The sequence below is a fragment of the Candidatus Clostridium stratigraminis genome, from assembly GCF_045310675.1.
In the GTDB taxonomy this organism is placed as follows: domain Bacteria; phylum Bacillota; class Clostridia; order Clostridiales; family Clostridiaceae; genus Clostridium_AT; species Clostridium_AT stratigraminis.
In genome coordinates this window covers 1-57671 of record NZ_JBJHZZ010000002.1, presented here as the reverse complement: position 1 = coordinate 57671, position 57671 = coordinate 1, and the positions used below count along the sequence as shown (strand labels likewise).

Annotated in this window: 44 protein-coding genes, 2 pseudogenes and 2 riboswitches (1 of these 48 running past the window's edge); of the genes and pseudogenes, 4 read left to right on the top strand and 42 right to left on the bottom strand. The window is 32.8% G+C overall.

All coding sequences use genetic code 11. The annotated features are described in order from the left end of the window. The 12 genes from ACJDUG_RS04620 to ACJDUG_RS04565 form a co-directional block, all read right to left on the bottom strand. Window positions 1–659: the 5' portion of a transporter substrate-binding domain-containing protein gene (locus ACJDUG_RS04620; protein WP_406768734.1), read on the bottom strand. The gene continues 190 nt to the left of window position 1, outside the view; the window shows 659 of its 849 coding nt (coding positions 1–659); it begins with the start codon at window positions 657–659; the stop codon falls past the left edge of the window. Between the two features lie 167 nt (window positions 660–826). Continuing rightward, window positions 827–1008: riboswitch (Lysine riboswitch) on the bottom strand. Window positions 1009–1130: 122 nt separating this feature from the next. Next, complete coding sequence (locus ACJDUG_RS04615) at window positions 1131–1493, bottom strand: DUF1540 domain-containing protein (protein ID WP_406768733.1); 363 nt, start codon at window positions 1491–1493, stop codon at window positions 1131–1133. A gap of 211 nt (window positions 1494–1704) precedes the next feature. Then, window positions 1705–2403 (bottom strand): FTR1 family iron permease, encoded by a 699-nt coding sequence (locus tag ACJDUG_RS04610; RefSeq protein ID WP_406768732.1) that lies wholly within the window; start codon window positions 2401–2403, stop codon window positions 1705–1707. Between the two features lie 181 nt (window positions 2404–2584). Further along, on the bottom strand, window positions 2585–3586 hold the full coding sequence (locus ACJDUG_RS04605; protein WP_406768731.1) for an LCP family protein: 1002 nt from the start codon (window positions 3584–3586) through the stop codon (window positions 2585–2587). Window positions 3587–3766: 180 nt separating this feature from the next. Further along, window positions 3767–4633 (bottom strand): SGNH/GDSL hydrolase family protein, encoded by an 867-nt coding sequence (locus tag ACJDUG_RS04600; protein ID WP_406768730.1) that lies wholly within the window; start codon window positions 4631–4633, stop codon window positions 3767–3769. Window positions 4634–4840: 207 nt separating this feature from the next. Continuing rightward, a complete protein-coding gene (locus ACJDUG_RS04595) occupies window positions 4841–5608 on the bottom strand; it encodes a tyrosine-protein phosphatase (protein WP_406768729.1) in 768 nt (255 codons plus the stop codon). Between the two features lie 21 nt (window positions 5609–5629). Continuing rightward, window positions 5630–6298, bottom strand: a complete 669-nt coding sequence (locus ACJDUG_RS04590; protein WP_406768728.1) for a CpsD/CapB family tyrosine-protein kinase — start codon at window positions 6296–6298, stop codon at window positions 5630–5632. 12 nt (window positions 6299–6310) lie between these two features. Continuing rightward, on the bottom strand, window positions 6311–6991 hold the full coding sequence (locus ACJDUG_RS04585; RefSeq protein WP_406768727.1) for a YveK family protein: 681 nt from the start codon (window positions 6989–6991) through the stop codon (window positions 6311–6313). A 137-nt stretch (window positions 6992–7128) separates the two neighbouring features. Continuing rightward, window positions 7129–8616 carry a hypothetical protein gene (locus ACJDUG_RS04580; RefSeq protein ID WP_406768726.1) on the bottom strand — a complete coding sequence of 496 codons (1488 nt, stop codon included), beginning with the start codon at window positions 8614–8616 and terminating at the stop codon, window positions 7129–7131. 176 nt (window positions 8617–8792) lie between these two features. Next, a complete protein-coding gene (locus tag ACJDUG_RS04575) occupies window positions 8793–9812 on the bottom strand; it encodes a hypothetical protein (RefSeq protein ID WP_406768725.1) in 1020 nt (339 codons plus the stop codon). A gap of 59 nt (window positions 9813–9871) precedes the next feature. Further along, a complete protein-coding gene (locus ACJDUG_RS04570) occupies window positions 9872–11278 on the bottom strand; it encodes a cell wall-binding repeat-containing protein (RefSeq protein WP_406768724.1) in 1407 nt (468 codons plus the stop codon). A gap of 110 nt (window positions 11279–11388) precedes the next feature. Then, a complete protein-coding gene (locus tag ACJDUG_RS04565; protein ID WP_406768723.1) occupies window positions 11389–13824 on the bottom strand; it encodes a glycoside hydrolase family 3 protein in 2436 nt (811 codons plus the stop codon). 538 nt (window positions 13825–14362) lie between these two features. Here ACJDUG_RS04565 and ACJDUG_RS04560 point away from each other — a divergent pair. Continuing rightward, window positions 14363–16243 carry a hypothetical protein gene (locus tag ACJDUG_RS04560; RefSeq protein ID WP_406768722.1) on the top strand — a complete coding sequence of 627 codons (1881 nt, stop codon included), beginning with the start codon at window positions 14363–14365 and terminating at the stop codon, window positions 16241–16243. Between the two features lie 159 nt (window positions 16244–16402). Here the strand turns inward: ACJDUG_RS04560 and ACJDUG_RS04555 are convergent, their stop codons facing one another. From ACJDUG_RS04555 to ACJDUG_RS04545, 3 genes are all read right to left on the bottom strand, one after another. After that, window positions 16403–18295 carry a cell wall-binding repeat-containing protein gene (locus ACJDUG_RS04555; protein WP_406768721.1) on the bottom strand — a complete coding sequence of 631 codons (1893 nt, stop codon included), beginning with the start codon at window positions 18293–18295 and terminating at the stop codon, window positions 16403–16405. Window positions 18296–18327: 32 nt separating this feature from the next. Continuing rightward, window positions 18328–19731: a cell wall-binding repeat-containing protein gene (locus ACJDUG_RS04550; protein WP_406768720.1), complete on the bottom strand. Its 1404-nt coding sequence runs from the start codon at window positions 19729–19731 to the stop codon at window positions 18328–18330. 398 nt (window positions 19732–20129) lie between these two features. Beyond that, window positions 20130–21470, bottom strand: coding sequence for an MFS transporter (locus tag ACJDUG_RS04545; RefSeq protein WP_406768719.1), 1341 nt, complete (start codon window positions 21468–21470; stop codon window positions 20130–20132). A 491-nt stretch (window positions 21471–21961) separates the two neighbouring features. Here ACJDUG_RS04545 and ACJDUG_RS04540 point away from each other — a divergent pair, with 491 nt between their 5' ends. After that, the gene (locus tag ACJDUG_RS04540; RefSeq protein WP_406768718.1) at window positions 21962–22867 is read left to right on the top strand and encodes an alpha/beta fold hydrolase; all 906 of its coding nucleotides are present in this window, start codon (window positions 21962–21964) and stop codon (window positions 22865–22867) included. A gap of 397 nt (window positions 22868–23264) precedes the next feature. After that, window positions 23265–23873 carry a DUF3793 family protein gene (locus tag ACJDUG_RS04535; RefSeq protein ID WP_406768717.1) on the top strand — a complete coding sequence of 203 codons (609 nt, stop codon included), beginning with the start codon at window positions 23265–23267 and terminating at the stop codon, window positions 23871–23873. A gap of 104 nt (window positions 23874–23977) precedes the next feature. On the opposite strand, the gene ACJDUG_RS04530 is transcribed toward ACJDUG_RS04535, so the two are convergent. From ACJDUG_RS04530 to ACJDUG_RS04420, 23 genes and pseudogenes are all read right to left on the bottom strand, one after another. Then, window positions 23978–25342 (bottom strand): metallophosphoesterase family protein, encoded by a 1365-nt coding sequence (locus tag ACJDUG_RS04530; RefSeq protein ID WP_406768716.1) that lies wholly within the window; start codon window positions 25340–25342, stop codon window positions 23978–23980. A gap of 209 nt (window positions 25343–25551) precedes the next feature. Then, window positions 25552–28821, bottom strand: a complete 3270-nt coding sequence (locus ACJDUG_RS04525; protein WP_406768715.1) for a M14 family metallopeptidase — start codon at window positions 28819–28821, stop codon at window positions 25552–25554. Window positions 28822–28991: 170 nt separating this feature from the next. Then, window positions 28992–29099 (bottom strand): annotated as a pseudogene (locus ACJDUG_RS04520) (DnaB-like helicase C-terminal domain-containing protein); the annotation flags it as partial. 129 nt (window positions 29100–29228) lie between these two features. Beyond that, window positions 29229–29645 (bottom strand): biotin/lipoyl-containing protein, encoded by a 417-nt coding sequence (locus ACJDUG_RS04515; protein WP_406768714.1) that lies wholly within the window; start codon window positions 29643–29645, stop codon window positions 29229–29231. Between the two features lie 56 nt (window positions 29646–29701). Next, window positions 29702–31258 (bottom strand): pyruvate carboxylase subunit B, encoded by a 1557-nt coding sequence (locus tag ACJDUG_RS04510; protein WP_406768713.1) that lies wholly within the window; start codon window positions 31256–31258, stop codon window positions 29702–29704. Between the two features lie 48 nt (window positions 31259–31306). Further along, complete coding sequence (locus tag ACJDUG_RS04505; RefSeq protein WP_406769088.1) at window positions 31307–33061, bottom strand: acetyl-CoA carboxylase carboxyltransferase subunit alpha; 1755 nt, start codon at window positions 33059–33061, stop codon at window positions 31307–31309. Window positions 33062–33260: 199 nt separating this feature from the next. Next, on the bottom strand, window positions 33261–33422 hold the full coding sequence (locus ACJDUG_RS04500) for a hypothetical protein (RefSeq protein WP_406768712.1): 162 nt from the start codon (window positions 33420–33422) through the stop codon (window positions 33261–33263). A 542-nt stretch (window positions 33423–33964) separates the two neighbouring features. Further along, window positions 33965–34663, bottom strand: coding sequence for an IS21-like element helper ATPase IstB (istB, locus tag ACJDUG_RS04495; protein ID WP_406768711.1), 699 nt, complete (start codon window positions 34661–34663; stop codon window positions 33965–33967). Beyond that, window positions 34651–35811, bottom strand: a complete 1161-nt coding sequence (locus tag ACJDUG_RS04490) for a DDE-type integrase/transposase/recombinase (protein ID WP_406768710.1) — start codon at window positions 35809–35811, stop codon at window positions 34651–34653. Before ACJDUG_RS04490 ends, istB begins: the two co-directional genes overlap by 13 nt. Further along, a complete protein-coding gene (locus ACJDUG_RS04485; protein WP_406768709.1) occupies window positions 35783–36202 on the bottom strand; it encodes a hypothetical protein in 420 nt (139 codons plus the stop codon). Before ACJDUG_RS04485 ends, ACJDUG_RS04490 begins: the two co-directional genes overlap by 29 nt. Before the next feature lie 327 nt (window positions 36203–36529). Then, window positions 36530–38440 carry an alginate lyase family protein gene (locus ACJDUG_RS04480; protein ID WP_406768708.1) on the bottom strand — a complete coding sequence of 637 codons (1911 nt, stop codon included), beginning with the start codon at window positions 38438–38440 and terminating at the stop codon, window positions 36530–36532. Window positions 38441–38477: 37 nt separating this feature from the next. Continuing rightward, window positions 38478–39986, bottom strand: coding sequence for a murein biosynthesis integral membrane protein MurJ (gene murJ, locus ACJDUG_RS04475; RefSeq protein WP_406768707.1), 1509 nt, complete (start codon window positions 39984–39986; stop codon window positions 38478–38480). Between the two features lie 25 nt (window positions 39987–40011). Next, window positions 40012–41103 (bottom strand): GNAT family N-acetyltransferase, encoded by a 1092-nt coding sequence (locus ACJDUG_RS04470; RefSeq protein ID WP_406768706.1) that lies wholly within the window; start codon window positions 41101–41103, stop codon window positions 40012–40014. A gap of 21 nt (window positions 41104–41124) precedes the next feature. After that, window positions 41125–41661, bottom strand: a complete 537-nt coding sequence (locus ACJDUG_RS04465) for a hypothetical protein (RefSeq protein ID WP_406768705.1) — start codon at window positions 41659–41661, stop codon at window positions 41125–41127. A gap of 67 nt (window positions 41662–41728) precedes the next feature. Further along, the gene (locus ACJDUG_RS04460; protein WP_406768704.1) at window positions 41729–42919 is read right to left on the bottom strand and encodes a hypothetical protein; all 1191 of its coding nucleotides are present in this window, start codon (window positions 42917–42919) and stop codon (window positions 41729–41731) included. Between the two features lie 40 nt (window positions 42920–42959). Further along, window positions 42960–44015: a glycosyltransferase family 4 protein gene (locus tag ACJDUG_RS04455; protein ID WP_406768703.1), complete on the bottom strand. Its 1056-nt coding sequence runs from the start codon at window positions 44013–44015 to the stop codon at window positions 42960–42962. 58 nt (window positions 44016–44073) lie between these two features. Next, window positions 44074–45318 (bottom strand): O-antigen ligase family protein, encoded by a 1245-nt coding sequence (locus ACJDUG_RS04450; protein WP_406768702.1) that lies wholly within the window; start codon window positions 45316–45318, stop codon window positions 44074–44076. A gap of 134 nt (window positions 45319–45452) precedes the next feature. Further along, window positions 45453–46775, bottom strand: a complete 1323-nt coding sequence (locus ACJDUG_RS04445) for a phenylacetate--CoA ligase family protein (protein ID WP_406768701.1) — start codon at window positions 46773–46775, stop codon at window positions 45453–45455. Window positions 46776–46811: 36 nt separating this feature from the next. Beyond that, window positions 46812–47561: a WecB/TagA/CpsF family glycosyltransferase gene (locus ACJDUG_RS04440; RefSeq protein ID WP_406768700.1), complete on the bottom strand. Its 750-nt coding sequence runs from the start codon at window positions 47559–47561 to the stop codon at window positions 46812–46814. A gap of 15 nt (window positions 47562–47576) precedes the next feature. Next, window positions 47577–48998 (bottom strand): nucleotide sugar dehydrogenase, encoded by a 1422-nt coding sequence (locus tag ACJDUG_RS04435; protein WP_406768699.1) that lies wholly within the window; start codon window positions 48996–48998, stop codon window positions 47577–47579. A 185-nt stretch (window positions 48999–49183) separates the two neighbouring features. After that, window positions 49184–49267, bottom strand: a riboswitch (cyclic di-GMP riboswitch). A 34-nt stretch (window positions 49268–49301) separates the two neighbouring features. Beyond that, entirely contained in the window at window positions 49302–49970 is a 669-nt protein-coding gene (locus tag ACJDUG_RS04430) for a sugar transferase (protein ID WP_406768698.1), read from the bottom strand. 32 nt (window positions 49971–50002) lie between these two features. After that, window positions 50003–50725 carry a GntR family transcriptional regulator gene (locus ACJDUG_RS04425; protein ID WP_406768697.1) on the bottom strand — a complete coding sequence of 241 codons (723 nt, stop codon included), beginning with the start codon at window positions 50723–50725 and terminating at the stop codon, window positions 50003–50005. A gap of 386 nt (window positions 50726–51111) precedes the next feature. Continuing rightward, window positions 51112–51699 (bottom strand): sigma-70 family RNA polymerase sigma factor, encoded by a 588-nt coding sequence (locus ACJDUG_RS04420; RefSeq protein WP_406768696.1) that lies wholly within the window; start codon window positions 51697–51699, stop codon window positions 51112–51114. A gap of 826 nt (window positions 51700–52525) precedes the next feature. On the opposite strand from ACJDUG_RS04420, the gene ACJDUG_RS04415 reads away from it, so the two are divergent. Further along, the gene (locus tag ACJDUG_RS04415; RefSeq protein ID WP_406768695.1) at window positions 52526–54640 is read left to right on the top strand and encodes a choice-of-anchor J domain-containing protein; all 2115 of its coding nucleotides are present in this window, start codon (window positions 52526–52528) and stop codon (window positions 54638–54640) included. Between the two features lie 34 nt (window positions 54641–54674). Here ACJDUG_RS04415 and ACJDUG_RS04410 read toward each other — a convergent pair whose 3' ends face one another. From ACJDUG_RS04410 to ACJDUG_RS04395, 4 genes and pseudogenes are all read right to left on the bottom strand, one after another. Further along, window positions 54675–55322, bottom strand: a complete 648-nt coding sequence (locus ACJDUG_RS04410; protein WP_406768694.1) for a GDP-mannose 4,6-dehydratase — start codon at window positions 55320–55322, stop codon at window positions 54675–54677. A gap of 433 nt (window positions 55323–55755) precedes the next feature. Beyond that, window positions 55756–57075, bottom strand: a complete 1320-nt coding sequence (locus ACJDUG_RS04405) for a nucleotide sugar dehydrogenase (protein ID WP_406768693.1) — start codon at window positions 57073–57075, stop codon at window positions 55756–55758. Window positions 57076–57129: 54 nt separating this feature from the next. Then, window positions 57130–57498, bottom strand: a pseudogene (locus ACJDUG_RS04400) (GDP-mannose 4,6-dehydratase); the annotation flags it as partial. Then, the coding region (locus ACJDUG_RS04395; protein ID WP_479723030.1) for an LbetaH domain-containing protein at window positions 57499–57671 on the bottom strand (173 nt) is incomplete at its 5' end.

The following is a 57671-nucleotide window of genomic DNA, read 5'->3' as shown; positions in this document are numbered from 1 at the left end:
TTTACTGCAGAAGCACTAACCCCTTCTGGACGTTCTGAAACATAGCCGTCAATCATACCTGCTTGTAGTGCAACTCTCATTGCCGGGAAGTTATCCATGGCAGGCTGCTTTTGAACACCCTTTATTTGATCTATTACTGAATAATGGAAGGTATTTAATTGAGCAGTTACCTTTGCTCCGCTGAAATCCTGAATTGATGCAGCGTTGTCATACTTTCCGCCTTTTTTAACTACCATAACTAAATCTGATTTATAGTAGTTATTTGTGAAATCTATTGTCTCTTTACGTTTTTCTGTTGGTGACATACCTGCAATAATTGCATCTATTTTACCTGAAGTCAAGGCTGGTACAAGACCATCCCATTCAGTTTTAACTACCACTAATTTTTTCCCAAGTCCATCTGCTATTTTCTTAGCTATCTCAATATCATAGCCCCCCGCATATTCTGCGCTGCCATCTATTTTAACTGCACCATTTGAACTGTCTGATTGCGTCCAGTTAAAGGGTGCGTATCCACATTCGAGTCCAATTCTAAAGGTTCCAGCATCATTTGCTGCCTGTGCCTTTGTATCCTTTGAGGCATTGCTTGTCCCGCAACCTCCTAAAACTAATACTGCTGATAGTGACATTGCCATTAATGACCAAAATTTTCTTTTCATTTTACATATCTCCTTTTTATTATATTTTCTGCTTTTGCAGTTAAAAAAGGCTAATCTTTCATTTGGATTTTTTAATTTCTCATTTCAGTCTTTTTTTGAACAAAAAAAGACCTGAGGTAACCTCAGGCCGCAATGTGCACACTTGCTCCTAAACCCCTACATTTCCCAAATGAGATAGCACAACTCAATAAACCGGGTAGTCTATTGAGACAGTCCTGCAGCTCTTAACTGCAGACCCAGCAAATAATATAGAGAATATTATAAGCTTCGGCGATGAATCCTTCTCCCTAGTTTCAATGTTTCTCAAGCTCCGCTAAGGACTAATAAGCACCGCGCCTCTACCCCACCGTAAAAGTGAGGTCTTATTTAATTGTTATATTTACTTTATAACAATTAATTAAATATGTCAACATCTAGTTGTATAATATTGTAAATGTAACTGTTTACAACTAAATTTTTTATAAAATTTTTTTAATATTTTACAAATGTCTCACATTGGGTTCCTTCAATGGAACTAGCATCTGGCCCATGAACCTGTACGTGTGGAGCTGAACAAGCTCTATTATCATTATAGTTGCAGTTAAGAGCATCACATTTAATTATAGGACTCATTTCAATTGAGGTATTGGTAAACAACTGCTTAACTTCACCGCCAAAATTCATATTAGTAAGATGAGTAAAAGCATTCTTAATACCCTTTTCAGCAAAGGTATTGCACATTGTTTGAGCACTGCTGTGAGCGCTGCTTCCTACAACATGAATTTGGTTTGCTGAGCAAAGTCCACTCATATTATGCACACAGCTAAGAGCACTGCAGCTCAAGTCACCATTCATAAAAAAACCACCTTTCTCAATATTGTTAACCATATTTTACACAATAATGAAAATTTTATTCCATTATAATTGCTTGTTGAATATTTTTTAAAGAAAATTAAATCTTCTGGATTAGCAAAAAAAAATAGCAGCTTAAGCTGCCAAGTAATAAAATGAATCAGTTGCACTATTATGCATTCTTTTATTTTTACCAATTATTAGATAAAATATACTACTTTTTAATATAATCCTTAATTATGATTTTAATAAATATAAACATGGCTGGAACTCCATAAGCAAGCATTCCTACTTGTTGTAACTGTGCCCCTCCACTAGGAAATATAAGGCTTATGCCTTCTCCAAACATGCTTGCACCTACATATATCATGAGTATTGAAATAAGATCAAATAGGAGGCCCATACTTAACTTTATGCTTGTCTTATAGAACAGGAGCATGACTAGTAAGGACATTGCAAAACCTATTAAGGCACCTATAATTATAGCTAAAGTGCCCTCTGTCATAAGAGGAATAATAAAAATTATTATCTCAAGAGTTTCTCTAAATACTGTTAAAAAGGAAAATATGAATAAACCTAGTCCTGTAAGTTTAATATTATATCTTTCTTCAATTGGTAAATTATAATTTTTCTTCTGCCTTCTCATCCATATAATAAAATACACAACAATGGCAGAGAGAAAAAGCATTAACGAACCATTAAAGAGCTCTTTTGTATATCCGCTTAAGTATGCAGTTTGACTATATAGGAAAAAACTTGCAAGAAAGCTTACAGCAAGGCCACCAAGAACACCAGAATATATATACTTGGTAAGTTCTCTTTTGTCTAGCTTAACAATATAGGTAGTTAGTGCTGTTAAAACTATGAGCATTTCAATGCACTCTCTTAAAGTAATTATACTTACGTTCATCATCTTACATCCCCCCTTTATATTTACTTGATACATTATAATCAGGAGGTATTATTTAGGTGACAAAAAAAGAAAGCATAAGCTTTCCTTTTTAATAATTATTTGTTAATTATCATTCATTTTTATATAAGAATAAGCTGTAATATAAATATGTTACATGAGCTGATTGCTGCAAAAGTACTGGTTATTTTGTAACTGCGCCTGAATTTGGCTTAATATCCTCATAAATATATTTGTGGAGCTGATCAGTTGTGAGCTTTATATCAGTCCCTAAATAATATACATTATTTATCATTAAGTTCTTCCAATTGCCATCTGCAGGGAATCTCTCCTGGTCTATGGTCTTCATTCCTTTGGATAAAATACCTGCACCAAGGGAAACTATTTCACCTTTTGAAATACTTGTTTCAACATAAGGCAAGATTGTGGAAACTAGACTTGGATATTTTGTTATTCCTGCCTCCTGTACTTTAGTAAGCATTTGAGTCAGAACCTTCCTCTGCCTTTCCGTTCTTTCAAAATCATTTCCTATATATCTTATTCTGCTGTAGGCCACAGCCTGTAATCCATTTAAATTAATACTTCCTGAGGAAGTTAGAGGAGTTACTTTTTCTTTTTCAATATTAGTAACTTCCTTCATGTAGCTGTTTATGTAGGGCAGCTCCTCATTTCTCACATCAATAGTAACTCCGCCTAGGATATCAATTATTTTTTCCAGGCTAAAGAAATCCACGGTAACATAATCCTTTATATTAAGATTAAAGTTCTCATTTAAGGTCTTAATTGCCAGCTGCGGTCCCCCGTAGGCATAGGCATGGGTTATTTTAGTCATTCCATGACCCGGTACGTTTACGTAGGTATCTCTCATAATGGAGGAGAGCTTAATTTTATTATGATTATAGTCAATAGAAGCTACTATAATTGAATCAGAACGGCTGGCTTCATCCTTTGATCTTCTATCTAAGCCAAATAAAGCGATGTTTACAACTTCCTGCTTAGGATCTTCCTTTTGAATCTGCTGTACTGCCTCTTCTTTAATTCCAAGGGAATTATTATCCTTTTGAAGCTCTGCACTCTTAATTTTATTTAAGAGTGAATATGAATAGATGCCTATTCCTGCAATTAAGGCTGCAAAGACTATAATAACTGCTATAATTATCTTTTTTCTTTTTCCATTTTTCTTCATTCTATTACTCCTTGTATATCAAATTTATACTAAAAATTATAAGTTTACATTACTTAATTCTAAGTTATGCACACCACTGTAATTTTAAACACACTATTAACTTTATAGCTTGATTATTATTATTTTTAGATAGCTTATATTCTTTAAATTTATATGTATTAAATAATTAATATATAAGCATTATTTTATAGTCTTAATATAATCAGCAATAACCTGACCAAGCTTTTGATAACCCTTTTCATTTAAACTTAAATTATCTATGGTATACAGCTTTAGGTTATCTTCTGTTATGCCGCTTTTATTAAAGGCATCCAAGACTAATATATTATAGGTGCTGCAAACAGCTTTAATACCTTGCACATAATCCTCCATTTTATAGCCTGCAGCATTTGAATTTGGATATACCGGTTCATTCATGAAAGCCCCTCTTTTTAATGGAGTAATGAATACTATATTAGCATCCGGTTTTACCTTCAATATTTCATTTATAACCTTTTTAACGTTTCCATAGAAGGTAGCTTGAGTATCCTTATCCTCAATTGTTCCAAGGGGTGTATTATAAGCATAGTCATTTGTACCTGCAAGAACAGTTATAAGATCTATATCCTTCAATTTTTCTGCTGATATATTTGAAGTTAAATTCTTCATAACTCTATTGGCAGCTGCATCATTTGTTACCATAGCCATGCCAGTCATAGCTTTTACCTTTAATTGATAATTATTTGCTGCAGACATTCCATCACCAAGGGTATACCAATTTTTATTTTTCCATCTGTCATTATCAAAGTTTCCTAAGGCATTAACCCCTTTATAGGTAATATCACTTAAAGCAGGCTTAGAAGCAGGCTCAACAGCAGGTTCAATATTACTTGCCTTACTGCTATCATTTTGAAGGCTATTTTTAGAAACCTCCTTCTGCAAAGCTGTAAGCTCCATAGTTAATTTATTTTGTTTCTTCTGCCCTATGCCAACTACAACTATTAGAGAAGCTGCCAGAATTAAAATTATTGCAAACTTAAAAGCACTATGATTCACTATTTGTTTCATTATTTAAATTGCCCCCTATCCCCTAATTATGTAAAGCGTTAAAAATAGCCTTACCATAAAGATATATGCCTTCAATATCCTAAGAATTATAAAAAAATACCCTGCAGGTAAAATTCAGCCAAAGTTATATTTAATAAAAGAGAAGTGCAGCCACCTTCATTAAATAGGCTTTAAATAAACTTTTTCAGGGTATGTAATTATATTTAATTATTTTCTTAAGCCCCAGAAACTAAATTTCTTCTTGTTTGGCTTTATATCTAAAACATCAACTTCTTTACCTTCAATAATTTTATATTGATTTTCATCCATCCACCCATAAAGCTCTGGATTCTTGTACTTAATTATTTCTAAAGCATCTGCAATCCTTGTAGTTCTGCGCTTATCATCATGGGCGTCGCTGCCTATTAGATGGATCATGTTTCTCTCTACTAAATGCAATGCAAAGGTCTGAATATCCTTGCCATAGATGCCTGTTAAGCTTCCTGCATTTAGCTGTGCAAGGGTTCCTTGTTCTATGAGATTCTTAAGAAGACCCTCATCCTTCATTATTTTAAAGTTTCTTTCTGGATGAGCAATTATAGGCATAGCTCCTTGGAGCCTAAGCTCATAAAACACTTCATCAGTATACATTGGGAACTGCTGCATAGGTAGTTCTATTAAAACATATGGGGTTAAATTAATGCCCCATATCCTTTTTTCGCTGTAATACTTTGGTAGATCAGGGTGCAAATACAATTCAAGGCCTGGAAGAATATTAATAGAAATATTCTTATTCTTAGAAAGGTTTATTATGCTTTCAAGCCTTTCATAGTAATGCTTCTTATTCTGCTCCAATTCCTCTGGTATAAAATGTGAAGTAGCACATATAAATTCCGTGCCTTCCTCAGCTGCGGATTTCAGCATGTCAAAGGACATGTCATAATTTTTAGAGCCATCATCAAGGTAGGGTAGAATGTGACTGTGAAAATCTATCATTAAATTTCACTCCTGTGAACTTTATTTATAATCATAATTATAATAATAATAGGACCTTGAATTATTAGGGATTTTATTAATTACTACTCCTATGAGCTTGCCGCCTACTTTATTTATTAATTCCTTAGCAGTAACTAAAGCCTGTTTTTCAGCTTGTCCAAAGCTAGCTACAAAAACTACGCCATCACAATAAGTAGCTAAAATCTGAGCATCTGTAACAGCTAAGACAGGTGGAGCATCAAATAAAATAACATCAAACTGCCCTTTAAGTTCCTCAATTAAAGCTCTCATTTTTTTACTGCCTAAAAGTTCAGCTGGATTTGGAGGAATAGGCCCGCTGGTTAACACAAAGAAATTGTTAATATTAGTAGTTCTTACTGCCTCAAGAAAGCTTTTTTCTTTAGCTAATAGAGTTGTTAACCCGTCCTGATTGGTTATTCCAAGCTTCTTATGAATAGTAGGTTTTCTAAGATCGCAATCTATTAAAAGTACCTTCTTACCACTTTGAGCCATGGTTATTCCAAGATTAGAAATAACTGTACTCTTGCCTTCTCCAGGTTGTGTGGAGGTAATTACTATAGTTCTTAATTCCTCATCAAGAGAAGAAAATTGTATGTTAGTTCGAAGTGTCCTAAAAGCCTCAGCAGCTTGGGATTTAGGATTCTTTATTGAAATCATATCATTCAGCATACGTTCACCTCATTATTTTTCAACTTCTGTAACAAAAGGGATTGTCCCAATAACCGGAATACCTATAAGCTTTTCCACTTCCTCAGAAGTCTTAATGGTATTATCCAAGTATTCTATTAAAAATACCACTCCTACTGAAACCATTAATCCAAGTAAAAAGGCAATTGCTATATTAAGCTTTGTCTTCGGGCTGTCTGGAGAAACCGGAAGCTGAGCCTTGTCCAATATTCCAACATTATCGGATTTTGTTACATTCTTACTTACATCTTTTAAGGATATTGCTAGTTGATTAGCTATATCCATGGCTTCTTTTGGGTCCTTTGATTTAACAGTTATAGTTAAAAACTCTGTAGTTCCCTGTGGAGCTGCTGTTACCATACTTTGAAGCTGATCAGTGCTTAGCTTTAAATTTAAGTTTTGAATTACATCTTCAGCTACAGTTCTTGATTTAACAAATTCACTATAGGTTTTTACAAGCTGCTGATACATCATAACATCATTGTAGCTCATTGATGGGCTTTTTGAAGCATCTGTACTTGTTTCCTTTTGTATTATAACTGATATATCTGCTTTATAAGTCGGCTTTATTATAAAATAACTTACTATGCCGCTAATTAAAGCAGCAGCTAAAGTAATTACAACAATTAAAGTCCATCTCTTCTTTAAAATATTTAAATACTCAATTAATTCCATTGCCTTCCTCCTAAGCATTCAATATTACATATAACCAACTTTTATTATATAATAAAATTGTCGGATTTTAAAGATTTTTCACATAAAATATGTAAAAATGCAAAAAGGTATCCAATTAGATACCTTTATATAAATAGTTATGCGGTTTTGTTTAAGGCCTTCTTAAACAAGCAGCAATCCATTGAAGGTACATTTCTTATATACAACTTTCCATCAGAAATAAGATAATCATTGTCTGAATAGACTTCAGTAGCTACACCATCAGCCTCTTGAAAATAGGATTGACTTTCTAAATCGCAATAGAATTTTGTACTCTTATTATCAAAATTAAATACTGCTAGATACATGTTTTCAGCTCCTGTCAGGAGTAAACCAAATATCTTGCTTCTTCCTACATAGGGTATAACAGTGAAATTGTTTCCTATATCTAAAGCCATTGTAAGTAGATTTTTATTTGCTAAAAAATTAATATTAGCACCTGTAAGGATAACAGTCATAAGCTCATTAATTTTTTTATTATTAGAGGAGAAGCTTTTATAGCTGTAGGTAATAATTCTTTGCATAAGAAGCTTAAAGAAAAAGTCATAATTTATATAATTATTATCCTTTTTGGTTAATTGGCTAAACAAACCCTTGTGTTCCTCAAATTCAAATATTCTATTTTCTACAGTAACCTTAGAATTTAATAAGCCTAGAGCATAGTCATTAGAGAAAAATCCATTTTTCTCTAATTGGCTCTTAATAAAGGTTAATAACTTATATAATTCATAATGGGCATTAAAAAGCTTATTTTCCTCTATTATGCTTATGTATTGTCCTATGCCATTTATATCTAGTAAATTTACTTTACTAATAACTGCATTAGCATTGGAGAAAACTTTATTTCTTCCTTCTTCAGTGGAGATATCCACTGCATAAAGCTTCTTTTTGTTTACTTTAACATATACGGGCTTATTATCTATTTTTAGGGTGCTGCTATTTACCTTATAAGTATATAAGATGCTATATGCATTTGAATCTTCTAATTTTGCTTTCATATTATTATTACTTCTCAAATCAGTATAAATAAGCATTTTGTCCATGAAGCTATTAAATAGGGAAAAAATATCCTGACCTTCTGCAATATATAGAGAATCCAGCCTAAGCTCTTCCTCAGGCTTTAATTCATACCTTATAAAATTATATACTGCCTCTGCATGAAGCTCATTTTTATTTAATACATTTTCTATAGTATTTTTAGAGTATCTAGAGCCTAAGAAGCCAAAAAATCTACTATTATTATTTTCATTATCTATTAAGGTTTCAAATAGATAGGATTCTATTCTTTCCCCTTCGCTTACTTTATCAATATGTACACTGCTTATCTTTTCATAAACTGTCTTTGGATTTATAACAATATCAGTTTTCTTATAATCCCTAGTTGAAAATAATTCCAGGTTCAATTTATTTAGCACAATACTCTCACTGCCAATATTTTTAATAGCTAACTTTAGTTCCTCATTATTTTTTTCAAAATATAAACTAATGCACTTATTAATTATAGAGCTTGTACTAATTTCCTTTAAATTAACTACAGAAGTAATTAATTCATTATTAACTCCCAATTGGTATTTTATTTCGCCCATCGTCATACCTCGTCAAATTTTAATATAGTTCAACTAAATTATATCAAATCAGCCTATATAAGTTAACTACTACTATTAGCAAATTAGCCCATTAATCAAAAATTGTTTTATTTATTTGTCGAAAATATATAAGTTGTAAAGTTTCTTGAAGTTTATTAGGAACTTAATGTTAAATTTTATTTAGTTATCACAGCCTGTAAATCCATAGCATTTTGTATATCCACATTAGAGAGTATAGCCTGTTTAATATGTGTTTTCTGCTCTTTTGTAAGTGTGTTATAGTACTTTTTAGTTTCTGTAATATCAGCTGAAAAATTATAGGAAGGATTACTAATTGCCTTTTGAACTGCTGTCTCCATCATGGTCATAGCCTTAATTTCCTGTATAGACTTAAGTGAAGAAGCAGCTAAAATCAGTTGACTATTTAATAACTTTAACTTCTTATTATTTTCAGCTTCTGGAGATGATTTTGGTGTACTATTATTTGCATTATTGCTACTACTAACATTACTAGAGCTATTTGTACCACTAGAGGTATTGTTTACAGTATCAATATTTAGCATATTCTTAAATAATTCTGTAACTATATTACTAGAACTATTATTCCAGCCTTTTTGAGTAGTATTTGAATTTTCCTTACTAGTTACAATACTCACTAAGAGCAAATTATCCTTAACAGTAAGTGCGCTTATTTTAAGCGGCAGAATATTTCTAAGCTGAATTTCTCCATTTGTAATACTTAGGCTGCTGCTGCTATATTTTTTTGCTATGGAAAACAAAAGCCCTTTAGGTAAGGGAAGCTTTCCTAGCTTAATTGAAGCTAATTTATAAATATATTTATTATTTTCATAAGAGAGTGTCCCCTTTGTGCTTAAGGTTAAGCTTATCTTATTAATGGTAAATGGAAGGAATAATGAAATATTATTGCCCTCTATATCAGAATAAATTTCCTTTACTTTTAAGGCCCCGCTGCTAAGCTTATTTTTAAAATATAAATTAATTAGTGCGTTTGTATCCTCATTATTAAGCAGGAGCTCTCCATTACCTGATGCAGCTTTAACCTTTTCCAGGGCATCCAAGGCAGAGGATGATTTACTAGGAAACCTTGGAGTACTAAAAATGAAAATTGTTAAAATTGCAATTAGTAAAAAGAAGGCAGATAAGCCTAAAAAAATATAATTTTTCTTTTTCCTCATGATCCTTCTCCTAATTTTAAGTAAAATAATATCCCCTGGAAAATCAGGGGATAAAATAGCTACTTTATTGTAATAACTAAAGTATATTTTTTAACGCTTCCTGAATTATCAGTTAAGGTTAATTGTGCACCATCTAATATAGTCTTTATATTTGAAGTTAGTACTCCATCACTAGGATTGTAGCCTGCTACAGTCATTGCATTAAATATTATGTTACCAAAGTTATCAGCTTTTCCAATTTTATTAACCATGAAATTAACCTTGCTAGAGGTTAGAGCAGCATTCATTAAATCTTGTGACAATACAGCACTGCCTGAATCAACCTTTTGAACTGCTGCTGGAATTACAAATTCAATTTTACCGGTTCCACCTGCAGCGGCAGGCTCAGTTATCACTCCGTTAATAGTTACATTAGCAGCTGTATTCTTTAAGCTAACTGATTTTAGGGCAGGAGCTGCAATCTTACTTACAACCTGAGTTACAATTGAATCAGGAACAACTGCACTTCCCCCAAGTGCTACAACCTTTGTATTTCCCATAATACTTGGATTTATAACATCGGCCAAGGAAGCATCTAGTGCTTTATAAACTAGAACCACTGGTGAAGCTGTTTTTGCAGCTACAGGTGCACCTGTTAAAGCATCAGCAAATTCGTTCCCTTTTGGACCATCTGCATTTGCTACATAAATAGTGTTGTAATTAAGTATGCTCTTAAATTCACTTAAAACAGCAGCATTTGTTCCAAATCTATTTACACCGCCTAATCTTTTTGCATTTGGAAGAGTGTTTTTTACAGAGTCAGTAATAACTCCAATACCGCCAACTACATAAGTTTGTGCTATTGGGTTAGCTTTTACAAAGGATGAAATTTGGCTTGGTATACTGTACTTGTTCGTTAAAAGTATTGGCATACCTAAGTTTGCTGCTATAGATGAAATTGATAAGGCATCAGGGAAATTAGCACCAGGAGCAACTGCTATATTAGTTATAGTTCCTAATTTTGATTTTAGTGCTGCTGCTACAGCTGCTGAGGTTCCAAATCTATCACTTCCGGATAGTCTAGTTATTTTAATACTAAGTGCCTTTAACTGATTTTCAACATTTACTGTTACTACACCAGTTCCACCAACTATAAATACATTTTTAACCTTTAGATCCTTTAGTAAAGTAATTACATCTGGGTCTAGGCCCTTTGGAGCTGTTAAAATTGTTGGAGCATCATAAGCCTTTGCTAACGGTGCAGCACAAAGTGCATCTGGGAAGTTAGTGCCACATGTAATAACAGCATAATCAGAGCTTGTCCAATTTGCTCTTGCAACTGCTATGGCTGTATGATACCTGTCAGCACCGTAAAGCCTTGTACTTTGCGAAGCATCTGCTGCAAATACCTTGTTAACAGGAAGTACTGGACTAAAAACCATACAACTTACAATTGCAGCCGCAATTAATCTTTTTGCATTCCTCATTTATATACCCTTCTTTCTGATTATAAACTTAGTTCCTATATTATAGCATATTTTACATAAAATTAGGAAGAAAAAATGTGGCAGGAGAAACCTCCCCTGCCACAGGTATATTACCAGCTCTTTACTAAAGCATTAGCATCGGAATTTAAGATATCTTTTGCTGCTTTAGAAATGTTATCACTCATAGGAGGATTGTTAAGATGCTTTATGAAATCCTCCATATGCTTCTTAGCTTGATCTAATTTATTATCTTTATAGAAATTTTCAGCTTGCTCTATACTATTATTTAATTGAGGTATTAATGCTCCGGAAAGCTTTCCATTAGTTATATAATCCTTCATCAACCTATTAATGGAATCAAAGCTTGTAGTTACCACAACTGTAATTTTATTAGACTCAGCTGTCACTCCGTCAAATGTAATTGAGGTATAAATATCAGCAGTTCCGGTATTTTTAGCTGTTACTACTCCCTTTTCCACCGAAGCTACTTCTGGATTCGAGGAAGTATAGCTAATCACTGCCTTTGAAAGGTCAAGAGAAGTCCCGTTTAAATAAGCTGCAGTTAAATTTATGCTGGCAGTCTGATTTCTTTCTAAGGAGGTATTGCTTAAGGTCTCATTAACTGCCATGGGATAACTTAAACCAAAACCAGTCTTATAAATATAGGTTTTATTGTTGTAGCCAGCTACTCCATCAGGTATGTCTGTAGGCAGCTTTCCACTTGGATTTATGAGGCCAAAGATAGCTCTTATACCAGATACAAGATTTGGCTGGTTAGCGTATCTGCCGTAGGTAGCTATATAAGCGCCTACATTTGGTATAGACATAATATCATAGGGGTTAACCATGGAAAGTGCTACAAGTGGTACATTTTTACTAGTTGAATTATAGGAAATTACATTCCTCGTAAATTGAGTATAGAAGTTGTAGCCTGGTGTAGTACTATTTGCATCATAACCATAGGTGCCTAAAATTACATAATTTGCGCTGTCTATAGCACTTTTCATAGCTGCCGAAACTGTACTGCTGGTATATGTAAAGGACTTAATAGTAACACCAGTAATATTTCTTGCCTTAAATACTTCCTCCATTGAATTTACCAAAAGAGTAGTTCTGTCAGATAGTGGAGTAAATATTGCAACAGTCTCATTATTTTTCAAGTTAAAGGGCAGCATATTATTATCATTTTTAACTAAAGTAATGGCTCTATTTGAAGCTTCAGTTTCAATTGCCTTATGCTCAGCAGAACCAACTATAGCAAGTGCATCTGAAACCTTCTGGTCAGTTGTTCTGTTGTCTGTGTTGCCCGCTGGATTATAAATACCTCTTTTAATTTTTAAAGCAATAATCCTTTGAGCTGATTCATTTATTCTCGAAACTGAAATTTCGCCATTATTTACTGCATTAATAACTCCCTTAAATACTTTATCAAGATTTCCTATTTCGCTTGTCTTTGTAACTGCAGCAGGCATAAGCAAAATGTCAGTACCCGCCTCTATAGCCATTATTGATGCTTGTACATCCCCGAAGTTTTGTGTAATAGCTCCCATGTTCATGGCATCAGTTGTAATAACACCTTTAAAGCCCATTTCAGTTCTAAGCAAGTCAGTTAATACTTTATGTGAAAGTGTAGCAGGCACATTAACAGTGCTGCCATCTTTAGAAGAAATTACTGTGGAATTATCAACTGCAGGGAATACAACGTGTGCTGTCATAATCATGTCAATTCCATTATTAATTGCAGTCTGGAAAGGTACTAAGTCTAAGTTGTGAACTGTTGCTAAATCGTGTGTTACTACAGGTATTCCAAGGTGAGAATCAGTTGAAGTGTCCCCATGGCCTGGAAAATGCTTTCCTGTAGCACCTACACCAGCATCATGAAGCCCATTTATATAGGCCGTTCCCATTTTAGCAACAAGGTTTGGGTCTCCTCCAAAGGATCTTACACCGATGACAGGATTAAAAGGATTTATATTACAGTCAAGATCCGGTGCAAAATCTACATTTATACCTATAGCTTTCAATTCTTCGCCAGTTGCTTTTCCAACCTTGTAGGCTTCCTGAGGGTCATTGGTAGCCCCTAAAGCCATATTCCCAGGCATAACCGTCCCTTGACCCAGTCTTACAATGGATCCGCCTTCCTGATCGATAGTAGTAATTAATGGGATTTTAGCCCCTGTATTTTGCATGACAGGTGCAGCACTCTGCAGGCCGTCCATAAGTCTTACAGATGCATCTGTGGTTTTAACATTATTTGCAAATAATATTACTCCTCCAAGATGGTACTGCTTAATAATATTTCCAACCTCGTCATTATACACAGTGAAGTCACTGCCATTCCAGGTTCTGAAATCCGGCATAAACATTTGACCAACCTTTTCTTCTAGAGTCATATTTGCAACGATAGCCGCAGCTTCTTCCTCTGGTGTTTGTGCAGCAGCTTTTGTAGTACCATTACCTGAAAACATAGGTTGTACATTTAAGACAAGCATTGAAGCCGAAAGAAGAGCAGTTATAAGTTTTCTTGAATTTTTCCACCTTAACATTTTTAACCTCCAATTAAATTCTTAATTAATTCCTTCAAATATAAATTCATCCTTAGTTATAAAATGTTTTTACCAAGTTGAAGTGCTTGTCCATAAAAAATTGGCATCCCTCCCCTGCTATAATGCATGACATAGGGACGCTTCTCCTGCCACTGCTTTCCAATGTGTCAGGAGAAACGTCCTATGCCACTAATTAAAAAAAGCCAAAAGAAAGTAAATGCTTCCTTTTGGCTTATGCCTTCAATTAAGAAGTAACACACCATAACAAATTTATTATGTTATATTAACTATTATAACATTTATTGTAAACAATGTAAATAAAAACAAATGTGAAATATCAGTATCTTTTCCCATTATTTTTTAGTAACACTTATAAGTAATTCATCATATGTTTAAAGTGCATGCATATAATATATGGTCAGCTGGATGCTTTCAAAATGTGCCGAGAAAATGCTGATTATTTATGTTGGGGGTGGGCTATTAGAAGGAGCTAAACTAACTTTTACACTTAATTCAATATTATTTAGGAGGTGAAAAAATGAAAAAGAAAAGTTTGCTAATTTCACTAGTAACAAGCTTTATGATGATTTTTTCTTTTTCAATTCCAACTTACGCAGATGTGCAAAGTGTACAAAACGGACAGAATGGAACAACCCTTGACGCCAGCGTAACTGCAGCTGCTTCCTGGGAAAGAGTTTTTGATTGGAGCATTAATAAATCTGCTGCTCCAAAGGTATGGAATTTATTTAAAGGAGACTCTGGTACGTCGAAGTATACAATTGATGTAACGAAAGACAACGGAACAGATTCTAAAAAAATTACAGGCATTGTAACTGTAACAAATGGTGGCGCTGTTTCAACTGAAAATCTAGACATTACAGTAAAATTGACAAACCCTAATGGTACAGTACTCTATGAATCTAAGCCTGTTGATGTAAGCTTAAATCCTATTCTTGATCCTGGTGAAACAGGAAACTATAGCTATACAATTGATTATCCTGCTGCAAATCTTAGTCTAACCTACAAGGTTACAGCAGATATTACAATTACTAATCACTCTGGAAGTTTGGGAATCCCAAAAGGACCAAGTCCCAGCAGTGACGGTTTTCAATTTCCATCAAGTCCTGTTTTAGTAAATGATGTTATTCACGTAAAAGATACTAATGGCAGCAGTTGGCCATTCAGCACAAGTGGAAGTGTGTCCTACGATAAAACCTTCACAGCCGCTGACAATGGTACTAACGTAAACACAGCTGCTATAATAGAAACTAGCAAGACTTCATCAGCAAGTGTAACCGTAAATTCCTATGCTCTTGATGTATCAAAGACTGCAAACACAGCATTTACAAGAACCTATAGCTGGAAAATAAATAAAACAGGAGATCAGTCAGAAATTACACTGGCATTAAATGAAATTTTCCCTGTTAATTATAAAGTTACAGTAAGTATGAGTGGATATACAGATAGCAATTGGAAGGCTGCAGGAACTATAAGCGTAAACAATCCTGCTCCTATGGCTGCAGTAATAAACAGTATAAATGATATAGTAGCTCCTGATATTGCAGCTTCAACAGATTTTGGAGTAACTTTCCCTTATACAATTAATGCCGGAGAAACTTTAAAAGGCACCTACAGTGCTGACTTGCCAAATGCATCAGATAGGATTAATACTGCATCAGCAGTACTTCAAAACTATGCTTATGATTCAAATGGCAAAGCATTATCAAATGGTACAACAGCCTTTTCAGGTACAGCCAAGGTAAGCTTTACCAATGCTTCTATAAATCTAGTAGATGAGAATGTTAATGTAACAGACAGCCTTGCTGGAACTTTGGGAACTGTTAATTATAATGATACATTGCCAATAACCTATAGCTATTCAAGGAATGTTGGGCCTTATGCCAGCACCGGAGACTATACAGTAAACAATACTGCAACCTTCATTACAAATGATACTAAAACAACTGGAAGTTCAAGCTGGAATGTTATAATTCACGTTCCAAGCCAAGGTGCAACATTAACTATTGGTTATTGGAAAAACCATGCAGGCTTTGGTCCTCAAAAGGACGAAGTATCACCATACCTTCCAATATGGCTTGGAACAACTAATGGGTCAAAGAGTATTGATGTTACATTAGCTTCCCAAGCAGTAAAGTATCTAGGTATGAACGGAGATGCTTCCAACGGAATAAATAAACTCTACGCTCAGCTTCTTGCTGCAAAACTTAACATTGCAAATGGTGCTGATGGAACTGTTATTAAACAAACAATAGCAGATGCTGACAATTTCCTTGCAACTCATGATAGTTCCAGCTGGAGCAGTCTTTCTAAAACCGATAAAAACCTAGTATTAAATTGGCAATCTACTCTTGATAACTACAATAATGGTAAGATGGGAGTGCCACACGCAGTAGAATAAAAAAAAATAGCCAATGAGAAAATATATTTTCTCATTGGCTATTTTATTACTTACATGTAAAGTGAAAGCTTTCCCTTTATAATTTATTGCTTTTATACTAATTCAACTCATTTGCCTTATAAGATCACACCACCTAGTGAGCATTATGTATTAAAGGAGTTACTTTATATTACCATTATACCCATGCAAATCATCTAAGCTATAACCTTGACTTAGCCCAATATGCCACTTAATATTTTTATCCATGGCTGAATAAAACAACCTATAGATTCCATCTACCTTTACAAAGGAAGATCTGTAAATTTGTTTATTATCAAAGGCCAGACTGTCATTAGTTGGCTGCATGATAACCTTGGAGGTTCCAAAATTAATTCCATCCTTTGAAACATTCCAGAAAAGAATTCTATTATTTTGACTCATTTCTTCTTTCTTATCAGCAGAAAATACTGCTTCATATCCTAAGTCAGTATGAACCACATCTATATGCCAAGGCACATAGTCACCCGTTAAATTGAAATTAGCTTCAATAGGGCTTGTCCAAGTTGATCCGCCATCTGAGCTCTCTATATACATGCATTTATACTTTTCATCTATATACCACATTTTATATTTATTTTCTTCCCAAATAATTGCAGGACTTAAACACTCTTTATCCTTAAAAGAAATAATAAATTGTGGAGTTGACCAATGAATTCCATCTGCAGAAGTTATTTTATAAATTCTGTCTTCTGTATTATTTAAAGTAAACCTATACCAAAGCTCTAATTCATTTGTATCCTGTTTAAATACTAAATGTGGATCACTATTATGTTGGGTTCTATTAGGAGGTAATGGAGTTAGAGGATTAACTAGTCCCTTTGGCACCTGCCACTGAGTTCCTGTATTTGAAACAACAATTGAAGGATTCTCCCAGGTATCCGCACCATTAGGATAAGGTGTCATTACCATCCAGTATTTCCACCCATTCCATCCATTTTCAAAATATAATACCTTAGGGTGACAGACTTGGTTACTTCCTTCATATGTAGGTACATTTAAAGGATTCTTAGCATTAGGCCCCTGAGCTGGAATTTTAGCTATGCTGCTTGGAACAACTGCTTCTCCCCCAAGCAAATTTAAGTTTTTAATAAAAGGATTTATAGATTTATAAAAATTCTTTGTAACATCTTCTCCGTTGATATTAGTTAAGATAATAGGTGCTGAATTAATACCAGCCAAGGAAGAACAAGAAAGTGCATCAGGAAAATTTTCTCCTGTAGTAATAAAAACATTACTTACATTCAATACATCGCTAAAGGAATTTATTATTTCCACATTTGTTTCATATCTGTTTTTACCATATATCCTAGTACAATTAGGCAGCTGATTATATACATTATCACTAATTAGAGCTGGTCCACCAATTATATATGACTTTTTTATACTATTATTAGCTAAATAATTCATGAATTCAATGCTAATGCTATCCTTTTTTGTAAGTATAATGGGACATCCTTTTTTAGCAGCAACTGATGCTACAGACAATGAATCTGGGAAATTGTCTCCTACAGTAACAAAAATCTCTTTAGGATTATCTATAAGCTTTGCCACCTGAATAGAAGTTTCATATCTATTGTTGCCAGCAACGCGAATAGTATTTATATTCATTTTGCGAATTTCATTTTCTATTGCTGTAGATACTACACCTTGTCCACCTATTATATATACATTTTTAGGTCTAAGCCTAGTAATTTCATTTTTAGTAGGACTATTTAAAGTATTCTTATTAGTTAATAGTATTGGTGCATCTAGCTTTGCTGCTAAAGGTGCAGCACATAGGGAATCTGGAAAGTCTTCTCCTGTAGCTAAAATTACATTGTCTGAAGTATTGCTCCACCCATATTTACTTATTATGCTTGAAGTTTCATATCTATTTGCTCCTGCTAGTCTATTAATAGATAGATTGTTTTGAACTGTATCTGCAGATACCTTCCCTGTAAAGGAGGCAGAAATCAAAACTGAACTAATCAAAATCATAATACTATTATTAAATAAAACCTTTTTTATATTCATTTTGCCCATCCCTCTATAATTAGCCCCCTAGGTTACTTTATTGTAACTACTATAGTGTACTTTTTTACACTTCCAGATTTATCAGTTAATGTTAACACTGAACCATTTAATAATGTTTGTAGATTTGAAGCTAAGATTCCATCTGCTGGATTATAACCAGCAGAAGTCACAGCATCAAATATTAATTTCCCGAAGTCATCACTTACTTTTATATTAGAAACTGTTTTATTTACATAAGGAGAAATTAATGATGCATAGCTTAAATCTTGAGATACAACAGCGCTTCCAGTATCAAACTTCTGCAATGATGAAGGAATTGTAAACAGCAAGGAACCAATACTTGGATTAGCTGAAGGCTCTTTAATTACTGCATTTACAGTTACATTACTAGCTGTATCCTTAAGTGTTATTGACTTTAGCACTGGGGCAACTGCCTTACTCACTAATAAGTCAACAATTGATTGAGGAACCACTGCTGTACCCCCAAGCGCTACAACCTTTGTATTACCCATAAGTCTTGGGTAAATAAAGTTACCAATAATATTAGGTATAGATTTGTACACTAAGATCATAGGTGAAGCCGTCCTTGCAGCTGCAACTGAACCAGATAATGCATCAGCAAACTCATCATGATTAGTTCCATCTGCTACTGTTACATAAATATTACTGTAATTAAGTATTTTATCAAATTGGTTTAACACTTCTGCATTAGTGCCATATCTGTCGGCTCCTCCGAGTCTTATTGGATTTGGCAGCAGCCTTTTTACTGCATCACTAACTACACCTGGTCCACCAACCACATAGGAATTAGTTATTGAATTAGCACTTAAAAATTGAACTATTTGACTAGATAAACTATCTGTCTTTGTAAGTAGTATAGGCATGCCTAAATTTGCTGCTATTGGAGAAATTGATAGTGCGTCAGGAAAATTAAGACCTGTTGCCACAGTTACCTTTGTGATGCTTCCTAACTTCGCCTTTAGCTCTCCAGCTACCTTTTCTGAGGTTTCATATCTATCGCTTCCACTTATGCGATTAACATTTATATTAAGTCCAGTTATCTGATTTTTCACATTATCAGATACAGCACCAGTTCCTCCAACTATAAATACTTTTTTTACCTGTAAATTATTAAGTAGTGCAACAACATCAGAATCTAATTTACCAGGTGTTGTTAATAATATGGGCGCATTGTAAGCCTTTGCTAAAGGACCAGCACAAAGTGCATCAGCAAAGTCATCTCCTCTTGCTATAACAGCATAGTCAGAAGTTGTCCAATTTGCTTTTGCCACCGCTATGGCTGTGTGATATCTGTCAGCACCAAAAAGTCTTGTGTATTGAGATGTGTCTGCAGCAATAACTTTGTTTGCTGAAACCATTGAATTTAGAATTATACAGCTTATAGCAGCCGCAATTAATTTCTTACTTCTTTTCATCTATTTCAACCTTCTTTCAGTTTAACTATTTTTGCACTACCATATTATATCATATTATTTAGCTATTGTTAAATTTTAGTATATCCTTGTTTATAAATTATTAAAATGTAATTAACATTTAGTATTTATTATTGTCACACTACTGTCATAATAAGAAGATAATATATAAACATAGCAAGATAAGAGTTACCCCTCATAAATTAATATAAAATATAAGTAGAGCAGTTGAAAAGCCCCCTTTTCAACTGCTCTACTATATTTACTATTCTTTAACTTGGAAGTTTAACATAATTAATATCTCTTTGTGGAAACATTGAATCACACATAGTTTCTTAAAAAAGCAGCTTCACATATACATGCGAAGCTGTTTTAAAATTTAAATTAGAAATTAATTTCTGCTAACCAGCGTTAATTTCGTCGAGAGTTTGGCCTTTAGTTTCAACCCCAAATAGGGCAACCACTACTGCTACTAATGCGAACACCACTGTTAGCATAATGAAGACATAAGTAAAACCTGCCTGTTTGCCTTTAGTCTCGTAGACCAGTCCAACAATATAAGGAGCGGCAATAGCGCCAATACGTCCAACAGCCGCTGCCCAACCGGCTCCACTGCCCCTAGCTCTTGTAGGATAAACTTCCGGAGTATAGGCGTACACTGCTCCCCAGGCTCCAAGGCTGAAAAAGTAAAGCAGGCAGCCATAAACAAGTACCAAAGCTGCTGAGGACCCTTGACCAAATAGATATGCCGCTACAGCTGTGCCAGCAAGGTAGATTACTAGGACCGACTTACGGCCAATCCTTTCAATTAGATAAGCTGCACTGTAATATCCGGGTAATTGTGCAATGCTCATGATTAGTGTAAACTCAAAACCCTTGACTAAGCTTAAGCCTTTGCCTACAAGAAGTGTAGGGGTCCATAAAACAAACCCGTAATAACCAAAATTAATGCCTAACCATAGAACCCACAGCACAAAGGTACGTCTAACATAAGCCCTTGACCATAAATCTAAAATACTTATGCTGTTTCCTTTCTTTCCTTCAGGTGCATTGACAAAGGTTACTTTTTCACTTTTTACTCCAGCCTGTTGTTCCATCCTGCTTACAATTTCATCTGCTTCTTTAAGGCATCCCTTTTGCTCCAAGTATCGCGGAGACTCAGGAATATTTCTTCTCAGATAAGCGGCGTAAAGAGCAGGTATTCCACCTAGGAAAAATCCAACACGCCATCCATAAATCGGAATTAAAAGGTAGGCGATTAAAGCAGCAACTATCCATCCCCATGCCCAGAAGCTCTCTAGCAGAACAACCATCCTGCCTCGGTCCTTGGCAGGCGAGAATTCACTGACCAAGGTAGATGCTGCCGGTAGTTCCCCTCCAAGACCCAATCCGGTTAAAAATCTAAATAGCAATAAAATAGTAAAGTTAGGCGCGAAGCCGGACATAGCACTTGCCAATCCATATAACACAAGTGTCACGGTAACCACTGTTTTTCTACCATATTTATCTGCAACCATACCTGCAATGGCGGCGCCAACCGCCATACCAACCGCTGAAGCGCTGCCCAATAAGCCTAAATCAGCTGGAGTAAGCCTCCAGGACTTTCCTATAGCAGCCATAACACCTGAGACCATCCCTTGGTCCATAGCATCGAACATCCATCCGATACCTGCCAAAAATAAAACCTTCCAAAGCATGGGGGTAACCGGCAATTTTTCAATTCTTTGAGAAATGCTACTCATTAATATTCACCTCTAATAATATAAATAGTACAAAACTTTCATTTTTAAGCTGTTGCAGCAGCTTATTGAGAATCAATATTTTCGACAATATTATATAAACAATATCGCTTGTACAAATATATTATAGTGTATATACACGTGTTAATACAAGTGTATTGTCAAATTTTTAGGGAATAATTAATTATATTATCTGTTTCTGTACAGATATTAATTAAATGAATCATAAGGTTTACATTACTAATAATTGCTCTTAATAGCCTGTGAAAGAGCAAAAGCCATATTAAGGTAAAGTAAAACCAAGCTATATTGTAGATTATATTGTTTTACATATTTTTCAAATACCTCAAATAGTATTATAATAAAGCTAATGGATTACTAAACTGTATAAAGTGAAACAGGTTTAGAAATAATCAAGTTAATTTTGGAGTTTAGGATGTTTCTTTTAAAAGCTGGAGGTGAGTTTTACGAGAAGCAGTGAATTTAATATAATAATGAGGGATGGACACGAAAGTCATGTCTACAAGTGGGAACCGGAAGAGGATATAAAAGTATTAGGAGTAATTCAGCTAGTACATGGTTCTTGCGAACATGCTAAAAGGTATATTAATTTTGCACAATTTTTGACTGACAAAGGCTATGTGGCCTATGCAAATGATCTAAGAGGACACGGTTTATCTGTTAAAAGCAATGATGACTTAGGATATTTTGCCGAAAAAAATGGATGGAATATTCTTGTAGAGGATTTGCATGAGCTAACAAAATTTATAGAAAAAGAGCAGGAGACCCTAAGAATTTTTATTTTAGGTCATAGTATGGGTTCCTTTCTAGTTAGACATTATGCAATACAATATGGTACTGAAATTAATGGATTAATAGCAATTGGAACAGCACATAATCCCAGATTAATGCTGAAGTTCGGAAAATTTTTAGCGGAAAGAAGTATAGAAAAAAATGGAGGAAAATATAGAAATCATACATTAAATAGGTTATCCTATGATTCTTTCTGTAATCAATTTAAGCCTATAAGAACCAAACAGGACTGGCTTTCTAGAGACGAAAAAGTAGTTGATAGGTTTATAGCTGATGAAAAGTGCGGCTTTGTGTTTACATCTTGTGCCTTTAGAGATATGTTTGATGGTCTTCTTTTTATTACTGATAAAAAGAACATTATAAAAACCCCGAAAGATCTACCTATTCTTCTCATATCAGGAGATAAAGACCCTGTAGGGAGCAATGGTAAAATGGTTAATAAAGCCTATAAGGAATATAAGAAAGCTGACATAAATAACATACAGATGAAGCTTTATAAAGATATGAGGCATGAAATTTTAAATGAAATCGGAAAAGAAGAAGTGTATGAAGACATTATAAAATGGATTAACAATATTTTTTTCTAATAGCACCTTTTTAACATCTCTAGTATTAAAATTTGCGCATCAGATTAACCTTTCCTTTTGAGCAGAACCATTATAATAAAGGGTAATAAATCATCTATTTTGATTTATTGCCCTTTTGTAATTGTCAGAAAGAAAGCACCAATAATTAATCCAATAGAAATGGCTATTATAGAAATAATGATAGTTTTCTTACTATAAATTTTTTTTCATATCAATTATGGCCCAAATATTAGGTTATATAAATATGCTATCAGCAAGTTTCCATATAATTCAATATATTATATAAAAATAATAAGTACTAAAATGAATAACTGTATATTTAACTCAATTCAAAGGTAAAGTATAAGTGTTATTTATTAAACAGTATGGGTAGTATGAATCGATGGAGGGCATTGATATGACCAATGAGGAAGCAAGAAGCTTTAAGAATATAATAAATGGTTATAATGATGTGGATTATTTATTTTCAACAATAATATGTAGTGCTGCCCCAACCTTAGCAAAAGAGAAAGTATCTTCTTTGCTTAATTTCAGTAATAATAATCATAATCTACAAAACACATGGAAAGCTTATAAAGGATATATAAAAGATATACTTAATATTGACTTTTGTGAGTTAAAAAAGGGTCAAGAAAATACTATTGTGTTATTTTATAATAAAGAGAAATTAGAAACAGTAATAAAAGATAAAAGAAATAGTGAATTCCTCACCAAGTTTGGCTACTGTAAAGAGCTAAGTATTGAACAATGTTTCTCACATCTATCTACGCGGTTTAAAAGTACTTTTCCTCACGAAATAGGTATTTTCCTAGGATATCCGGTAAAAGATGTAGCCTTCTTTATTGAGCATCCTAATAAGAGGTGTAAGATGGTTGGATACTGGAAGGTATATGATAATGTAGAAGAGGCAAAAGAAATATTCCACAAATATGATGAAATAAGAAATAATAATATAAGAATGATGTTGAATGGGTTAAAACCTTTGGATATTATAGAAGAATTGTAAGTTTAATAAAACTTATAACTCTACAAAAAAAGAAGCACTTCAAAATGCTTCTTAATGCTTATGTAATCTTTAGCTAAACTATTTGCGGTATTTTAATTTTCCATTTAGTTTAAAATCAAAGTTACATTGTTATCCTTAGGGGGTGAATCCTTCCATAATCCATTAACTACATATTTTTCTTGTGAATATATAATTCTGCTCCAAAGGCTCAATTTATTTACATCAAAATCAGGTCGATCTTTTATATTTTCATCACCCTTATAATGTTCTACAAAACCAGCGCTTACATAATTAGCTATTGTCTTTGCATCCTTTTCAGATACGTAATACTTCCTTAAGGTTTTATAGGCCTCTGCCTCTACAGTATTAAATACAAATTCATTGGCATCCTTAGCAAAGTTAGTATTTGGGTGCAGCTTATCTACTAAAAAGTCTGAATTTATTTCTATCTTATTACCATCAAGAGCACAATAACGAACAGCGCATGGGGCAGTTATTAAGGAACCTGTCTCAACATCATAAAGGGAACCACCATTATCGAAGCTCGCAAGTGCTATATCTTGAGCATGGTAATGACCGGTAAAGGCAAGTCTAACACCATAGGATGCTAAAAGCTTACCTACATATTTATAATCCTGCAGGAGATAATCTGGGTGAAGCTTACTTTGACCTTCCCAATGTTCTACCAATCCATGATGACCTAATATTATAACAGCTTTATTATTTTCATTTGCCTTCTTAAGTATATTTGTAAGCCAATTTTCTTCTTCTTGAGACAACTTACCACTTACTATTTCTTCTTCGCCAGGCTTGTTTTCCTCATAACGGCAAGTATCAAGTGCTACTATCCATAGGTTATTAACCGGCTCAGCCACATAGCTTAAAGAATTAGTATCCCTATAGACTGCACTTACATAACCACAATCCTTATAAATATCTGCAAATTGAGAGGCAGTAATGTCTGGTACTTTACTTGATTTATCTCCTTCGTATTTATAAGAAAGTGGGTTATTAACATCGTGGTTTCCTGGTACAACATAAACCTTTATGCCACTTTGGGTAAGCCTTGAAAGAGACTTTGCAACGTCCTGATGGCAAACCAATTCACCATCCTTTGTTAAATCTCCTGATACTAATAGGAATTTCACATTTGATTTTATAATGTTATCTATTGCTAGATTCAGCAAATCAGCACTATCCTTTAATAATTTCCTATCTGCTTTTAAAACATTTTCAAAGGCAGTACCAGATGTACCTAATGCATTCTCATAATAATGTAAATCGCTTATAACAGCAAATTTAGCATTAGGATATGCCACCGTATTTACTTTATTTGACTGGTTAAATGTATATTGCAGCTTTGGCTTAGCTTTAATATAGCCAGATATAGCTGAAAATAAAAATACAATGATTATTGCTAGTATGGGCATTGCTATAAGTAAGTTTCTAAGCCTATGACTTTTTTTCATAATACTTCCCCCATTATGGTATTTTCCAGTTTGATTTCGCTTTTGACATACATGTAAAATAGGATTTCCAGATAGTTAATTAGTCTTACATTTATACCTATTCTATTCGCCTTTTTGGAGGTAAATACCTGCACAAATATTTATAATATAGAAAAAAAGCCAGCCAAGGTGAACAAAATCACACCTAGGCTGACGGATTTTCTGCCCGTTTATCTTGTCATGCCGCTGCTTGGAACATATGCTCCGCCAAGCAGGTTGGAGAAGATAAAGTTGCTGATGAAAGCATATTCATCACGCTGATGAACTTTATTTGTTAGGGTGTTGGCGAAGAGGGCTACGTTAATTTGTTTTCCGTTTTTGTCTAGTCCATTATAAGAGAATCCTTGAATAGATCCGTTCAAGAAATTTTTAAAATTTACATCACTGCTACGGAGGAAGCCTTCTGTCGGAGTTTTAGTTGCATCAACACTAACAAGGATTTCAGCACCGCTTGGTACTGATGGATAGTATCCAGCACCATAGCCGTACATTACGTCGTCTTTCTCATTAATGTAGCTAGCAGTGATGAGGTTGTTTGTAGGGTAGGTCACATAAGGAAGCGCATCCATAGAGCCACCACCCACAGCACTGCGTGTAATGTTATTAAACAGCTTATCCAGGTCTGATTTACCTCCACCTGCAGAGCTATATCCGATATAAGGAACATCTTTCTCAACTGCAGCTAAACCATCATTATCTAGTGCATTGGCGCCAATAACCACATCTGCTTTGGTAGCATCGATAGTAGTGTTGAAGTTCAAAAGATCCATGGCCTGACGATCATAATTGTAGTTGTAGTTATTGAGAATAGCAGTGTTTACATAACCTGTAGTAGATTGAGACGGCTTACCAGCAATATAAATAGCGGGGGCCTTTTTAATAATACTAGCAGTAGGATAATTTTCAGATATACCGGTACCAGTTAGGATAAAGTTATTGCAGACTGTCTTCCAATCAGCATATGAGCAGATGAAATCATCCTTGTATGTGCCATCGGTAATCATACCAACGGTTTTTCCAGCCTTAAGCAGAGCATTTACTGCAAAGGTTGAATCCTCAGAAGCGTTGGAGATGATGACCTGTGCACCAGTAGGACCTGAGAAGTCAGATTTTACGGTAGATAGATATTTAATGCAATCTTCGTAGCTTAACATATTGCCTGAGACTTTAGCGATGGCTTGATATGCGGCCGGTTCTGCGCAGGTTGTCATATCAAAACCGCGTGTTTCATTGAATGTGGTAATGCCTTCAGAATAAAGTGCGGACCAGTTGTTGATGAAGGTACCGTCGTATAAAGCCCCATTTGCAACAGAGCGAGTGGCTTGATACATGCTGACGATCATAGTACCAATTGGATAGGTCACTCCTTTAAAGGTAAAGGCTTTTTTGGTCAGCTGAACTTTTACATAGTTGCGAGTGAGCCACTTCATCATATCATTGGCAGCCTGAAGATTTGTCTGATGAGCTGCATCTAGAGGTATTATGTAGCATTCTGGATAGAAGTTGCCGTTTTCGCCAGGTCCAGTGTATTCGGGCCTGAAAAGTTTAGCGTCTGCACCCTCTATGTCATTTTGGTCGCTAAACCACTGACCCACCAGATTGTAGGAGTCGGAGTTGTAATTGGTAACACCACGTTTAAAGTACTCAACCTGGGCTTTCAGATAATCTAATTTATTATTGGCAACATAGACTGACTGTCCAAGCCCACCATAAGCAAGACCTTTTGTTACCTGATCGTTGTAGGCAGGGCACTCTACGGTGTATGCTACAGTGCCGTGGAGCATAGCAAACTGTGGTGTATAGGAGGTGGACATATCATCCCAAGGACTAGTCCAGTAAGTTTCGGGTGATCCGTTGGATGTTGTATTTCCGGTGTATTGCAGATAGTCGCGCTCAGGCATTACATAGCTATTATAACCGGCGTTGTTAGCAACCGCCGCAACTCCGAAGGCTTCACCGCCTTTTACCAAATGCTGAGCCAAAAGATCATATTCGAAATTGGGCTCATGTGGAGGACTACATGGCTCTACCTGAAAAGCTGTAATTCTGCCGTGAAGCTCGGTGAGGCTTACAGGATTATATTTGCCGATGAGTCGCTGCATGTTCTGGGTTTCGTTTTGTGTTTGGAAAGAGTTGTCTCGGTTGAGATCCAATCCTCCGGAAGAAACGCGGCTCATATAAATACGTCCCTCCACATTTTCTTCTGGAACGAGAACGAAGAACACGTCGTTCAGTAGGCTCGATACGTTTACATCATTGGTCTTCTGGTTGTAATATTTGCTTAAGTCTACCAGACCGGAAGTGCGGTTTGGAGCATACTTTGATCCAGATATATCACTTAAGAAGCCTAAGTAGGTGGCTGAGTTTTTAACTAAGTCTGGGATAGCAAGCTTGGTGCTAGCCATTTCGCTATTGAGCTCTGTCTGGCCTGCATCAGTAAAACTGGTCAATATATTGTAATCAATGGTCTTTTGCGTGAGCAGCATCTGAGAGAATTTTAGGATAGAATCGGCTGCAGGAGCTTCATTTGAATGGATATTTGAGAACATAACTGGCACTTGAATGTCATTGAGTTTGCCCTTTTTAATATCATCCATTACCTTAGCAGGATCATTTTCAGCCTGATCGCAAAGTTTCAGCCAATTATTCACAGTCTTTTCATCTTTAGCGACGATGAGATAAGGCATATCATAGCCGGCTTCGGTGACGCCCATTGAGTAGCGCTTTGCAAAATAAGAAGTTTTAGTGGCAGCCAGGGTATCAATACTATCATAGATTTCACCCATAGTATGAAAATCATCATAAGGATAAATCTTAGCTGCAGCAGAGCCTAAGACGGTTCCATTGTTAACAGCGGCAAGACTGTACCAACCAATGTAATCCATTGTGTTGGTTGCAGAGCCATGTGGAACACTGCCATCAGAGTAGAATTTATTGGTACTGAAGTTCAGGTCAAGATAGACTTTGTTTCCATCCTGAACCACGTTGGTTTTGACATTGATAAACCAGGGTAAAGGGGTTTTATCAGTGGTCTTCCAAATAGTATTACTAAGATCAGACACGAGATCTCCGCCTTTTTTATAGTTAGGATAGAGATCCGTACTCAAATATGGCGCGGTACGGCTAAGAGTCCATTTGAAGGTGCCGGAGTTGACAGCGGCCTCTGCATCTGAAAATGACATGGAAACTGGGATCTTTGCTTCAAAGTTGCGGGTTTCTGTCATAGATATCCAGTCTTGTCCTGTTCCAAGGTTGTCCAATGTTGATCCGGTCGTCACTACTGGTGGACCTCCCAGCTTCAGAGATGGCAATTCACTGACAGGCTTGGTGTAATCCACATCATGTGCACTCACTAGAGATGTTCCCATGGAAATCAACATTGCCAAAGTAACAGCAAAAGCCAGCCAACTGTGCATAAATTTAGTTTTCTTGCTTTTCATTAATTTTATCGCTCCTCTCTTTTCCCATGTAATGGAATTCTTATCAGAAATAATATATTCAGCTTTCCACACATTTACAACAAAAAGAGGAGTACAAAATAAACTTGATTTAGCCACAAAATACCACCTTTATACACAAAACAATAAATGTGTTGATTTACAATTAATTATATTGCACCTGACTCCCTTAAATCTGATAAAAGAGGCTTATGATCAGCTCTTGTTTCTGGTGCACGAGAGAGCTGGGATAAGGAAGTTACTGTTATATCCAGTTCCTTTAGCCATAAGCTTTAGGCTTCATATAAATCAAAAAACAAAAAATCCGATAGCATTATTACTATCGGACTTTACATATTTGCCCAGGGGTCTGACCCCCTTCACGAGGAGGCTTGACGATGAGCTTGCTCTTACTTAAGCACTACAAGTACATCATCAGCAGAAACATTTGCACCCTTGGAAACCTTGATTTCAGCTACAATACCATCTACATGGGCTGTAACTTCGTTTTCCATCTTCATAGCTTCTAGCACTAGAAGAGTATCTCCTATCTGAACGGCTGAGCCTACGTTTACTTTTATATCAATTATTGTGCCTGCCATAGGAGCCTTTACAACTTCTTTACCTTCCACTGGACTTACCTCAACTACTTGTTCTGATACTTCAACCATATTAGGAGCCACAGTGGTTGCTGCAGCTTGTATGTTAGCTGGGTTTTTGTTTTCTACAGCTTCACCTGTCATTTCGGTTGTGCTGACAATGGCAGCTTCTCCCTTTTCAACCTCAACTTCATAACTTTTGTTATTTATAGTAACACAATATTTCATTAAATATTTCCTCCTTACATGTTACCCGTTAAAGTCCATTTAGGACTTTAAAATTGTCAATCAAGAGCCTTTATGGATTTGAAGTTAAGCTCTTTGGGGTTTGTTTTTAAATGATCACAAACAATTGCAATAGCAAGTGCCGCTGTACTTTCATCAACGCTTATTAGCTTCAATTCTCTATTTGCTATTCCCAAAGGTTTTTTATTTATATCAATAACATTTGAAGCATCAAATTCAGTTAAAGAATGAACATTATACCTGGCCATAATTGTGTTTTGTTCATCCCTTTCTTTAAAATATTTTTCTGCAATTTGAGGAAATAGAATATATGAAATAACATCTTCATCGCTCATAAATGGATTATTTATCCTATATTTTGTAATTTCAAATGTTGGCCTTAAGGTATCTGCGAACCTATTTGTAATGGGCTTTTCGTCACCCAAAATTTTCTTTACAAGTCTAGCATTAAGCTCACCAGGTGCCTTTCCATATTCTCCTCTTAAATAGGACTTAACCTCGCTTGTAACTCTTTTATGTCTTTCTCCCAGTATAACATTTATTGTAGCCTGCACCCCAACCATCTGGCTCATTGGAGTTACAAGTGGCGGATAACCTAAATCCTTTCTAACCTTTGGCACCTCAGCTAAAACTTCCTCAAGACGATGTGCTGCATTTTGGGCTTTTAGCTGGGAAATAAGATTTGAAAGCATTCCACCAGGCAGCTGATACACTAGTGCATCAGTTTCTGTACCTAAAACATATGGGTCAAGTTCTCCACTATCATTAAATTTAGCCTTAACAGGTCTGAAAAAGTCATTCACATTTTTCAGAATATCTGCTTTTAATCCAGTAGTGTATCCCAATTGATTTAAGGCATAATTCATAGTTTCTGTAGCTGGCTGAGAAGTTCCCCCAGAAAAAGTTGAAATTGAAGTATCTATCCCATCACAACCTGCTTCAATTGCTTTAAGATAGGTAAGTGGAGCTAGCCCTGTGGTTGAATGAGTATGTAGATGTATAGGGATGTTCACTTCCTGCTTTAAATATTTTACAAGGTCATAAGCCTCCTGAGGTCCCATAATTCCAGCCATATCCTTTATGCAAATTGAGTTTACTCCCATTTTCTCAAGCTCTTTTCCAAGCTCAACATACTTTTCTAAATTATGAATGGGACTTGTTGTATACACGATGCACCCCTGAGCATGGCCCCCACATAAAATCGTCTCTTTAACAGCCACTTCTATGTTTCTATAATCATTAAGAGCGTCAAATATTCTAATGATATCAACACCATTGCCTATAGCAAGCTTTATAAATTTTCTCACCACATCATCGGAGTAATGCTTATAGCCAAGAAGATTTTGTCCTCTTAGAAGCATTTGAATCTTTGTATGCTTCAACTTGGATTTCATAATTCTAAGTCTTTCCCAAGGATTTTCGTTTAAAAACCTTAGACAGGCATCAAAGGTTGCTCCACCCCAGCATTCAATGGAATAGTAGCCAGCTTTGTCAGCTGCCTCAAGTATTGCTTCAAAATCATCTAAATGCATTCTTGTAGCAACAAGGGACTGCTGTCCATCCCTTAGTACAGTCTCTGTAATATTTACCTTCACAGTATTTCAACTCCTATATAAACAATATGAAAACTTAATTAGTAAAACCTACTCAATATACTCCCCAATTTCTCTTAGCTTGCTATATCTTTCATCAACCAGCTTATCCATGTCCTTATTAAGTAGTTCAAGAAGATTTTTATATATTGTAGCCTTAACATTGTTAACAGTACAATTCACATCATTGTGAGCTCCACCAAGAGGTTCATCAATAATGCCATCAATGACTTTAAGTGCCTTTAAATCCTTGGCAGTAAGCTTTAGTATTCTTGATGCTTCATCAGCTTTTGAGGAATCCTTCATTAATATTGAAGCACACCCTTCTGGTGAAATAACTGAGTATATGGAATTTTCAAGCATAAAAACTTTATCTGCAACGCCAAGAGCAAGTGCACCTCCACTGCCGCCTTCACCAATAACAACAGAAATAATTGGAGTTTTCAAATCTGACAACTCAAGTAAATTCTTGGCAATTGCTTCACCCTGACCTCTTTCCTCAGCTCCTATTCCGCAGTATGCTCCCTGAGTATCTATAAGGCAAATTATAGGTCTATTAAACTTTTCTGCCTCTTTCATAAGTCTTAGAGCCTTTCTATAACCTTCAGGATATGGGCTGCCAAAACTCCTCTTAAGATTTTCTTCTATGGTTTTACCCTTAGCATGGCTAATTATGGTTACAGGAATACCATTAAAATAACCGATTCCTCCAACAATAGCTTCATCGTCCTTATAGTATCTATCTCCATGAAGCTCAACAAATCCATCAATTAATTCCTCTATATAATCCTTATAATTGGGCCTGTTTTTGTTTCGAGCAATCTTCACTATTTCCCATGGGTCTAAGTTTTTATCACATAAGCTAGGCTCCTCATTTGAGCCTTCTTCAATTAGAACTAATGACTTTTCTATATTAACCTCACTTAATCTACCGTGAATTTCAATTAAGTGAGAAAGTGTAGCCTTCATGTCTCTTCTATGTACAATCATATCTACAAAACCGTGTTCCAGCATGAATTCCGAGCTTTGGAAATCACTAGGTAGCTTCTGCTTAATGGTTTGTTCAATTACTCTTTTGCCTGCAAATCCTATTGTAGCCTTTGGCTCAGCAATAATTATATCTCCAAGTGAAGCGAAACTTGCAGTTACCCCCCCTGTTGTTGGATCCGTAATTACTGTAATGTACAAAAGCCCTGCATTACTGTGTCTTTTCACTGCTGCTGATACCTTGGCCATCTGCATTAAAGAAAGAATTCCTTCCTGCATTCTGGCTCCACCTGACACTGTAAATATAATCGCTGGCAGTTTCAAGGCTGTTGCTTTCTCAAGCATTCTTGCAAGCTTTTCTCCAACAACACTTCCCATGGAGCCCATAATAAATTTAGAATCCATAACACCAAAGCATGTTTTATTACCATTAATACTACCAATGCCCGTAATTACAGCTTCATTTATTTTAAGCTTATTTATTAATTCTCCTGTTTTTTCGGAGTATTTCGGATAATCAAGAGGATTTGAACTTTTCATATTTTCATTCAAATACTCAATTGAATCTTGGTCAAATATGAATTCAATTCTTTTCCTGCTATTTATCCTCATATGGTGATTACAATTAAAACATACCTGTAATTCATCATCCATCTCTGCTTTTATAAGTACTTCCCCACATTCAGGGCATTTTATAAATAAATCACTTTCCATTTTAATTTCCTGAATATGATATTTAACACTTTCCTTTACATCTTTAGTGGTCTCTATTTCTTTACTAATATTTCTTAAAGCTGAATTATCTATTTTATCAAGCATATTTACCAGCATATCTATTCCCCTACTTTTAAATTTATTAAAAAGTATTTACTGTTTAAAATACTTTTTACTACATTAAAATACTAAAATACTTTGATAATCAAAGTATTTTAACAAACCTCGCTTATTATATCATAGCATAATTCGGATAAAAAACAACATATTTATTGGGAACTTTCAGATATTTGACTATTAAAAATCACTTTGTAAAGAAAATGCAATATTTATTTAACAAATTTTTAATTACAAAATCTATAAGCTTTGGAGTATTTTCACCATAGTATTTAACATTTGGTTTCCAATTTATTTCACCAAAATTCATAGAAGTCATGCTACTATATTTTTCATAGCTTGATTTCATATCTGTATTACTTCTAACAAATTTGATTTTCTTAACATAAGATATGTTGAGGTGGCATATCGTGAAGAATTTCATATGCAAATGCATTAAATTTGTATTTGGTAGAATAGAAATCAAGCAGTACGGAAGTTAAAAATCCCCGCAAAAAATGGAAAGATCCCATTGCAAGCACCCCTTGAAAATAATATCCTTTTTAGTGACCAAACTGAAAAGGAGAATAAGGAGATGCTGACAATGGAACAAATATATCGTATCAGAAACTTAAGAAAATTTGAAGGGAAAAGCTTAAGAAAAATAGTGGAAATAACAGGATTTGATTTTACAACTGTAAAAAAGTATGTGGATAAAGAAAACTATAATTTGGAGTTACACCCGAAGCAGCAAAGAAGCGGAAAATTATCACCATACAGGAAAATCGTAACCAAATGGTGTTACTGGCAAGTACCTTTGGAGAAATTTCGGCAAATAATTTTACTGAAGTTTTTCCTTTTTTATTTCCTAAAATATAGATTGTCTATGTTCAAGTCTATAACTTTTACCTGTCATATTAAAAAGTTCACACTTATGCACAAGTCTATCAAGAACTGTGTTGTTAAGGCATCATCTCCAAGCAGTTCGGTCCAGTCTTCAAAGCCTTTATTAGAAGTGATTATTATTGAAGCCTGTTCATGAAGAGCAGATATTAACTGAAAGAACATATTGGCTTCTTCTTTAGTTATAGGCAGGTATCCTAATTCATCAATAATGACGAGGCTTGAAGAGAGTATACTATTAACCTTACCTTTGCTTTTCCTTGATATATCTTCAGTTCTAAGTATATGCATAAGATTGTCCATAGAAACAAAACTAACTTTATACCCAGCCTTAACGGCTTTTAAGCCCATTGCGATAGCAAGATGAGTTTTGCCCACACCTGGAGGACCAAGGAAGATAAGATTGAACATCCTATCTATCCATTCCAGTTTAATAAGTCTATTCACCTGTTTAGAAGTTATTGATTTCTGGAAATTGAAATCAAATTCCTCTAAGTGCTTAATCATAGGAAAGCCTGCATTTTTAAGCAGCCTTTCTTGTGCCCTTACGTCTTTTAGATTTATCTCATTTTTGAGTATATCCAGGAGCAAATCTTGATAAGATAAATCCTTAGAGTCAGCATTTTCAATAATCTTTGCTGCATTAGCATTTAGATAGTTAAGTTTAAGAGTTTTTGAATAATCCTTTATTAATTCTAGTTTTTCCATGTTGTTTTATCCTCCTTCAAAGCATTTGTATACTCGCTAATAGCTCTAATTTCTGTTTTTATACCCTTGCACTTTGAGGGGATAGAGGCATTATTCAAAACAATTTTGTTGCTTGTCTTCTGGCTGTTTTCAATGTTTAAATGTTCAAGAGTATCTTTAAACATTCCAGCGCTCCAAAGCCTTCGGCTTACACAATATTCTATGGCTTTATCTATAATATTGATATCGTAGTTAGGAGCAGCCTTAACAATAACTCCTAGTTGGTCTTTAACATATCTTGCTCTTTCTTTTCTTATGTTATCTAAAAGAATTTTGGCACTATCTGTACCACCCAGCACGATGAGTGCTTTAGAGTACATCTCTTCAGCAGATTTGCTTATATGTCTTTCTGGATGATTAAGTTTAACTAGTTCTTCTCTTTTTGTGCTTATAGGATGGTGTGCTATAATTTCTCCAGTATCTAAATCTACTATATCTATTGAATTATCCTTGACTACTAGTTTGACTTGCTTTCCAGGCTCATAAGTACCTTTTGGAACTTGATATCTATTCTGTTTATAGAAAACAATATTGTTTTTTCTTACGTTATAGTTTAAACTAGTGTCATTGAATTTTTTATTAATTGATTGAGGTACTGGTTGTAAGTGTTGACTCTCCAAAGCAAACACTTCTACTGGTGCCTTTTTCGTTATATCATGTATCTTGGCATTTCCAGTCCTCTCAAGCCACTTTAGGCAATCCTCGTTAAAGGAATCTATATTTACAAATTTTCTATGTATAGCAAAGTTATATTTAACAAATTTAACTACTGCTTCAATTTTTCCTTTGCTTTCTGGGTCATATGCTCGGCAGAGCCTAGCCTTAAAATGCATTAGATTAATATAATTTTGAAATTCTTCAGTATATACAACATCACCGAAGTTCTCATCAACAGCAAGAACTCTGTCTTGATCATATACTATCTCTTTTGGCATGCCTCCAAAATATTCAAATGCTCTATCGTGAGCCTCTATAAAAGTTGCTGTGGTAAACGGCTTATCCAGCCAATATACATACTTAAATCTTGAATGAGATAGTACCATAGCAAAACAATAAAGCTTTACTCTTGAGCCGTCAGGCTTATGAAGCCAAGACTGTCCGAAATCCACTTGTGCTTAATAGCCCATAGGTATCAATGTACTGCCTATCTTGAGCAGCCTTCGGCAGATTATAGTCCTTTCGCAACTTCTCAACATACCACCTCAAAGTCCTATCTTTAAAATCTAACTGTCCATATTTTTCTTTTAACCAATCGGATATTTGAGCAGTTGATATGTCGTTAAATTCTCTTATCCATGAAAGTATATCATTCCTATACTTGTCTATCTTCTTTGCTCTCGATTTTGATTCTTCTATTAGTTTTGAATATTCCTCTGGTGTCATATCCCAATACTTTGTTACTGTCTTATAGTTTATATTCATTGCTCTTTCTACTTGAGCCTTGTTCAATCCTTTCCTTTTGAGTTCCTTTATTTCTGCAAACACTTTCCATCCCTTCATTCTGCATTCCCCCTCTGATGAATAACTCTGTTATTTTATCAGAGATGGGATTATTATTAAACTAGTTGGGAATTTTTCTCCCTTTTTGTTTGCCGAAATTTCTCCATTTTATTTTACCATTTACACGCGGGTTCTTGCGAGGGAGCCAGCGATCGAGCTTGCTTACTTGATGGCTATGGGAGTGTTAGAAGTCCGAAGGTTTATTTTTCCATTTTTGGGATTTATATCAACTAATGGTAAATTAACTCGCTAACAAAATGCTCTGAAGTTGTACACTTTAATAATATCATTCACATTTCAGATCCTATTAATCTTAAAAAAATGAAATTAATATATAAAAATAATTTCTCCTTCTTTATATATAGCTTTCTGATGCAAAATTAATTTTTCTTCATCTGTAATAATAGATATACAGGGGCTGTTTTTATTTATACTAACACAAAATGCATTAGTTTCTTCCTTCTTCAAAAAAGATTTAGATATCAGTTGCTTATGTATTTCAATTTCTTCGTTGGTATAGAAATATAAATTATTATTAATACTATATTTTTTATCATTTATTTTTGATAAGATATTACTACTATCTAAAGTAAAGTTTACAATACCTTTATCTCCATCAAATTCATCCTTTATAATAACAAGATTATATTTTTTGCTGATATATATTATCCTTTTATGAGTAAAAGGTTTATACCCATCATGTGATCCGTATATAACTACATAATCTACATCCTCATAAAAGCCCTTTTCAATTATATTCGCTTTTTTAGACCATAAAAAAGGTCCTTCCATTGTTGATTGTGATAACTCATCATAAGTTAAGGTATTATGAGCTGAAGTACTTCTAAAATAATTTCTTAATGAACTTTCGACATTATAAATGTAGGTGCCTGGATCTACAAAAATCGGTATATTTTTTACTGATAAAACAAATGCCAAACAATCAGCATGACCATGAGCAGCAATGCTTCCAAAACCTAATTCTGCAATATCGAAGAAGAAGGTTAATTCATTAGATTTATATATAAAGTACCCAGATTTTTCATAGTACTTTATACCATTATAATCAAATGGTTTTATTATATCCTGGCTTTTAATATATTTCCAAACTGATAACTGGGAATTAGTAATATCTTCAGTAAAGCTTGTTTCAAAATACTTTGAACCAAAGGCTAGTAAATAATCATAATAATTATATGACTTTCCAGTCAAATTTAGAATTTTAGCATCATCGCTATCACCAAACTCAACAAAGTCCTTGCAATATTTAAGATAACCGATAAATTCTACTGACTTAAATAAGATATCCTCACAAATTGCTTTTTTATTTAAGTATTTTAAAAATGTATTATATTGAAGCAGCAAATCTACTACAAACCCATGATAATGGGCTGCATGTTCTTTGTTAACACCTTCACTGTAAAATTGTCTTTTTATTTCTTTCTCTAATACATCATAACCTTTTTGAAACCAATTTTGATTATATACATCCTTTAGTAATTCACCAATTATTGAAGTCAAACCAGCTTCAAGTATTAAATGATTATTAGCTGAGGAAAATCCTGAAAAATTTTCAGATACATATTTTATAGAATTGATAACTGCTGTAATTAAATCTTCTTTAAGCTTATTATCATCAGCTTCTTTAATAATAGCATAGCATAGAATCCACTGATAAGCTCTAATAGCTATTTCCATGGGTGATGACCAATTCACACCTCTTAAAAAATAATTATCATTAACCCAATCATAAAATAGCTCCTTAGCCTTTTCAAAGTATACTCTATTATTCGTATTTTTCCACATTAAAAAAAAATGAGGTAAAAATAAATGTCTATTAAGTTCCCAAGTGAGCCTTATTTCTCCTATCTCATCTTTATTCTTAAAGTCTATATTACATGAAAAAACACTTTTATCCCACTTTAAAGCATTAAACCCATGCCATGAAAAGTCCTTGCTTAGATCAATTTTCATATCGAATATATCAACTATAAAATCTTTCTTTTCATTTATAGCATCATTAGAAAAATCCCAAATCTCATCTATCTTATTATTAAGCAGATTAAATTTATCTGTTTTCAGATTAGGTATAGATAATTCCAGAACAGTTTTCTTTTCTTTAAAGTTTTTCTCATATCCCTTTAATTGCAACTTCTTTTTAAAACGAAATATTATCTCTTCTATAGACATTGCTTTTAGCCTATGAAAGAACCATTTTAAGTTTTTATTATTGTTCATATAACCAGTACCTTCATTATTTATTTTTAAAATAGAATTATTTTTTAGAAAATAAGCTTAATAAAGATTTAATATCAACTTTAAAGATCCATAAACATATAATATAAAATCCAACTCCCAGAGTCCCAGTAACAAAGAAATACGCCAAAAGGATAAGCTTCCCTGCTAGAATAGACTTTATTAATGAAAGAAATACATATAAAAACAAGCAAATTATTGCTATCTTCAATATCATAACTAAAATTCTTTTATTTTCTATATCGAAACCCTTAATTAAACTTCTATATAATAATAAAGCAGCAGTTATGGTTGCAACTGCACTTGAAGCAGCAAGTCCGTATACCCCCCAGTAATGTGCTAATGCAATACTTAATATTATATTTATGCATATTGAAATAATACTGTTGTACATTGGAGTCTTAGTATTTTTTGTCGCATAAAAAACTCGGTTAATTAAATCTTTGATTCCCATAAATAAAAGGCTTGCACTATAAAAAATTAGAATAAATGAAGTAGTTAATATATTCTTACCAGAAAAATTCCCATGTCCAAATAATATAGTTATTACTTCTTTTCTGAAGAAAATTAGATTAACAGCTATAGGTAATAATATAAGAAATACTAATTGTAAGCCACCATATATAAGTACATTAAATTTATCTATATCTTTTTTAGAAATTGCCTCAGCAAGAAATGGAAATGTATATGTTATTATTATAAATACCAAAGAATTATAAATAGAATTATTAACCTTCATGCCTAGATTTATAGAAGTTATAGTTCCTGGGTTTAACGTTGATGCAATCATACTTGTAACCAATGAATTGATTTGTATTGCCATTACTCCAATTATCATTGGACCTATCATTTTTAGGGCCTCCAAAATATGGCTATCCCTTATATTTATGTAAGTTATATATTTGAAACCTATTTTTTTTAATGGAATAATAAGCATGGCGAACTGTGCAATACTTCCAATGAACGAAAATTCTGTAGCACCTTTAAGACCATACCAATTATAAAAAAATAAAATCCCTAATATAAGAAATAAATTAGTTGGTATTCCAATAGCAGATGTCCAAATTAAATTCTTATGTGATGTAAGTATACCAACAAAGCAGTATGTAATCACATAACATAACATAGAAGGTAATATGATACTAGCAAGATTTAGTACTGTTTGAAAGGTTTCACCATTAAATCCAGGTGCTAGTATTCTTATTACTTGAACTCTGAACAACTGAAGTATTACTACAATTATTGTAACTATCAAAAACAGTATATTTAAAAAATTACTTGCAAATAAATTTGCATTCCCTTCACTTTCATTATTTTTTATATGAGTATAAATTGGTACAAATGTTGTTGAAACAACCCATCCTATAGCACTAAATAAAGTTATTGGAAGAGTTGTTATAAATATAAATGCGTCAGAATTTTGATTTGCTCCTAATTTGTAAACGATACTACTATCTCTTAAAAAACCTAAAATTATACTTACAAAATTAATCAAAATCATTCCTATAAGCAAATTAAACTTTTTCAATAAAAACACCTATGAAATTTCATCATTAATTTCTCTTTCTTATCTTATTGTATATATTTCTTACAAATTTATTTTCTTTCATTTTTAACATAAATTTGAGATAGACTTTTAAATACTTATTGTTTTGTTTTACTATATAATAGTTCAAATTCTCAGTAGCTAAATCCGTCCAATCGAATTTATAAATCTCATCACCTCTTAAAAAGTCAAAAATAATATAGTTGTCTTTATAATGTTCAATAATTTTATATAAAAAGATTGCACCAATCCCAGTTGAAGAGTACTTATTTAAATAGATTGGAATATAATAATATACTTTTTCTTTGCACTTAAATCCAAAATGAATTGCTGCAATTTCATTGTTTATTGTTGCATAAGAAAATTCCAACTGTTTAGTTTCTTCTAAATATGGAATTAAGCTTTCGTAAAACTCTATATATTCTTTCTTAATAAAGACACTTTGCGACCACCTTAATTTATGTAACTTAATTAAAGCATTCCATACTTCTCTATCCCACTTTACATTCAAACAATACTTAACTTCATTCTCTCTTTGTAATTTTTTTTCCCTTCTTTGTATATCTTTAATTTGTTTGGAATTCATTTTTATAATCATTTCGTTATAATATAAATAAGGAGTTATAACATTTATCTCTTTTATACACTTTAGCCCCTTGAAAAGCTTTAATACTTCATTAATCATTAATGTCTCTCTATGTCTTGTATTTAAGTTTTGTAATTCTATCAAATCCCAATCACTCAACTTATATAATTCATTTATCAAACTTTTTATTACATCATATTTATTATAATCTTTATCAATCAAGAAGTTATAATAGTCTACTGTTCTATTCACAATAAATCTTAATACTTTTACTTTTTTAATGCCAATTTTCCTGATTTCTAAGCATAATGGTAAAATTGAAATAATATTATCCTTGTCTTCTGTAATTAATACATATGGATTTATATTTGAAAGTTCCATACTTTTAATAAAAGTACATATCCATTCCCAAGAATAGAAAATCTCATAATTATCAATTTTTCTGCACAAATTCCTCCAGTCTTCTTCTAGCTTATAGAAGACATTTATATTATTAATAATTGATGTTTTCATCAAAATCTCCTTTTCTTTAAACTATACTGATTGTTTGAAAGCATGTATTAAGTCTTCATTTAAGTGTCTTACGTATAGTTTCTTCCATATGAGAATTTTTTTATATTTAAATTGAGCTACTTTATAGAAACCTACATTTTCTATTGCTTTATAAGATGGAATATTATTTGGAGAAACAGCAACATACTTGTCTTCACTTGAATGCATATTATTTATTGATGATAACATTCGTTGAAATAACTTTAAACCTCTATATTTTTCTTCTGTAAAGCAATTATAGATATATATTGAATTACTTGGAATTATAAAATCCTGTTCTATCTCTCCAATCTTATGATCACTAACGGCAATACATGAATAGTGTACTATGTTTCCATCAAAACATATGAATCCTAAGATTGTATTATTAAGTTTGAGTTCTTTTTCTAATACTTTTCTTCTTAAATCATGATTAATATTTTTTATATCTTCATGGTCTAATTTATCCAAGTTTACCTGTAACCTACTATCTAAATTTTCTTCGGAATAATTCTCTTTGTCCTTTTTTAATATTAACAATTCATTATTTTGGTAGAAAACCTTTAATATATACCTGAACACTTTCATAGATAATTTTAAATTCATATTAGACCTCATTTATCTTATATAGCATATTATCAAATACTTTAATATTTCCTATGAATTGATTTTGGATCTTTTCAAACTTTACTTTATTATCTCCATAAGAAATGCTAATATAATTACCAGAGAAATTTCCACTGATGCTAAGTGTTAATTCATAGCCTTCAAATCTAGAATCGCATTCTACTTTAAAGCTTGAATCATTAGAATTTTCAATTTTACAATTTTCATAAACTAAAAAATAATTTGCAATCTCGGTTCCTGTGGCATACCAAAGATCAAATCTTTTTAAATAATTAAATATTATGTGTAAATTTTCAATATCAAAAATCAAATTGGGGTACTGAATCCTTTTATCTGCTCTGTAGGGTGACGTGTGCTCTTGAATAGAGATTATTTGCTGTGCGTTAACTCTATCTAAAATTACTTGCTCAACTGTCTTTCCATGAATAAATTTATTTATCACACTTTTTAGATATTTTTTGCTAAATAGATATTTAATGTTTTTCAAGCTATAATAAGATCCATCTATGGTTGACGGTATGTCCACAACATTGTTGAACATTTCCAGATCATAATTATAATTTTCATAATTACCACTTTCTAAATTAGCATCCCAATGTCTGCACCACCATTTAAAATCAGTAGCATTTATAGAATCATCTGAGAAATCATTATATTTATAACCGCAATATTTACCTCCTACAGGGTACTCCCCTAAAACATTAAAATATATTTCTCTTCCAATGTTTATAGTTTCAATAGCTTCATTAATTTTCTTAAATGATTGCCATTCCTCAACAAAGTCTGTCCTTGAAATTCCAGTAATTCCATGGGTGAGTCCGTGATATGCGATTTCAATATTTGGATTTTTATTTATTTCAATTAAAAATTCTCTAAAATTCTTATTTTCTTGAATAGTTTCAGAATATATTTTTTTATTTGTTTCAATTATATTAGCTCTTTTACCTACTACTAAAAAAAATGTTACTTTTAAATAGGGATATTTATTTAATAATTTAGTATTTAGAAAATCCCACATAGAATTCTTTTGAAAGCAGCAATATCCCCAATCTTCTCCAAGATTCAATTCATTATTACTATTATTATCGACCCATGTGTTTGCGAGGTCATCTATCATAAACATAACTGGCGCTTGTGCATTATTATACCATTTGCACTTTTTTACTTTCAAAATATCACCTCTATAATTTTCTATACTTAAAATATTTCTTCTATGGCTGAATATACAAATAATAGATTTTTCGTATACTCTCAATAAATTTATCCTTGGAAAATTTTTTCACTTTTTCCATATTATTCAATTTCATGCTTATAAGTAGGTTTTCATTTTCAACAAGCTCTTTTAGACTTTTCACCATACCCGAAATGTCACCAGTATCGTGTAAAAAACCATTTTTTGTATGTTCTACTATTTCAGGAATGCCACCTACCCTGTATCCAATAATAGCAACTCCAAAATTCATTGCTTCGACTATACTAATTCCAAAAGACTCAAAATATGAGGGTGCAATAAGCACATCGCTTGTCAATAGAACATTATCCTTTTGTTTACCATCAATCCACCCTAATATTTCAGTCTGCTCTTCCACTTTCTCATTTTTTATTATTTGCTTGACTGTTTCTATATCACCATTTCCTGCAATAAGAAATTTTACGTTCATTTCCACTTCTTTAAAACTCTTTATAACTTCAATAAAATCATATATGCCTTTTACCCTTGAAAGTTTCCCCATAAATAAAACCTTTACTTCTTTACCACTATTTTCTATATTGATATTTTTCTTTAATGTAACTCCATTATATACTCTCTTTATTTTGTTTTTGTTGACACCAATAACATTACATAATTCATTCCTAAATACTTCTGAGACAGTAATAACCAAATTAGCCTTATTCATGCTATATTCTATCAATCTCTGAATAAATTTAGGTTGACTGGTATAAAACTTTATAAATCCACCACCATGAACATGAATTAGTAATTTTACATTCCTTGGGGTTAATAATATAAAAAATATCTTTCTATAAAAACTGCCTTTTGAAGCCAACTGTATATGGCAAATACTCACACTTCTCATTATTATTAAAGAAAAATACCACATAATACCTAAAAAAAATGAACTACCGAACTTCTTTCCATAAGTATTAATCGCTATAATATTAAAATCTTGTTGCAAATCAGAATTATATATATCGTTTATAACCGTAGAAATGCCCCCCTTTAGATTTCTATTTGGTCCGACTAATACTACATACTTTTTTCTCATTTTTTACCTTCTTTTATAAGTTAACTTTAATGATATCAATTCATAAAAACTAATAATACTAACTGTGTATACCTTCTACTCTTATTTCTTTAAAACTTTTATAACACAAAGAGTATATTACTGCAAAATACACTCCAGCCAAAGGACTTAATAATACATGTCCTCCAGTAAAAGAGATTATTATTGAAAGAATATATAAGAATGAATAATCTTTCTTATCACTATCTCCTTTTGAAAATAAAAATACTGAAATTGATTTTATGAACATTTTTACAATACCATAAGTTAAAATAAGAAAATTAATTATTCCATAAAAATAGATAATATCAAGGAAATCCATTTCTATCATACCATGACCCGGTAGAAAGCTATTTATTATTTGGGACCCATCTTTAAATCCAAGACCTAAAAAATAATTAACTTTGCTTAAGTTCCAAAAACTAAATGCTATTTGCGCTGTTATGTTCCTTTGACTTAATAAAAATGTTAGTGGATTTAAGTTATCATAAAAGTACATATATCTGTTAAGAATAGTATCTTTATAATAAGAAAAATATTTAATATAACCGAAAAACAAAAATAAAGAAAGAAATATTAATATTACAATCAATTTTTTTAAATTTTTGAAGTTCATTAATTTGAGTAAAAAATATGTTAATATAATTGCTAAAAATATTATAGCTGCTTTTGTTCCAATTATAAAAAATACAAAAGTAGTCATAATGAATTTTATAATCTTTACTAGATTTATTCTATCTTTAACCATTTTTTTAAATAAAAATGGATAGCAAAAAATTAATGTATTTGTAAAATCATTAACTCCCATAAACAAACCTTTATATCCTATGGAATCATTATAAGATGATTGTCCAATTCCTAATATTTTTGTTACTATTAATGAAAAACTCAGAAAAACTGCCGTACTTGCAAGTAGATTAGTTAGTTCATTCTCAAAGTCAGAAGAGGAAAGAAATACTTTCCTAGTTAATAATAAAAATGTAATAACATATAAAATTTTACTATAAAACAACATATCATTGATAATACTATTTAGATCATAAATATTATAAAAGAAACGTATTATAACTAAAGTCATACTTATCAATATTATGAAAAAATTCTTAAAATCAACTTTGATGCACAAATATATATTAATAATTAATATCAATAATCTTAAAATCTGACCTGGTGAAAAAGTTGCATTTGATTTAATAATATACAAAGAAACTCCATTAAGAATATCAATGATTGGTGTTATTATTATAATAAATTTAATCCATTTTAAATATCTTGAATTTTCCATTTGTAATTTATGCTCCTAATTTTTATAAATATAAGCATGATAAGTTATATAAAAGTAAGTTAATAATTTCTGAAATATTCAATAAAAATTACAATATATTCACATAAGATTATGATAGTAAAATACTCTTATATCTAAACCATATCAACATGTTGTATTATTAATTTCCTTTTTCCTCTTTTGGTTAAGCTTATTTCATCTACTATTTTTATTTGAATATCCAAAACATCTTTGATTTTTGTATCTAATGCTTTTCTAATGTTAACTTTATCCTCTTCTGTTATTATATCTTCCATTAATAAGTTTAAATTAGCCTTGCCAATTTCAAATTGCTCAAACTGGAATTGTCTAATTTTATTGAAAGCATTGCTGTGAAAATTAATAGCTGCGATTGATATTTTCTCATTATTTTTCCCTATTAAAACTTCCGAATCATTATGTCCTATAATCTCCACAACTTTATTATTTTCAATTCTAACAATATCATCAGTCATATACCTTACAAAAGGCATTTTATAGCTAAGAAAGCCTGTACAGGCTAATCTAAATTCATTTTTCACACTTGTTGGTATAAATTCAGTATATCCATAAATTTTATTGAATTCATAATGGTCCTCATATTTTCCACCAAAGACAGACCTTTCAGAGTGGCCATAAAAAATACAAGTATCACAGCCCAGTATATTTTTAATATAGTCATTATCTTCCTTTGGACAGAATTCTGAAATAAAAAATACATATTTAATGTTTACTTTTGTATTGGTTTTTTCTATTAACGTGCAGAAATTTTTGACTATTGATGGATACCCGCTAATAAATTCCGGTTTAAATTCTCTTATAATCTTTAAATATTTATGAATATTATCTTCATTAAGTGAAAATGGTGATAAGACTATTTCGTTATATACCGGATTATATTTAGCTATTTTCCCATTGAACTCCAAGCCTCTGAATGTAATCATTTTTGAAGTTTTATAATTATAACCGAATTTAGACCAATAATGATAAACAAAGGCTCTTTCTTTAAATATTGATTCTCTATCAAGACATATTTTTAATGGCTTTCCGCTACTACCACCGGTATATGCAACATAATGATTAATATCCAACTTTGATAACAACTTATTTTCATTAGCCAAAAATATAGCTTTATTGGTAAAAGGTAGAACTTCAATATCCTTGAAATCAGTCATTTCTCTCGGATCAAATTTTGCCTCTTTGAAAATATCTTTATAATAACTTACATTATCATCACAATATATCAATATTTCTTTTAATTTTTCAAATTGTTTCTTTTTCTTTTCTTCTTCACTTAATTCATCGTATTTATCTAATTTATAGTAAGTATCTAAAAAGTCTTTATTATTAACTAATTTCTTTCTTAAAATAGGTGCAAATATCCTTTTAATACTTTGTGGACACAACTCACTTATTTTTTTCACATATTTATAATTCATTACAATTCATCCTTTTTAAATTTGTTACTCGATATTTTAATCATTCTTAACTAGGCTGAATTTTTCTTGAATAACCAATCTTATAAATTTCAAATTACCAAACAAATATCTCTTCCACATTCGTTTTGGTTCCTGAATAAACCTATAAAACCACTCTAGCCCACATTTTTGCATCCATTCAGGTGCTCTATTAGTAACTCCAGCAACAACATCAAAACTCCCACCAACTCCCATTACAAAAGTAACCTGCATTATCGGAATATATTCCTTAACCCAAAATTCTTTCTTTGGACTTGAAAAAGCAACAAATAGAATATCAGCTTTTGATTCCCTAATATCCTTTGCTATTTCTTTACTTTCCTCATCTTTAAAATAACCATTACGATATCCGGCAATATTAAGCGAAGGATACTGTTCTTTAAATATCTTTACAACCTTCTCAACAACCTCTTGCTTAGCTCCAAAAAAATATGGTCTATATCCATTTTCAGCCGATAATTTTACTAAATTATTAAATAAATCAATACCGGTAACCCTTTCAGGAATTGGATACCCTAAAAACTTCGCAGCCCACACAATTGACTGCCCATCTGCATTTATTAAAGGGCAACTATTAACTATGTCTGCTAAATGCTTATTATCTTGCATTAAGTTAATTTTACTTGCATTAATTACAACATGTTGAACATGCTCTCTATTTTTAATTAAAGATTGAATCCTAGCTAAAGTTTCATCCATAGTTAAGGTATCAACATTACTGCCTAGTATATGTATTCTCTTCTCCACTACAATCCTCCAAATTTATATTCTCCAATACAACATCCCAAATTTTTCAGCTTCACATTTGTCTATAACGGCTTTTACATCTACACAAACTGGCTTATCCTTCATTAATGCAACCATATTTTTTACATTATCGAAATCTATACCTTGCTGTTTCGATAATGTTAGGATAGCATCTGCGTTCTTTATCGCCTCATCCTGTTTATTAACTTTAAAATCATAATTAGTAGGTACCACAGGATCAAAAGCCTTGACTATTGCACCTTTTTCGATTAACAATTTACATATATCTACTGGTGGGCTTATCCTATCATCATTTGAATAATCTTTCATAGCTAGTCCAAAGACAGCAATTTGCGAATCCACTAATTTCTTCCCTTGCCTTTTCAATAACTCCTCTATTTTATTCACTATAAACTTTGGAAGTTTCGAATTCTTTTCTCTACTTATTTTTAAAATATCAAGATCTACTGCTAATTCTTCTGCTTTTGGTGTTAGATAATGATATGCATTTGGTATGCAATAACCTCCTACTCCCGGCCCTGGAGTTAATAGATTAACTCTCTTATGAGTATTTGCAAGTTTTACTACTTCAAATATATCTATGCCAAGTGCTTCTGTGAATCTTGCAAACTCCTGAGCCATAGCTATATTTACATCTCTTTGAACATTTTCAAATACTTTTGATGTTTCAACAGCTTTAATGCATGTCGCAGGTACCATCTCTGCTTTACATACCACTCTTAATAAGTCTATAGCTTTACTTAGGCTAGCTTCATTTACTGCTCCAACCAAAGTAGGCATATTGGCAAATTCATCGAAAGCAAGTCCTTCGGCTATTCTTTCTGATGCGTAAGCTAGATAGAAATCATCTCCTGCTTTCATTCCAGACTCTTTTTCTAAAATAGGCAAACAAAGCTCCTCTGTTGTACCAGGTATTACAGTACTCCGTATTACAACCAAATCATTCTTCTTTAAGTTTCTACCAATTGTTGTGCATGCACTTTCCAAATAATCAATTATATATTTACCATCTTTTATTGGAACTCCAACAGTAACAATTATATTGTTACACTCTTGTACAGCCCAATCAGCATTAGTTGTAGCAATGTATCTTTTATTTTTTAGTTCAATATTTAATACTTCTTGAATTGAAACATGGTGAAATCTTTCCGTATGATGTGTAATCCCATCATTAGTTTGTTGTATCAGCCTATCGTCAACATCAACTCCTATGGTAGCGCAACCCCTAATCGCAAAGCTTAACGTAAGTGGCAATCCAACAAATCCTTGTCCAAAAACGCATATCCTTTTATTAATAGAATCATCAAGTATATTCTCATTAAATTGCTCCATAAACAATTCATTGGATTCTATTTCCTTAGATTCTATCTTTGTTTCTATGTCTTTCATTACAATATTTTTTACCGTTGTTTCCAATTCAGCTTCCCCCTATTCTTGTCAATAAGCTCTTAAGGTCTGTTTTCTATAAATAATAGTGTACTTGGACTATTACCTTGGATGTTTTACCATCCCTATGTTAATTTATAGTGTTACTCATTTCATTATAAAAATTATACGTATTCTTCACTTAGCCTCATAAACAAAAAAGCCATTGATTCAAAAAATTACTCGGCGGGTTGCACTACTAGCTCCATGAATTCCAAGTGCCCAAATACAGAATTCACTTCTTTGCTTCCGATTAATTTTTAATTGTTTTTAAAATACTCTATTCTTAAAAAGTTATCTCGCTCCATCATCACCAAAAAAAACAGAAAATGTCTTAAAAATTAATTTTATATCAACCCAAGTATTTCTTTCTTTTAAGTATTTAATATCTAATTCCATCCACTGCTCAAAACCTATTTTGTTTCTGCCCATAACCTGCCAATAGCAAGTTAACCCTGGCTTTACTAATAGCTTTTGTTTTTGATACTCATTAAATCTAATGACTTCTCTTGGTAAATTTGGTCTTGGCCCTACCAAGGACATATCTCCTTTTAATACATTAAATAGCTGAGGAAGTTCGTCTATGCTGGTTTTTCGAATAAATCTTCCTACTTTAGTTATTCTAGGATCTTTCTTTATCTTAAACATTGGTCCAGACATTTCATTTTTATTTTTAAGCTTATCCAATAATTCTTCTGCATTTTCAACCATAGATCTAAATTTATACATCTTGAAGGCTTTCCCATTTAAACCTATTCTCTCTTGACTAAATATTATGGGTCCTTTAGACTCTAACCTTATGGCAAGTGCTGTTATAATTAATACTGGGCTTAATAATAAAATTCCAGTAATTGCTCCAATAATATCAATAAGCTTCTTTATAAAATAATAAGTCCAGTCTTTGGTATATTCATCCTTCCAAGTTACTTCTATTCTACTATTATTTAGTACAGGTTCCCCCATTGCCCTGCCTCCAATACTTAACATTTTTATGACTAATTTAATTCCACAGAAAACCTAAATTTATCACTTCTCACTACGCATCTTCGAAATTCTATTGGCTTCTTGCCTTCGGTATAGGTAACCCTTTCAGTCAAAAATAATGGCGTACCTGCATCCACCTGAAGAAGCTTTGAATTGTATTCATCAGCTATTACAGGGTCGAAATACTCTGTTGCCTTTAAAAGCTTTATATTATATTTATCTTCAAGTAAATTATAAATTGCACATTTATCAATATCAGATGCTGTAAGTCCCGGAACGATATTCATTGGTAAATAAGAAGCTTGTACTACTACAGGTATATCATTAATTTTTCTCAGAATTTTTATTACAATTACTTGATCCGTAGATATTAACTCAAGGTGTTTTCCGATAATTTCATCACATAGCTCAGATCGAACCTCAAGAAGTTCACTTTTTATTTCATAACCCTCTTCATTAAAGTCTCTGGCAAGGCTGTATATTTTGTCTAAGCTTTGTATAAGCTTTGGTGGATTAACATAGGAACCCTTGCCTTTTTCTGTCCTAATTCTACCTTCATCCTTTAGTTTTTTCATGGAATTTCTAATAGTTACCCTTGTAACCCCGTATTCCTCAACTAGTTCATTTTCAGATGGCAGCAGCTCATTAGGCTTGTACACCATTGCTTCAATTTTATTTAAAAGTTCATAATAGATCTGTAAATAATACGGAATATAGCTCTTCCTATTTATCAATTTATTCACCTCTAATGTATACTTGTCTATACAAGATTATACCATTTTTCGGTATGAACTTCTACATATTATTACCAATATGTCTATATTATTAGTTATTATTGAAAATCCTAGCTATATCGACATAATTTTCTTTGTATTCTACCTATAATATATCAAATAATTCTATATTTCACAAATATTTTGATTGCTAGATTAGCATATAATATAACATTTAACGTCAATTTTTTATTACTTTCATAAAAAAGTCCTATATAAAACAAATAGTTTGTATTTATATCATAAAGATATATTAAATAAGAAAAAAGAAAGCTGATGCTTTCTTTTTAATCCAAGTTTATTATATTTATTCTTGCAGCTAAATTACTTTATGTAAATTATAATTTCTAAATAAAGTTTGTCCTCATTTTGTTTAATAGTTTCTCCAAAATCTTATTTTTAAATCTAATAGCTTGTATATAGCTAAGTCCTTTCTTTTCAGCGTAGGTCTTTACTGTTATATTACTGAAATATACCATTATGACAAATTCCAGTTCGGCTTCTGAAAGTGCTGCTATTGCACCTTTAAGTCTTTTATTATCTTCAAGTTTTATTAAGTCTTCTTCTATATTCACAGTTGAAGCAATACATTCAATATATTCACTGCCTTCAAAATCGTCATTTTGGACTGGGGCATTAAGACTATATTCCTCAGCGTATTTATTGTTTTGCCTTGCTGCATATCTAAAAGCATTTTTAATTGCATTAAAAGCATAGGAACTAAAGGTGTGAGAGCCTATCTTATATCTTTCTGTACAATTAATTAAGGTTATATAGCCAAGTTGAGCAAGATCATATACGTCAAAGCCTTTAATGTTATAATCCTTGGCGGTTTTAAAAATAAAAGGCTTATACTGCTCCATAAGCTTCAGTAGAGCCTCTGTATTTCCAGTCTTTGCTTTAATAACACAAGTTTCGATTTCGTGATGGTTCATTAGTATATCCCCCCATTAAAATTATAGTATACCAATTAATATTTATTTCTACTAAATTCATATTCTTTTGCCCATTAAACATAGCCTTCATTTTTCACCTCATTTCTGTTTTTCCTTCCACTGTATTACTTTTTATTACATATATGGTAATATTTATGTTTTCCATATAATGTATATTATAATGTTCTATTTTATCCTTTGTCAATAACTTTATTAATTATTATTTTAGTTCATTTTTTATTCATATATTTTTACTTTATTATTAATGCTAACCATTAATATGTCTGGATTAATTTCGTACCAGTATATCCGGTAATGCAATAAATTAGATTTAATGTTAAATCAAGATTGATACAAGTAACATTTACATAATTTGGTAAAAGTTAAATATTGTGCTGTCTGAATACTTCATAAAACCTCAAATTATCTTATTATATGTCTAAAAGAGATTGGTATAATTAATAATATGCATAATTTATAGGAATTATTGTTTTTTACCCCATAATTTAGATAAAAATTAGGTCATTAAAATATTGGAAATTAATTAGATAAACTATTTAATCACTCGATAGATAAGTCTACTAACAATGTAAAGAAAGCGAAAGCTTTCTTTTTTACTATCAATGAACAGCTTTAAGGATTCATTGTAAATTTAATTTATTTTATATAGGTTTTTTTAAAAACTATCAAAAAAAATGGCGTAAGGTGTTATATCATGTGCTAATTTGGCAATTGAAATATTTGTTAAATCAGGTATTATTTGATATATTATAGATAGACTGGTATCAGTCATCCATTTTCGAAATAATAATGAGGGGGTTTTTAAATGAGGTTTAACAAAAAAGTGCTGGCTTTAATGCTAGCTGTTACCACTGTGGCTACTTTAGCAGGCATCAAAAGGCCTGCAATAGCTAAGACAGCTTCAGAAAGCTGGAACGCTGCTAGATACGGAGATACAATGGATATAGGTCCGAAGCTCCGTGCAATGGACTCCAATGAAGAAGCACAAGCAAAGCTTAATGAACAGCTTAAACAATCTGCAGCTGATATTAAGGCAAATGCGGCAACTACAAAAGCTGCTGTTAACGGCAATAGTGCTGCTGCAATTGGAACACAGATGACCTTCCCGGCAAATAACTCTGCAGCAGGTAAGGTTTACCTTAAGACCTTTACCTTGAAATCTATTGGTGATAAGTGTGAAGTTTGGGTTGCTGATGACTTAGCGTTTCCTAAAGGAGATTCTAGACCTGTTCCGGTAATTACTCAAGCTCAAGTAGATAGAGTTCGAGACACCTTTGATAATGACATATATCAAAAGGATACTGAATTCTTTGGAACTCCAGATTCACATACTGGTGTAAATGCCACACTTCCAGGTCTTGTAGGACTTCCAAAGGATTATTACAAGCCGATAGATGGCACTGAAAGAGTAATGATTCTTGTAGATAATGTACGGGATGAAAATTACTTTGATCCCACTTATCCATTTTTTGTAGCAGGCTTCTATTGGGGAACTATTGAAAAGTATACTGATCGTAATATTATCACTATTGACACCAACAATTGGGAAACAAGACTTGATAATACCTTCCTGCCGACTCTTGCTCACGAATTCCAGCATCTTATTCATGCTGACAACGATGCAGCAGAAGAAACCTGGATTAATGAAGGTATGGCAGACTTTGCTGAATACCTCTGCGGCTTTGGTCAACCAATGGGTCATATAAACTACTTCCTAGATCATCCAGAAAATTCACTAGTAAGCTGGGATGAGTATTACAACTATCCAACTGGTCCAGAAACCTTAGCAGATTACGGCCAAGCATATCTGCTTCAATTATATTTAGATGACCAATATGGTAAAGATTTCATTCAGAGCTTAGCAAAAGACAAGGATCATGGAATTGTAAGCGTAAATAAAATTTTGAAACAATACAATACAGGAATCGATTTTAACGAGCTCTTCAGAAGATTTACTGTAGCACTTTCAGTTGACAGTAAGAATCCTGGAAATGGTATTTATAACTTTAAGAGTATAGATCTTAAAGTAAATTATGATAGTGCCTTAAAGTTTAATAAACCTGGTGTACCTGCGTGGGGAGCAGATTATATTAAACTAGACAATGCTAAGAACATAAAGGATATTAAATTTAATGGAATAGATTTTCTTGGAGTTCCTTGGAACGTTGCAGATGATCCTTCTAATCCTGGAAGCAAGGTACTTTGGGGTAATGCAGGAGATGAAATGGATAATAAACTAATCTTTTCTGCAGATCTAACAGGGAAACAAGCAGCAACTTTAAAATTTGATACTAAATACGATATAGAAGAACAATGGGATTTCGGTGCAGTACAAGTTTCAACTGACAACGGTGCAACTTGGAAAAGCTTAAGTAATCAAAATACTAGATCTGATGTGGTAGATGAAGGCTATCCAACTATTAAAGCAAATATGCCAGGGCTTACAGGTGTAGCAAAAGACTGGACAACTGAAACCTTTGATCTTACTCCATATGCTGGAAAGAAAATTTATATAAGCTTTAGGTACATGACTGACTGGGGAAGTAACGGAAATGGTGCCTTCGCAAATCCAGGCTGGTATATTAAAAATGTGGCAATACCTGAAATAGGCTATACAAATAGCGGAAACAGCCTCAGTGGCTTTGAAAGCTTAGATGCAGTATTAGGAAGACATGTAGATTATATGGTAACCTTTGTTAATGAAAAGTATACTAATAAGGGAACAGAGCCTCAGCATTATCAGGTGAAAACTATAAATCCAATTAATATCACAGAGCAAGATGCTGCTGAAATTCAGAGCTTCTTAAGCAGCGGAAATAACTATATGCTGGTTTGGTATGCTGCACCTGTAGGTGTAACTTCTCCTGTAGATTATAGTTATGAATTAATTCAAAAAAATAAATTTGTGAAAACTAAATAAATGGTAAAGTGGTATCAATTGAGTTGATACCACTTTATTTATAATATTTATATATTCCATATCTACCGCTGCCGCAAAAGTTAAACTCAAATCTCCAGGCATCCCGGCACATCTTTATAATATCAAATTTGGCTTTCCAGCCAAGTTCTCTTTCAGCTTTACTAACATCGGCATAGCAGGAAGCTATATCTCCTTGCCTTCTAGGAGCTATTTCATATGGAATCTTAATACTATTTGCCTCTTCAAAGGCCTTTATTAGCTGCAGCACAGAAGTACCCTCACCAGTTCCAAGATTATAAATATTTACACCTAATTGAAGCTTATTAAGTGCCGCTACATGGCCCTTAGCTAAATCCATTACATATGAACTGAAGACAAATTTATTAACATTATACTTCTTGCAAAGCTTAGTTAAAACCAATGTTCTAACTAAGTTATTATAGTAATATTCAATAGGTTTTTCTACAGATTCTCCTACTGCCTTAAGACCTGTAAAATGGATAATACCATCTACTTTATGACTCTTAAATATGGTTTCCATTGCCTCTTCATCGGATACATCTGTCTTATAAAAGGTCAATTCTTTATTTGTTATTTTCTTTATATTATCTATGGTTTCAGCTTTACTATTATAAAAATTATCATCCACGATAACAGAGTAATTATTATTAAGTAGCTCCACTCAGGTATGTGGGCCAATATAGCCAGCGCCCCCAGTTACTAGTATGTTCATTGAAATGTTAGGCAACAAAATAGAAAAATCTAGCTTTCTTTTTTGCATTTTAAAATTCCTGCTTAGTAAATTATTTAATATATAATATTATAAAAATAGATATTTTAATACATCTTAGGAAATATTAAATTTTCATTCTTTCCCGTCGCAATTAGTAATATGCCAAACTTATAGATATTACCAATTCTGAAAATAGTAAAGTGGTATCAATTTTGATACCACCTTTTAAGTAGAACTTTCATATTTTACATTATTTTCTTTAACATTTTTAATCATGTTATCCGAGTCTTCATAGCTATCTGCTAAAACCCCTAATATACTTATGGAAAATTACTCTAAAGCCTATTATTGCAATTTGATTTTACCCAAAACAAGCCACCACTTATAGCTTATTTATCTTTTCTCTGTTATTTTTAACATTTTTTGCAGCATTTCTAGTATCATACAATAGATTTGCTTCATCTACAATTTTCTGATAATCGTAGCAGGAGTGATTTGTGGTTATAATAACTAAATCTGCGCTTTTTATTTCATTTTCCCAGTTAACTGATTTATATTCCTTACCCATATGCTTAAAGGATGGAATAAATGGATCATTGTAAATTACACTTGCTCCATTTTTTTCTAAATGTTCTATTACTTTAAGCACGGGTGACTCTCTCATGTCATCTATATCATTTTTATAAGCTGCACCCATTAAAAGAACCTTTGCTCCATTTAAAGACTTCTTTTGTGTATTTAAAATCTTCATTGCATTATCTACTACAAATTCAGGCATGTAGTCATTTATTATACCTGAGGTCTCAATTAACTTTGTATGATAATCATATTCCCTTGCTTTCCACTCCAGATAAAATGGATCCAGTGGTATACAGTGTCCGCCAAGTCCAGGACCTGGATAAAATGGCATAAAGCCATAAGGTTTTGTCGTGGCAGCATCTATTACTTCCCAAACATCTATACCCATTCTCTTACATAATATTGCCATTTCATTTGCCAGGGCTATGTTTACATTTCTAAATGTGTTTTCTAATATTTTTTCCATTTCTGCAACTTCGGGTGAGGATACTTCCAGTACTTCACTTTCCAGTACGCTTTTGTATAGTGTCGCTGCAACTTCAGTACATTCCTTTGTGCAGCCTCCTACAACTTTAGGAGTATTTTTTGTCTTAAACTGCTTATTACCCGGGTCGATTCTCTCTGGCGAAAAGGCAAGAAAGAAATCCTCTCCACATTTTAAACCACTTTCTTCTTCTAATATTGGCTTACATACTTCATCTGTAGTTCCTGGATATGTGGTGCTCTCTAAAACTACCAGCATCCCTTTATGTAAATACCTTCCAACATTTCTGAAAGAAGATTCTACATATGATAAATCAGGCTGCTTGTATAAATCAAGAGGTGTGGGAACTGCAACAGATACTGTATCTACATCTTTTACAAAGCTGAAATCTGTAGTAGCTTTCAGCATACCATCCTTAACTAATTTTGCTAGGTCTGAGTCTACTATATCACCAATATAGTTTTCTCCACTGTTTACCATATTTACTTTTTTATCCTGAACATCAAAGCCTATTACATGATATCCTGCTTTTGCCTTTTCTACAGCTAATGGAAGTCCTACGTAACCTAAGCCTACAACTCCCAGTACAGCTGTTTTATTTTTCAATTTTAAAATCAGTTCTTCACTTAATGATGACATAATCAAATCTCCTAACTTAATTTGGAATTTAATAGTTACTAAAGCTACTAGTCTTTATGAATACATCTTCTTATAATAATTTGTATAATCACCAGACACAATATTTTCAATCCATTCTGTATTTTATAAGTACCATTCAATGGTTTCTTTAATACCCTTCTCAAAGGTATATTGAGGCTTCCAACCAAGCTGTGCTGTTATTTTTGTATTATCAATGACATACCTTCTATCATGCCCAGATCTGTCTTTTACATATTTAATCAAAGTTTCTGGCTTACCAATAATTCTTATAACGAGCTTGGCTATTTCTATATTAGCTTTCTCGTTATTACCACCGATATTATATGTTTTTCCAATTACACCCTTATGTAAAACTGCATTGATGGCAGAACAATGGTCTGACACATAAAGCCAATCTCTTATTTACTGATTCTTTAATAATTGAACCTCTGGCACCCTTCTAAATTCCTTTGCTGGATTACCAGCCACAATTTTTCCCTTTTCTATATCTTTTGTTACAACACTTCCAGCAGCTGCAAAACCATCTTCATAAATTGTCTTACCTGGCAAGATTATTGCACCCGCACCTATTCGCC

Bases quoted from the DNA above. Each gene is read 5' to 3' on its own strand.
- ACJDUG_RS04405 (WP_406768693.1), bottom strand. From the start codon at position 57,075: ATGTCATCATTAAGTGAAGAACTGATTTTAAAATTGAAAAATAAAACA.
- ACJDUG_RS04470 (WP_406768706.1), bottom strand. From the start codon at position 41,103: ATGAAAACATCAATTATTAATAATATAAATGTCTTCTATAAGCTAGAA.
- ACJDUG_RS04580 (WP_406768726.1), bottom strand. From the start codon at position 8,616: ATGGGCGAAATAAAATACCAATTGGGAGTTAATAATGAATTAATTACT.
- ACJDUG_RS04545 (WP_406768719.1), bottom strand. From the start codon at position 21,470: ATGAGTAGCATTTCTCAAAGAATTGAAAAATTGCCGGTTACCCCCATG.
- ACJDUG_RS04615 (WP_406768733.1), bottom strand. From the start codon at position 1,493: ATGAATGGTGACTTGAGCTGCAGTGCTCTTAGCTGTGTGCATAATATG.
- ACJDUG_RS04605 (WP_406768731.1), bottom strand. From the start codon at position 3,586: ATGAAGAAAAATGGAAAAAGAAAAAAGATAATTATAGCAGTTATTATA.
- ACJDUG_RS04575 (WP_406768725.1), bottom strand. From the start codon at position 9,812: ATGAGGAAAAAGAAAAATTATATTTTTTTAGGCTTATCTGCCTTCTTT.
- ACJDUG_RS04430 (WP_406768698.1), bottom strand. From the start codon at position 49,970: ATGGGGGAACCTGTACTAAATAATAGTAGAATAGAAGTAACTTGGAAG.
- ACJDUG_RS04420 (WP_406768696.1), bottom strand. From the start codon at position 51,699: ATGAACCATCACGAAATCGAAACTTGTGTTATTAAAGCAAAGACTGGA.
- ACJDUG_RS04595 (WP_406768729.1), bottom strand. From the start codon at position 5,608: ATGATAGATTTTCACAGTCACATTCTACCCTACCTTGATGATGGCTCT.
- ACJDUG_RS04455 (WP_406768703.1), bottom strand. From the start codon at position 44,015: ATGAGAAAAAAGTATGTAGTATTAGTCGGACCAAATAGAAATCTAAAG.
- ACJDUG_RS04585 (WP_406768727.1), bottom strand. From the start codon at position 6,991: ATGGAATTAATTGAGTATTTAAATATTTTAAAGAAGAGATGGACTTTA.
- ACJDUG_RS04535 (WP_406768717.1), top strand. From the start codon at position 23,265: ATGACCAATGAGGAAGCAAGAAGCTTTAAGAATATAATAAATGGTTAT.
- ACJDUG_RS04480 (WP_406768708.1), bottom strand. From the start codon at position 38,440: ATGAACAATAATAAAAACTTAAAATGGTTCTTTCATAGGCTAAAAGCA.
- ACJDUG_RS04485 (WP_406768709.1), bottom strand. From the start codon at position 36,202: ATGAAGGGATGGAAAGTGTTTGCAGAAATAAAGGAACTCAAAAGGAAA.
- ACJDUG_RS04505 (WP_406769088.1), bottom strand. From the start codon at position 33,061: ATGCTTGATAAAATAGATAATTCAGCTTTAAGAAATATTAGTAAAGAA.
- ACJDUG_RS04540 (WP_406768718.1), top strand. From the start codon at position 21,962: ATGAGGGATGGACACGAAAGTCATGTCTACAAGTGGGAACCGGAAGAG.
- ACJDUG_RS04415 (WP_406768695.1), top strand. From the start codon at position 52,526: ATGAGGTTTAACAAAAAAGTGCTGGCTTTAATGCTAGCTGTTACCACT.
- ACJDUG_RS04500 (WP_406768712.1), bottom strand. From the start codon at position 33,422: ATGAAATCAAGCTATGAAAAATATAGTAGCATGACTTCTATGAATTTT.
- ACJDUG_RS04515 (WP_406768714.1), bottom strand. From the start codon at position 29,645: ATGAAATATTGTGTTACTATAAATAACAAAAGTTATGAAGTTGAGGTT.
- ACJDUG_RS04550 (WP_406768720.1), bottom strand. From the start codon at position 19,731: ATGAAAAGAAGTAAGAAATTAATTGCGGCTGCTATAAGCTGTATAATT.
- ACJDUG_RS04555 (WP_406768721.1), bottom strand. From the start codon at position 18,295: ATGAATATAAAAAAGGTTTTATTTAATAATAGTATTATGATTTTGATT.
- ACJDUG_RS04600 (WP_406768730.1), bottom strand. From the start codon at position 4,633: ATGAAACAAATAGTGAATCATAGTGCTTTTAAGTTTGCAATAATTTTA.
- ACJDUG_RS04450 (WP_406768702.1), bottom strand. From the start codon at position 45,318: ATGGAAAATTCAAGATATTTAAAATGGATTAAATTTATTATAATAATA.
- ACJDUG_RS04445 (WP_406768701.1), bottom strand. From the start codon at position 46,775: ATGAATTATAAATATGTGAAAAAAATAAGTGAGTTGTGTCCACAAAGT.
- ACJDUG_RS04560 (WP_406768722.1), top strand. From the start codon at position 14,363: ATGAAAAAGAAAAGTTTGCTAATTTCACTAGTAACAAGCTTTATGATG.
- ACJDUG_RS04525 (WP_406768715.1), bottom strand. From the start codon at position 28,821: ATGAAAAGCAAGAAAACTAAATTTATGCACAGTTGGCTGGCTTTTGCT.
- ACJDUG_RS04610 (WP_406768732.1), bottom strand. From the start codon at position 2,403: ATGATGAACGTAAGTATAATTACTTTAAGAGAGTGCATTGAAATGCTC.
- ACJDUG_RS04570 (WP_406768724.1), bottom strand. From the start codon at position 11,278: ATGAGGAATGCAAAAAGATTAATTGCGGCTGCAATTGTAAGTTGTATG.
- istB (WP_406768711.1), bottom strand. From the start codon at position 34,663: ATGGAAAAACTAGAATTAATAAAGGATTATTCAAAAACTCTTAAACTT.
- ACJDUG_RS04530 (WP_406768716.1), bottom strand. From the start codon at position 25,342: ATGAAAAAAAGTCATAGGCTTAGAAACTTACTTATAGCAATGCCCATA.
- ACJDUG_RS04590 (WP_406768728.1), bottom strand. From the start codon at position 6,298: ATGCTGAATGATATGATTTCAATAAAGAATCCTAAATCCCAAGCTGCT.
- ACJDUG_RS04565 (WP_406768723.1), bottom strand. From the start codon at position 13,824: ATGTTAAGGTGGAAAAATTCAAGAAAACTTATAACTGCTCTTCTTTCG.